Source organism: Nocardia terpenica (assembly GCF_013186535.1).
Lineage (GTDB): Bacteria > Actinomycetota > Actinomycetes > Mycobacteriales > Mycobacteriaceae > Nocardia > Nocardia terpenica.
The window spans coordinates 1,484,856-1,541,905 of record NZ_JABMCZ010000001.1; the positions used below are offsets into that span (position 1 = coordinate 1,484,856).

At 69.0% G+C, this 57,050-nt stretch carries 54 protein-coding genes and 1 tRNA gene (2 of these 55 cut by a window edge); 29 read left to right on the plus strand and 26 right to left on the minus strand.

From position 1 onward, the window contains the following. The 3 genes from HPY32_RS06995 to HPY32_RS07005 all read left to right on the plus strand — a co-directional run. Positions 1–1,365, plus strand: partial view of a molybdopterin cofactor-binding domain-containing protein gene (locus tag HPY32_RS06995; protein WP_171982734.1) — the 3' portion only. 966 nt of this gene lie to the left of the window's left edge; the window shows 1,365 of its 2,331 coding nt (coding positions 967–2,331); its start codon lies beyond the left edge, outside the window; it ends in the stop codon at positions 1,363–1,365. 109 nt (positions 1,366–1,474) lie between these two features. Then, a complete protein-coding gene (locus HPY32_RS07000; protein ID WP_067592326.1) occupies positions 1,475–2,908 on the plus strand; it encodes an NCS2 family permease in 1,434 nt (477 codons plus the stop codon). A gap of 6 nt (positions 2,909–2,914) precedes the next feature. After that, on the plus strand, positions 2,915–4,015 hold the full coding sequence (locus HPY32_RS07005) for an XdhC family protein (protein ID WP_067592324.1): 1,101 nt from the start codon (positions 2,915–2,917) through the stop codon (positions 4,013–4,015). Positions 4,016–4,151: 136 nt separating this feature from the next. Here HPY32_RS07005 and HPY32_RS07010 read toward each other — a convergent pair whose 3' ends face one another. Continuing rightward, the gene (locus HPY32_RS07010) at positions 4,152–5,111 is read right to left on the minus strand and encodes an LLM class flavin-dependent oxidoreductase (protein WP_216675882.1); all 960 of its coding nucleotides are present in this window, start codon (positions 5,109–5,111) and stop codon (positions 4,152–4,154) included. A 104-nt stretch (positions 5,112–5,215) separates the two neighbouring features. Here HPY32_RS07010 and HPY32_RS07015 point away from each other — a divergent pair, with 104 nt between their 5' ends. From HPY32_RS07015 to HPY32_RS07025, 3 genes are all read left to right on the plus strand, one after another. Further along, positions 5,216–5,995, plus strand: a complete 780-nt coding sequence (locus tag HPY32_RS07015; RefSeq protein ID WP_067592322.1) for an enoyl-CoA hydratase-related protein — start codon at positions 5,216–5,218, stop codon at positions 5,993–5,995. A gap of 291 nt (positions 5,996–6,286) precedes the next feature. Continuing rightward, positions 6,287–6,715 (plus strand): helix-turn-helix domain-containing protein, encoded by a 429-nt coding sequence (locus HPY32_RS07020; protein ID WP_067592320.1) that lies wholly within the window; start codon positions 6,287–6,289, stop codon positions 6,713–6,715. Continuing rightward, complete coding sequence (locus HPY32_RS07025) at positions 6,712–7,551, plus strand: alpha/beta fold hydrolase (protein ID WP_067592318.1); 840 nt, start codon at positions 6,712–6,714, stop codon at positions 7,549–7,551. Before HPY32_RS07020 ends, HPY32_RS07025 begins: the two co-directional genes overlap by 4 nt. Positions 7,552–7,562: 11 nt before the next feature. Here the strand turns inward: HPY32_RS07025 and HPY32_RS07030 are convergent, their stop codons facing one another. Beyond that, positions 7,563–8,303 carry an SDR family oxidoreductase gene (locus HPY32_RS07030; RefSeq protein WP_067592316.1) on the minus strand — a complete coding sequence of 247 codons (741 nt, stop codon included), beginning with the start codon at positions 8,301–8,303 and terminating at the stop codon, positions 7,563–7,565. A gap of 50 nt (positions 8,304–8,353) precedes the next feature. Here HPY32_RS07030 and HPY32_RS07035 point away from each other — a divergent pair, with 50 nt between their 5' ends. Both HPY32_RS07035 and HPY32_RS07040 read left to right on the plus strand, forming a co-directional pair. After that, positions 8,354–8,644 (plus strand): winged helix-turn-helix transcriptional regulator, encoded by a 291-nt coding sequence (locus tag HPY32_RS07035; protein ID WP_067592313.1) that lies wholly within the window; start codon positions 8,354–8,356, stop codon positions 8,642–8,644. 78 nt (positions 8,645–8,722) lie between these two features. After that, positions 8,723–9,127, plus strand: coding sequence for a subtilase-type protease inhibitor (locus HPY32_RS07040; protein ID WP_067592310.1), 405 nt, complete (start codon positions 8,723–8,725; stop codon positions 9,125–9,127). Between the two features lie 61 nt (positions 9,128–9,188). Here the strand turns inward: HPY32_RS07040 and HPY32_RS07045 are convergent, their stop codons facing one another. Next, entirely contained in the window at positions 9,189–9,638 is a 450-nt protein-coding gene (locus tag HPY32_RS07045) for a MarR family winged helix-turn-helix transcriptional regulator (protein WP_067592307.1), read from the minus strand. A 120-nt stretch (positions 9,639–9,758) separates the two neighbouring features. Between HPY32_RS07045 and HPY32_RS07050 the strand changes: the two genes are divergently transcribed. The 4 genes from HPY32_RS07050 to HPY32_RS07065 all read left to right on the plus strand — a co-directional run bounded on the left by HPY32_RS07050 (position 9,759) and on the right by HPY32_RS07065 (position 14,131). After that, positions 9,759–10,193 carry a hypothetical protein gene (locus HPY32_RS07050; protein ID WP_156674624.1) on the plus strand — a complete coding sequence of 145 codons (435 nt, stop codon included), beginning with the start codon at positions 9,759–9,761 and terminating at the stop codon, positions 10,191–10,193. A gap of 134 nt (positions 10,194–10,327) precedes the next feature. Further along, positions 10,328–11,233, plus strand: a complete 906-nt coding sequence (locus HPY32_RS07055) for a metal-dependent hydrolase (RefSeq protein ID WP_067592303.1) — start codon at positions 10,328–10,330, stop codon at positions 11,231–11,233. Further along, positions 11,230–12,339 (plus strand): PDR/VanB family oxidoreductase, encoded by a 1,110-nt coding sequence (locus HPY32_RS07060; RefSeq protein WP_067592301.1) that lies wholly within the window; start codon positions 11,230–11,232, stop codon positions 12,337–12,339. The genes HPY32_RS07055 and HPY32_RS07060 overlap by 4 nt, the downstream gene beginning before the upstream one ends. Before the next feature lie 34 nt (positions 12,340–12,373). Beyond that, complete coding sequence (locus HPY32_RS07065) at positions 12,374–14,131, plus strand: SDR family oxidoreductase (RefSeq protein WP_082871913.1); 1,758 nt, start codon at positions 12,374–12,376, stop codon at positions 14,129–14,131. Positions 14,132–14,252: 121 nt separating this feature from the next. Here the strand turns inward: HPY32_RS07065 and HPY32_RS07070 are convergent, their stop codons facing one another. Then, a complete protein-coding gene (locus tag HPY32_RS07070) occupies positions 14,253–15,269 on the minus strand; it encodes a TerC/Alx family metal homeostasis membrane protein (protein ID WP_067592297.1) in 1,017 nt (338 codons plus the stop codon). A gap of 240 nt (positions 15,270–15,509) precedes the next feature. Between HPY32_RS07070 and HPY32_RS07075 the strand changes: the two genes are divergently transcribed. After that, a complete protein-coding gene (locus tag HPY32_RS07075; RefSeq protein WP_067592294.1) occupies positions 15,510–16,508 on the plus strand; it encodes a zinc-binding dehydrogenase in 999 nt (332 codons plus the stop codon). 22 nt (positions 16,509–16,530) lie between these two features. Here HPY32_RS07075 and HPY32_RS07080 read toward each other — a convergent pair whose 3' ends face one another. Next, positions 16,531–16,962 carry a nitroreductase/quinone reductase family protein gene (locus HPY32_RS07080; RefSeq protein ID WP_067592292.1) on the minus strand — a complete coding sequence of 144 codons (432 nt, stop codon included), beginning with the start codon at positions 16,960–16,962 and terminating at the stop codon, positions 16,531–16,533. Between the two features lie 118 nt (positions 16,963–17,080). Here HPY32_RS07080 and HPY32_RS07085 point away from each other — a divergent pair. Continuing rightward, positions 17,081–17,154, plus strand: a tRNA-Ile gene (locus HPY32_RS07085). A gap of 191 nt (positions 17,155–17,345) precedes the next feature. Here HPY32_RS07085 and HPY32_RS07090 read toward each other — a convergent pair. Beyond that, positions 17,346–17,963: a TetR/AcrR family transcriptional regulator gene (locus tag HPY32_RS07090; RefSeq protein ID WP_067592289.1), complete on the minus strand. Its 618-nt coding sequence runs from the start codon at positions 17,961–17,963 to the stop codon at positions 17,346–17,348. Positions 17,964–18,027: 64 nt separating this feature from the next. Here HPY32_RS07090 and HPY32_RS07095 point away from each other — a divergent pair, with 64 nt between their 5' ends. Next, positions 18,028–18,918, plus strand: a complete 891-nt coding sequence (locus tag HPY32_RS07095) for an alpha/beta fold hydrolase (protein WP_067592286.1) — start codon at positions 18,028–18,030, stop codon at positions 18,916–18,918. A 473-nt stretch (positions 18,919–19,391) separates the two neighbouring features. On the opposite strand, the gene HPY32_RS07100 is transcribed toward HPY32_RS07095, so the two are convergent. Then, entirely contained in the window at positions 19,392–19,907 is a 516-nt protein-coding gene (locus HPY32_RS07100) for a GNAT family N-acetyltransferase (RefSeq protein ID WP_156674623.1), read from the minus strand. Positions 19,908–19,990: 83 nt separating this feature from the next. Next, positions 19,991–20,518, minus strand: coding sequence for a GNAT family N-acetyltransferase (locus HPY32_RS07105; RefSeq protein ID WP_197696580.1), 528 nt, complete (start codon positions 20,516–20,518; stop codon positions 19,991–19,993). A gap of 272 nt (positions 20,519–20,790) precedes the next feature. Between HPY32_RS07105 and HPY32_RS07110 the strand changes: the two genes are divergently transcribed. After that, positions 20,791–21,624 (plus strand): hypothetical protein, encoded by an 834-nt coding sequence (locus HPY32_RS07110; RefSeq protein WP_067592276.1) that lies wholly within the window; start codon positions 20,791–20,793, stop codon positions 21,622–21,624. 398 nt (positions 21,625–22,022) lie between these two features. On the opposite strand, the gene HPY32_RS07115 is transcribed toward HPY32_RS07110, so the two are convergent. The 3 genes from HPY32_RS07115 to HPY32_RS07125 all read right to left on the minus strand — a co-directional run bounded on the left by HPY32_RS07115 (position 22,023) and on the right by HPY32_RS07125 (position 24,620). Then, complete coding sequence (locus HPY32_RS07115; RefSeq protein ID WP_156674622.1) at positions 22,023–22,955, minus strand: hypothetical protein; 933 nt, start codon at positions 22,953–22,955, stop codon at positions 22,023–22,025. Further along, complete coding sequence (locus HPY32_RS07120; protein WP_156674621.1) at positions 22,952–23,341, minus strand: hypothetical protein; 390 nt, start codon at positions 23,339–23,341, stop codon at positions 22,952–22,954. Before HPY32_RS07120 ends, HPY32_RS07115 begins: the two co-directional genes overlap by 4 nt. A 298-nt stretch (positions 23,342–23,639) precedes the next feature. Continuing rightward, positions 23,640–24,620, minus strand: a complete 981-nt coding sequence (locus HPY32_RS07125) for a hypothetical protein (protein ID WP_156674620.1) — start codon at positions 24,618–24,620, stop codon at positions 23,640–23,642. A gap of 211 nt (positions 24,621–24,831) precedes the next feature. On the opposite strand from HPY32_RS07125, the gene HPY32_RS46080 reads away from it, so the two are divergent. After that, entirely contained in the window at positions 24,832–28,569 is a 3,738-nt protein-coding gene (locus tag HPY32_RS46080) for a DEAD/DEAH box helicase (RefSeq protein ID WP_067592254.1), read from the plus strand. Positions 28,570–28,613: 44 nt separating this feature from the next. Here the strand turns inward: HPY32_RS46080 and HPY32_RS07135 are convergent, their stop codons facing one another. Both HPY32_RS07135 and HPY32_RS07140 read right to left on the minus strand, forming a co-directional pair. Further along, a complete protein-coding gene (locus HPY32_RS07135) occupies positions 28,614–28,976 on the minus strand; it encodes a VOC family protein (protein WP_067592250.1) in 363 nt (120 codons plus the stop codon). A gap of 1 nt (position 28,977) precedes the next feature. After that, positions 28,978–29,370, minus strand: coding sequence for a hypothetical protein (locus tag HPY32_RS07140; protein WP_171982735.1), 393 nt, complete (start codon positions 29,368–29,370; stop codon positions 28,978–28,980). Positions 29,371–29,585: 215 nt separating this feature from the next. Here HPY32_RS07140 and HPY32_RS07145 point away from each other — a divergent pair, with 215 nt between their 5' ends. From HPY32_RS07145 to HPY32_RS07160, 4 genes are read left to right on the plus strand one after another with little or no spacing between them, the layout of a single operon-like run. Further along, on the plus strand, positions 29,586–31,136 hold the full coding sequence (locus HPY32_RS07145) for a GMC family oxidoreductase (RefSeq protein WP_067592241.1): 1,551 nt from the start codon (positions 29,586–29,588) through the stop codon (positions 31,134–31,136). Between the two features lie 41 nt (positions 31,137–31,177). Next, entirely contained in the window at positions 31,178–32,110 is a 933-nt protein-coding gene (locus tag HPY32_RS07150; protein ID WP_067592238.1) for a TIGR03619 family F420-dependent LLM class oxidoreductase, read from the plus strand. 41 nt (positions 32,111–32,151) lie between these two features. Continuing rightward, the gene (locus HPY32_RS45605) at positions 32,152–32,502 is read left to right on the plus strand and encodes an ACT domain-containing protein (RefSeq protein ID WP_171982736.1); all 351 of its coding nucleotides are present in this window, start codon (positions 32,152–32,154) and stop codon (positions 32,500–32,502) included. Between the two features lie 57 nt (positions 32,503–32,559). After that, complete coding sequence (locus tag HPY32_RS07160) at positions 32,560–33,141, plus strand: hypothetical protein (protein WP_156674616.1); 582 nt, start codon at positions 32,560–32,562, stop codon at positions 33,139–33,141. Here the strand turns inward: HPY32_RS07160 and HPY32_RS07165 are convergent. The 3 genes from HPY32_RS07165 to HPY32_RS07175 all read right to left on the minus strand — a co-directional run bounded on the left by HPY32_RS07165 (position 33,095) and on the right by HPY32_RS07175 (position 37,373). Further along, positions 33,095–35,110 (minus strand): LuxR C-terminal-related transcriptional regulator, encoded by a 2,016-nt coding sequence (locus HPY32_RS07165; RefSeq protein ID WP_171982737.1) that lies wholly within the window; start codon positions 35,108–35,110, stop codon positions 33,095–33,097. The two genes, HPY32_RS07160 and HPY32_RS07165, sit on opposite strands and share 47 nt — an antisense overlap. A gap of 315 nt (positions 35,111–35,425) precedes the next feature. Next, positions 35,426–36,367 (minus strand): beta-ketoacyl-[acyl-carrier-protein] synthase family protein, encoded by a 942-nt coding sequence (locus HPY32_RS07170; protein ID WP_067592227.1) that lies wholly within the window; start codon positions 36,365–36,367, stop codon positions 35,426–35,428. A 4-nt stretch (positions 36,368–36,371) separates the two neighbouring features. Beyond that, positions 36,372–37,373, minus strand: a complete 1,002-nt coding sequence (locus HPY32_RS07175; protein WP_309247504.1) for a 3-oxoacyl-ACP synthase III family protein — start codon at positions 37,371–37,373, stop codon at positions 36,372–36,374. Positions 37,374–37,931: 558 nt separating this feature from the next. Here HPY32_RS07175 and HPY32_RS07180 point away from each other — a divergent pair. The 4 genes from HPY32_RS07180 (at position 37,932) to HPY32_RS07195 (ending at position 41,894) form a co-directional block, all read left to right on the plus strand. Then, complete coding sequence (locus tag HPY32_RS07180; RefSeq protein ID WP_067592222.1) at positions 37,932–39,608, plus strand: fatty acid CoA ligase family protein; 1,677 nt, start codon at positions 37,932–37,934, stop codon at positions 39,606–39,608. Beyond that, positions 39,608–39,868 (plus strand): hypothetical protein, encoded by a 261-nt coding sequence (locus HPY32_RS07185; protein WP_067592219.1) that lies wholly within the window; start codon positions 39,608–39,610, stop codon positions 39,866–39,868. The genes HPY32_RS07180 and HPY32_RS07185 overlap by 1 nt, the downstream gene beginning before the upstream one ends. Before the next feature lie 19 nt (positions 39,869–39,887). Then, positions 39,888–40,922: an NAD-dependent epimerase/dehydratase family protein gene (locus HPY32_RS07190; RefSeq protein ID WP_067592216.1), complete on the plus strand. Its 1,035-nt coding sequence runs from the start codon at positions 39,888–39,890 to the stop codon at positions 40,920–40,922. Positions 40,923–41,063: 141 nt separating this feature from the next. Next, positions 41,064–41,894 carry an alpha/beta fold hydrolase gene (locus tag HPY32_RS07195; RefSeq protein WP_067592213.1) on the plus strand — a complete coding sequence of 277 codons (831 nt, stop codon included), beginning with the start codon at positions 41,064–41,066 and terminating at the stop codon, positions 41,892–41,894. Here HPY32_RS07195 and HPY32_RS07200 read toward each other — a convergent pair whose 3' ends face one another. Then, complete coding sequence (locus tag HPY32_RS07200) at positions 41,895–43,529, minus strand: TerD family protein (protein WP_231951809.1); 1,635 nt, start codon at positions 43,527–43,529, stop codon at positions 41,895–41,897. It lies immediately after the preceding gene. Next, positions 43,526–45,685: an aminodeoxychorismate synthase component I gene (gene pabB, locus HPY32_RS07205; protein WP_373686605.1), complete on the minus strand. Its 2,160-nt coding sequence runs from the start codon at positions 45,683–45,685 to the stop codon at positions 43,526–43,528. The genes HPY32_RS07200 and pabB overlap by 4 nt, the downstream gene beginning before the upstream one ends. 123 nt (positions 45,686–45,808) lie before the next feature. On the opposite strand from pabB, the gene HPY32_RS07210 reads away from it, so the two are divergent. Both HPY32_RS07210 and HPY32_RS07215 read left to right on the plus strand, forming a co-directional pair. Further along, positions 45,809–46,864 carry a phosphotransferase family protein gene (locus tag HPY32_RS07210; RefSeq protein WP_067596132.1) on the plus strand — a complete coding sequence of 352 codons (1,056 nt, stop codon included), beginning with the start codon at positions 45,809–45,811 and terminating at the stop codon, positions 46,862–46,864. A gap of 74 nt (positions 46,865–46,938) precedes the next feature. Next, positions 46,939–47,514, plus strand: a complete 576-nt coding sequence (locus HPY32_RS07215; RefSeq protein ID WP_067592210.1) for a DinB family protein — start codon at positions 46,939–46,941, stop codon at positions 47,512–47,514. A 333-nt stretch (positions 47,515–47,847) separates the two neighbouring features. On the opposite strand, the gene HPY32_RS07220 is transcribed toward HPY32_RS07215, so the two are convergent. After that, on the minus strand, positions 47,848–49,032 hold the full coding sequence (locus HPY32_RS07220; protein ID WP_067596131.1) for a serine hydrolase domain-containing protein: 1,185 nt from the start codon (positions 49,030–49,032) through the stop codon (positions 47,848–47,850). Positions 49,033–49,091: 59 nt separating this feature from the next. Here HPY32_RS07220 and HPY32_RS07225 point away from each other — a divergent pair, with 59 nt between their 5' ends. Beyond that, a complete protein-coding gene (locus tag HPY32_RS07225) occupies positions 49,092–49,922 on the plus strand; it encodes a serine hydrolase domain-containing protein (RefSeq protein ID WP_067592207.1) in 831 nt (276 codons plus the stop codon). Between the two features lie 94 nt (positions 49,923–50,016). Continuing rightward, a complete protein-coding gene (locus tag HPY32_RS07230) occupies positions 50,017–50,550 on the plus strand; it encodes a DUF3145 domain-containing protein (RefSeq protein ID WP_067592204.1) in 534 nt (177 codons plus the stop codon). Between the two features lie 173 nt (positions 50,551–50,723). Here HPY32_RS07230 and HPY32_RS07235 read toward each other — a convergent pair whose 3' ends face one another. The 7 genes from HPY32_RS07235 to aceE all read right to left on the minus strand — a co-directional run. Then, positions 50,724–51,185 (minus strand): hypothetical protein, encoded by a 462-nt coding sequence (locus HPY32_RS07235; protein WP_082871646.1) that lies wholly within the window; start codon positions 51,183–51,185, stop codon positions 50,724–50,726. 108 nt (positions 51,186–51,293) lie between these two features. After that, the gene (locus HPY32_RS07240) at positions 51,294–52,724 is read right to left on the minus strand and encodes an acyl-CoA carboxylase subunit beta (RefSeq protein ID WP_067592201.1); all 1,431 of its coding nucleotides are present in this window, start codon (positions 52,722–52,724) and stop codon (positions 51,294–51,296) included. Between the two features lie 127 nt (positions 52,725–52,851). Continuing rightward, positions 52,852–54,102 (minus strand): KasA/KasB family beta-ketoacyl-ACP synthase, encoded by a 1,251-nt coding sequence (locus tag HPY32_RS07245; protein WP_067592198.1) that lies wholly within the window; start codon positions 54,100–54,102, stop codon positions 52,852–52,854. A 12-nt stretch (positions 54,103–54,114) separates the two neighbouring features. After that, positions 54,115–54,417, minus strand: coding sequence for a meromycolate extension acyl carrier protein AcpM (gene acpM, locus HPY32_RS07250; RefSeq protein WP_067592195.1), 303 nt, complete (start codon positions 54,415–54,417; stop codon positions 54,115–54,117). A 113-nt stretch (positions 54,418–54,530) separates the two neighbouring features. After that, complete coding sequence (locus HPY32_RS07255) at positions 54,531–55,445, minus strand: ACP S-malonyltransferase (protein WP_067592192.1); 915 nt, start codon at positions 55,443–55,445, stop codon at positions 54,531–54,533. 127 nt (positions 55,446–55,572) lie between these two features. Continuing rightward, a complete protein-coding gene (locus tag HPY32_RS07260) occupies positions 55,573–56,871 on the minus strand; it encodes a PucR family transcriptional regulator (protein ID WP_171982814.1) in 1,299 nt (432 codons plus the stop codon). 132 nt (positions 56,872–57,003) lie between these two features. Next, positions 57,004–57,050, minus strand: the end of a protein-coding gene (gene aceE / locus HPY32_RS07265; protein ID WP_067592186.1) for a pyruvate dehydrogenase (acetyl-transferring), homodimeric type. It continues 2,845 nt past the right edge of the window; only the last 47 of its 2,892 coding nucleotides appear in the window; the start codon falls outside the window, past its right edge; its stop codon occupies positions 57,004–57,006.

Here is a 57,050-nt window from a genome sequence, read left to right on the forward strand (position 1 = left end):
GCGTACACCTCGGCGACGCTGAACGTCACCGGCAACGCGGCCTCACTCGCGGTGGGGCCCTACGAGATTCCGCACCTCGAGATCGACGCCTACGGCGTCTACACCAACAACCCGCCGTGCGGGGCGATGCGCGGATTCGGCGCGGTGCAAGCCTGTTTCGCGCACGAGTCGATGATGGACAAGCTCGCGGACGCACTCGAGATGGATCCGGTGCGGGTGCGGCAGATCAATGCCGTGTCCGAGGGATCCGCGCTGGCCACCGGGCAGGTGCTGCACGCGCCGACACCGCTGCGGGAGATGCTCGGGCAGCTGCGGGACATGCCGCTGCCGGATGCCTTGGACGCCACCGATATTCGTAACCTGCCCGGCGGGGCGTCGCAGACCACGCACGGTGAGGGCGTGGTGCGCGGCATCGGGTACGGCGTCGGCATCAAGAACATCTGCTTCTCCGAGGGATTCGACGACTACTCCACCGCCAGAGTGCGATTGGAGGTCATCGGCGGCGAGCCGGTGGCGCTGGTGCACACCGCGGCCGCCGAGGTGGGGCAGGGCCTGGTCACCGTGGAGGCGCAGATCGCGCGCACCGAACTCGGCGTCGAGCAGGTCACCATCCATCCCGCCGACAACGGCGTCGGCGACGCCGGATCCTCCTCGGCATCGCGGCAGACCTACATGACCGGGGGCGCGGTCAAGACCGCCTGCGAGGCCGTGCGCGACCGGGTGCTCGCGCTGGCCGCCGCCCAGGGATACGCGCGGGCCGCGGGGCTGGTGGGCGGCAAGGTGGTCTCGCACACCGGCGAGGTGCTGGCGGCGCTGGTCGACGTCCTCGATGAGGGGGTCGTCGAAGAAACCCGCGAATACCACCACCAGCCCACCACCGGCATGGATCCGGTGACGGGACAGGGCAATTCACACACCCAGCTCGCCGTCTGCGTGCACCGCGCGGTGGTCGACGTCGACACCGAACTGGGCCTGGTGAAGGTGGTCGCCCTGGACGCCGTCCAGGACGTCGGCCGGATCATGAACCGGCTGTCGCTGGAGGGCCAGATCCACGGCGGGTCCGTGCAGGGCCTCGGCCTGGCGGTCATGGAGGAAATCCAGGTAACCAACGGAAAGGTGCGCAACCCCTCGTTCACGGACTATCTCATCCCCACCATTCTCGACACCCCCACGCAGAAGCTGGAAATCCTCGAGAACGCCGATCCGCGGGCGCCCTACGGCCTGCGCGGCGCCGGAGAGCCCCCGACGCTCTCCTCCACCCCGGCCATCGTTTCGGCGATTCGCCACGCCTGCCGGGCCGCCGGCGGCACCGGTCACCTGACACGGGTGCCGGTGCGGCCGGAGGACATCATTCAAAGCTGTTGATCAACAGGAGGTTCCGGCTCTGCCGGGACCCCACAACCGCATTACCGTACCCCAGGTCCGCTGACGGCACGGACCGCAAGGTCGGCTATGCCCCGAGGAGGGCACGCCAATGACCCAAGTAGAAACCCGCACCACCCCCGTGATCGGCAGATCCGTAGGCGAGCGGATCTTCCGGCTCCGGGAACGCCGCACCACCGTGTCCCGCGAAATACGCGGTGGTATCACCACTTTCGTCGCGATGGCCTACGTCATCCTGCTGGTGCCGCTGATTCTGGGCGGCGCCACCGATATCGACGGCAATCATCTGAGCATCGCCCAACTCACCACGGCCACGGCGTTGTCCGCGGGCCTGTCCACCGTTCTCATGGGTCTGGTGGGCAATGTGCCGCTGGCGCTGGCCGCCGGGCTCGGGGTGGTGCCGGTGGTGGCCTTCCAGGCCGCCCCGCACATGACCTGGCCGCAGACCATGGGCCTGGTGGTGCTGATGGGCGTGATCATCGTGATCCTGGCCGCGACCGGGCTGCGGACGATGATCATCAACGCGATTCCGTTGGCGCTCAAGAACGCGATCGGCGTCGGGATCGGCATGTTCATCGCGCTGATCGGCCTGGTGTCCTCCGGGGTGGTCGGGCACGGTTCGCCGACCGGGCCGCCGGTGGGGCTGGGGCCCGACGGGCACCTGGAGGGCTGGCCGGTCGTGATCTTCGCCGTCGGTCTGCTGCTCATGCTCGCGCTGTACATCCGCAAGGTGCCGGGCACGATCCTGATCAGCATCGCGATCTCCACCGTGCTGGCGATCATCGTCAACGCGGTGGCCACCATCGACCCCAAGGCGTGGGGCACCGTGGTGCCGAAGCTGCCCAAAGGTCTGTTCGCCGCACCGGATTTCGGGCTGATGCTGCACATCGATCCGTTCGGCGGTTTCGTCCGGGCGGGTGCGCTGACCGCCGGGGTGGTGTTGTTCACGCTGGTGCTGACCGGCTTCTTCGACGCCATGGGAACGGTTTTCGGGGTGTGCGACGAGGCGGGGCTGCTCGACGAGCGGGGCAGCATGCCCGGCCTCGGCAAGGTGCTGACCATGGACGGCATCGCGCAGATCATCGGCGGTGCCAGCGGCGGCGCGGGCGCCACCGTGTATGTCGAGTCGGCGACCGGTGTCGGTGAGGGCGCGCGCACCGGCCTGACCAGCGTGATGACCGGCGGATTGTTCTGTCTCGCCGTGTTTTTCACCCCGATCGCCGGGGTGGTGCCGATCCAGGCCGCGGCCCCGGCGCTGGTGCTGGTGGGGGCGCTGATGATGACGCAGGCGCGCAAGATCGACTGGAGCGACCTGGAACTCGCCGTTCCGGCGTTCCTGACGATCGTCGCGATGCCGTTCACCTACTCCATCACCAACGGGGTGGGCGCGGGCCTGATCTCCTACACCGTGATCAAGGCCGCACGCGGGAAGTTCCGCGAGATCCACGGGTTGGTGTGGGTGGTGAGTGCGGTATTCGCCTGCTACTTCGGCATCTCCGCCATCGAACTGCTGTTGAAAGGGTGACGGGATATGCGCGAGCTGACCGCACGGTTGCTGCAATGGCATGCGGCGCACCAGGACTACGCCGTCGCCAGCATTATCGGTGTGACCGGCAGTGCTCCCCGGCCGCTGGGTGCGGCCATGGCGGTGGATGATTCGGGTACCGCCATCGGGAGCATCTCCGGCGGCTGCGTCGAGGGCGCGGTGTACGAGCTGTGCCGGGAGGTGCTGCGCACCGGGGAGCCGCGGCGGGAAACCTTCGGCTACAGCGATTCCGACGCCTTCGCGGTCGGATTGACCTGTGGCGGAGCGCTGGAGGTGCTGGTGCAGCGGGTCGGCTCACTCGAGCGTGCCACGCTCGAGCGGGCGCTGCGCTGCGAGGATGCGGTGGCGCTGGTCCGGGATGTGCACACCGGCGCGATGCTGGCGCTGGGGCCGGACTGGGCGGAGGGTGCGTGGTTCGACGAGCGGGTGCTGGCCGAGGCGCGGGCGATGCTCGACCTCGGCGCCACCGGGTTGCGCGTGATCGGTTGCGACGACCGGGAAGTCACGGTGTTCGTGGAATCGTCGGTGCCGCCGCCGCGGATGATCGTGTTCGGTGCCATCGATTTCGCCGGGGCCGTCGCCCGCATCGGCAAGTTCCTCGGCTATCACGTCACGGTGTGCGACGCCCGGCCGGTATTCGCCACGCGGGCACGGTTTCCCGAGGCCGACGAGGTGGTGGTGGACTGGCCGCACCGCTATCTGGCGGGGACCCGGGTGGATTCGCGCACGGTGATCTGCGTCCTCACCCACGACGCGAAATTCGATGTCCCCGTGCTCGAGGTGGCCTTACGCCTGCCGGTGGCCTACGTCGGCGCCATGGGTTCGCGCCGCACCCACACCGACCGCACCGCCCGCCTGCTGGCCGCCGGGCTCACCGAATCCGAACTGTCCCGGCTCCATTCGCCCATCGGCCTCGACCTCGGCGGCCACACGCCGGAGGAAACGGCCGTGGCCGTCGCCGCGGAAATCGTCGCGGTCCGCCGCGGCGGCTCCGGCCTGGCCCTAACCGAAACCGACGGCCCTATCCACCGCTTCTCCGTCCATGAAACGGTCGGCCCACCGCCTATGGAGTACTCGGGGGCATAGGACATCCCGGCGCCCCCGTCATGATCCCGGCGTGCCCCCGTCAGGATCCCGGCGTGCCCCCGTCATGATCCCGGCGTGCTTTTGGCCGGGATCTCACCGTAGATTCCGGCCAAAAGCACGCCGGAATCTATATGTATCAAGGCATTACGCGAGGTAGGCGATCGAGCAGCGCCGTGACCCGATCGAGCTGAGCAGCGAACGTTATCGGATCGATGGCGGCAATGCGGAGCAGAATGTGCTCGGCCCCGGCCTCGACATATCGGTTGAGCCGGGACGCAACATCTTCGGCGGAGCCTGCGATCATGACCTGGATCTGTTCGATCCTTTCCAGGGGCATGCGGTAGGTGGTCTCCGCGTAGTCACGCATTACGGCGCGGGCGCGATCGGGATCGTCGTCGACGACGATCGTGGCGAACAGGGCCGGGGTGAGCGGGGTGTCGGCTCGATCGGAAGTCGGACGGGCGGTGCGGATTGCGGCCAGGCCGGAGGCGTAGTCGGCGACATCGGGTGGGTAGGGCAGCCAGCCGTCGTAGTGGCGGGCGGTGCGCGCCAATGCCTGCGGGGTGATGCCGCCGAGCCAGATCGGCGGGCCGCCCGGCCGGTGCGGGCGCGGCACCTCGGGCAGCCAGTCGTAGCGAAGAACCTTGCCGCGGAAGGGCTCCGAGTTTCCCGACCACAGCCGCCGCCACAGGTGCACCGTATCGTCCAGATGCGAGAAACGGGTCCGGAACCGCACGCCGGACAGCTCGAACTCCGGCTCGCTGATCCCCGGAAAGCCCCCTCCCACACCGAGAATCAACCGCCCCTCGGCCAGCAGATCCAGCGAGGCTATGGTCAGCGCCGCCTGCACCGGATTGCGATACGCGGGAATGAGCACGGCCGTCCCGAGCGTAATGCGCTCGGTCACCGAACTCACCGCCGCCAGCAACGCCAACGGCTCGATCCGCGCCCGCAGCAGCGAATCCCCCACCCACACCGAATCGAACCCCCGCCGCTCCGCCCCCACCACCAACTCGACCACCCCGCGCACCGACCCCCCGGCCACCACCTGCGCATGCCCCGCCGGAGCAACCAGCCCATACCGAATCTCATTCACACCCCCAGCCTCACCCCGGCACCGACAAGCCTCAATTCCCCGCAGGGTATGAGGGCACGCCGAAATGACGAAAAGACCGGAGGGTGGCGCACTACCGTGAACGCATGACCGCTGTGGAGTATCGGCATCTGCTCGTTGCGCGGGACGGGGCGACCGTGCGTATCACCATGAATCGGCCGGATCGGCGGAATGCGCTGTCGGGGGAGCATCTGGGGGAGTTGCTGGCGGCGTTTCGGGCCGCGGGGGAGACGGATGCGACGGGGATCGTGCTGGGGGCGGCGGGGCCGGTGTTCTCGGCGGGGCACGACTTCGGCGATGTGGCGGCGCGGGATCTGCTGGGCGTGCGCGAATTGCTCACGCTGTGCACCGACGTGATGTCGGCGATCGAATCGGTGCCGCAGGTGGTCATCGCGCGGGTGCACGGGCTGGCCACGGCCGCGGGCTGTCAGCTGGTGGCGTCCTGCGATCTGGCGGTGGCCGCCGAATCGGCCGGATTCGCCCTGCCCGGCGGCAAGGGCGGCTGGTTCTGCCACACGCCCGCGGTGCCGGTGGCGCGAGCCGTGGGCCGCAAGCGCCTGATGGAACTGGCCCTGACCGGCGACCCGATCGATGCGCGCACCGCCGAGCAGTGGGGGCTGATCAATCGCGTCGTGCCCGACGCCGACCTGGACGCGGCCGTCGCGGATCTCCTGGCCCGCGCCACCCGCGGCAGCCGCGCCAGCAAGGCACTGGGCAAGCGCACCCTCTACGCCCAACTCGACCGCCCCGAGGCCGACGCCTATGCCATCGCGTTGGAGGTCATGGCCGCCGCCTCCCAGCTCCCCGGCGCCCGCGAGGGAATGGCCGCCTTCCTGGCCAAGCGCAGCCCGGTCTGGCCGGACTGACACTTGTCGAGATCGCCTGCGGCCCTGGGAACCCGCTTCGAATGAGGTCGGCCGTGCGGGGGAGTCCGCTCCCGTGGGCGGGGGAGTCCGCTCCCGTGGGCGGGGGAGTCCGCTCCCGTGGGCGGGGAAGTCCACTCTCGTGAGCGGGGAAGTCCACTCTCGTGATCCCGGCGTGCTTTTGGCCGGGATCTTCCGGAAGATCCCGGCCAAAAGCACGCCGGGATCACTCGTTCCCTATTGGTCCTTATAAGTCCCTTTACTTCGACTGGTAGGGAACGATAGAGTACACAAGTGAACAACCCCTTGTACTCCGTGGAGGACGTCGCCGAACGCCTGGGACTGCATGTGCGCACCGTGCGCAGGTATGTCCGGGAGGGGCGGCTGCCCGCCGTGCGCATCGGCAAGCAGTACCGGATCGCACACGCGGACCTGGAGGCGTTCACCGGGGGAGCGGTGCCGCAGGCCCCGCGTGAGTCGGCGCGGCAGCGGCGCATCGAGGCGTCGAGCATCGTGGAGATCGACGCCGTCGGCCGCGAGACCGCCGACCGCGTCACCTCCCTGCTGATGGGCGCGGCCGCCAGTCGGCGCGCCGGTGACGCATCCCTGACCGTGCACACCCTCTACGACGAGGAGCGTGCCCGCATGAAGGTCATCGTGGTGGGCGGATTGGCCGACACCGCACGACTGTTCGACTATCTGGACGGAGTTCTCGCGTCATGACCACCATCTACAAATCCGAGGCCGGTGCCCGCGCGGTCGAGCGGCAGTACCGAGAGGCATTGCGCGCCTGGCCCGTTCCCGGCGAGGAGCTGCGCATTCCCACCCGCGAGGGCGAGACCTTCGTCCTCGCCTCCGGCCCCCGGGACGCGCCGCCGCTGGTGCTGCTGCACGGCTCGGGAGCGAACACATCCATGTGGCGCGGCGACATCGCCCGGTGGGCAACGCATTTCCGCACCTACGCCGTCGATATCGTCGGCGAGCCCGGCCTGAGCGCCCCCGCCCGCCCGGCCCTGACCTCCGACGCCCTTGAGCTCTGGCTCGACGATGTCCTGACGGGCCTGGGACTTTCGCGCACCCCGATCGTCGCCACCTCGCTCGGCGCCTGGGTGGCACTGCGATTCGTGACCCGCCACCCCGAACGGGTCACCCGGCTGGCGCTGCTGTGCCCGGGCGGCATCGGCAGGCAGCAATACGGCTGGATGCCCGCCGCGATCGTCCTCCGCCTGTTCGGCCGTGCCGGAGTGCGCCGTTCGGCGCGCATCGTGACCGGTCTGGACTCGACCGAGGTCGCGGCGGCGCTCGACCAGGTGGCACTGACCTTCTCGTACTTCAAGCCCCGCACCGAACGCCTGCCGATCTTCTCCGACGCGGAGCTGGGCCGCCTCACCATGCCGGTGCTGGCGATCGTCGGCGCCCGCGACGTCCTGTTCGACTCGGCGGAAACCGCACGCCGCCTGCGGGACTGCGTGCCCGACGCGACCGTGCACCTGCTGCCCGGCGTCGGCCACGCGATCCTCGGCCAGACCGACACCGTCCTGGAGTTCTTGCGCCGCTGACGGTTCCGGGATCAGCGCCGGGACAGGTAGTCCGCCCCACCGATGTAGACGGTGTGCCCCGGCTCGGTGCCGGCGACCGTGGCGTCGGCGACGGCGGTCGCGAATTCCGCGACGGTCGGCAGCGGGCCGTGCTGGGTGCGGGCGGCGACGGCGCCGGGATCGCGGCGCTCGAGCAGGCGCACGATGATGGTGCCGTCGATCATATCGCCGGAGACGACGGTGAATCCGACGCCGTGCGAGGTGAATTCGGGGATCAGCCCGCGCAGGGCGTCCTCCCCGGCGCGCTTGCTGGTGGCGATGGGAATGTAGGCGTCGGGCACCGGCTTGCGGCCGTGGAAATGTGCCTGATGGCTGGTGACGAAGACGATCCGCCCGCCCGCGGGCAGCCACGGCAGCGCGAGCCGGACCAGCCGGACCTGTGCATCCCGGTTGACGGCCATGGCGTAGTTCGGCGGAGCGCCCTGCTCTAGCCCGCCGGAGGCGTTGAGCACCAGCACATCCAGGCGGCCGAAGCGCTCGGCGATCCCGTCGATCAGCGACCGCGCGGCGGCCTCGTCGGACAGATCGGCCCCGGCGACCGACGCACTGCCGCCCGCGGCCGCGATCGCGTCCGCAAGTTCGCGTGCCCGCCTGCGCTTCTCGCGATAGTTGACCACCACGTGGTCGCCGCGGGCGGCCAGCAGCCGGGCCGTCTCCGCGCCGATGCCGCGGGATGCCCCGGTTACCAACACGATTCGCCGCGAGTCCACGATCCGCTCCCCGTTCGATTGCTTCTATTTCAGAACTACTATGGTGGTTCGAAATGAGAAGCGCAAGGCAGCCGAGTCACGCGGCCATGGAACTGCTGGGCCAGCGCTGGATGCTGCGCGTGATCTGGGAGCTGGCGCCCGGGCCTCTGGGGTTTCTGGAACTTCGCCGCCGCATGGACAACTGCTCCTCGAGCATGCTGTCCGTGCGTTTGCAGACCCTGCAGGACGCCGGAATCGTCGTCAAACGCCCCGACAAGTCCTACGAACTGACCGCGCGCGGCGGAGAATTGAGCCGAGCGTTGGAACCACTGTGGGCTTGGTCGGAGCGGTGGTCGCGCTCGTAGGCCCGGAGGCGATGAAACGCCCGGGGGCGCCGGACCGATCGTGCAGATGACCGGCAAGTACGGAAGAGGTGATCAACCATGTCTCTCGGAGTGCGAACGGTGAGCGCGGTGGCCGCGGGAATGGCGGTGGCGGCATTGGCGGCCGCTCCCGCGCAGGCGGATCCGCCCCCCGGCCCCGATCTGTCCGCCCTGATCCTGACGGTGACGCACGGGAATACGCCCGTCCGCACCGCCGTGCTGATGTGCTCCCCGATGGCACTCGGCACGCACCCGCAGGCCGTGTCGGCGTGCGACGAACTGAATGCGGTGGGCGGCAATTTCGATGCCCTCCGCGGTCAGCCCATCCGCTTCTGTTCCATGCTGTACGACCCGGTCACACTGACCGCGGACGGCTTCTGGCACGGCACCCCGGTCTCCTGGCGCCAGAGCTTCCCCAACCAGTGCATGGCCATCAACCACAGCAACTACGTCTTCACCTTCTGACCGGCCCGCGTGCGCGGATGGTGCGGGCCGGTGGGCTTGCGCCGCAGGTGAACTCGTCGGATCAAGTGGACAGAGAGCGATACAGTCTGGCCAAATGTTCTCCCAGGAGGGCTCTTTCGGTTGCGGAGAAGCAGCCGAAGGTGACGCCCTCCAGGATGTCGAGGGCACGATCGGCGGTCTCGAGGGTGGTGCGTCCCTCCGGCGTCAGCGACACGATCTGACGGCGGCGGTCCTTCGGGTCGCGGGTCCGCTCGATCGCGCCCGCGGTATGCAGGCCGTCGAGATAGGTGACGAGATCGCCGGTGTCCAAACCGATCCGGGTTGCGAGCTCCTTCTGATGACAGGGCCCGAGCTCGTGCAGCGTGGCGAGAATGACGTGCTGATTCGGCAGCAGGCCCAGTGTGGATAACTGACTCAAATAGCGCTGGCGCACCCGCATTGCGGAGCGCACCAGTAGATAACCGAGGCGCCCGTCGACTTGCGTTGCGCCGTCCGGTGTTCCGGAATTCATTGCACGATCGTATTTGGATCGGCGGCTTCATCCGTGTGCCATCGCACAATTCGTCCGATCGTGCGTTACCCTGCCCGAAAATCGGTGTCGGCGGACGGCGACCGGGACGAAGGTATGCGCATGACAAATGATCGAATGGTGCGCGGATTGCGATCGATCTGCGCGATGGTGGGGGTTCTCGTCGCGAGCGCGGGGGCGGGGGCCTGTGGCTCCTCCGGCTCGCCGACGCCGGTGGCCGCCGACTCCCGTCCCGAAGTTATCGACTGTTCCTTCGATCAGCCCGCCGTGCGCCCGCCCACGCTGATCCTCGCGTGCGCGGATCTGGGCATGCGGGTCGAGCAGATCCGCTGGCGGTCCTGGGGTACGGACAAGGCCGAGGGTGACGGCGTCGAGCACGACAACACCTGCGACCCGAACTGCGCCGCCGGGCACTTCGTCACCAAGCAGGTCCATGTCGTGCTGTCCGAGCCGGTGCAGCCGGGGAACGTCTTCACCAAGGCCACGACCATCGATGCCGACGGAAAGGCGACGACCAGGCCGCTGACCAAGCGCTGAGCACGGGGAATCCGGACGTTCGTCCACAATAGGTGCTTCTAGGTGTAACTCCAGGTAGCAGTTACGGGTAGAATATTGCTACGCTCACGAAGAAACCGCCCGTCCGGGCAGGGACGACGAGACCAGGAGTACCGATGAAGTTACTTCCCTTTCGGACGCGCCGCGCGACGATCGATCCGGGCGAGGTAGCTCTGCACGCCCGCAACGTGCGCTTCGACTGGCGGGACACGCCGCTGCACTGGATGCCCGCCGAGCCGATCGCCTCGCATCTGATCAATGCCCTGAACCTGCTGCTGCCCGAGGGCGAGCGGATGTTCTGTCAGGCGTTCTCCGAGGCCATGCCCCTGGTCAAGGACGACAGGCTGCGCGAGCAGATGCTCGGATTCATCGGCCAGGAGTCGATGCACGCCGAAACCCACAACGGGGTGCTCGACGAGGTGTTGTCCGCGCACGGTATCGAGGTCCGGCCGTATGTGGAGCAGATGGAATACCTGTTCCGCAAAACCCTCGGCCCGCGCGAAGGCCAGGACGCCCGCGCGGAATTCCAGACCCTGGTCGAACGGCTCGGCTTCATCGCGACCCTGGAGCATTTCTTCGCCTTCCTCGGCGACTGGGTGCTCAATGCCGATCTGGAGCAATTCGGCGCCGACCCGAACATGGCGGACCTGTTCCGCTGGCACGGCGCGGAGGAGGTGGAGCACCGCCACGTCGCCCACGATGTCGCCGCCTACTTCGGCATCGGCTACGTGCGCCGCTGCGCGCTCATGCTGCTGGTGTTCCCGATCTTCCTGTCGCTGGTGGTGCGCGGCACCAAATATCTTGTGCGTCAGGATCCTTCGCTGCCCGACCTGGGCTATCCGCGGCTGCTGCTGCGGGTGTTCGGCGCCATGTGGCGGGGCGCGCTGCCGGGTGTGCCGTCGCTGCTGTGGAGCGCGGTCTCGGTCGCGCAGCCCGGCTACACGCCCGAGTCCGTCGGCTCGACGGCGCAGGCGGTGGCCTATCTGGCCAAGTCGCCCGCGGCGCGAGCGCTGGCCTCGTGACCGTCCGTCGACCCGCGCCGGCCGAGGTGCCAGCGGATCTGTACGGAAAGCGGCGGCGCGACAGGGCCATTCGGGTCTTCGACGCGGTCGCCGAGACCCGGTTGCGCTGGAGCACGCTGATCAATCGGCGCGAGCCCGCGGGCCGGGTGGACGATCACCGGCTGGCGCTGACGGTCGCCGAGCGACGGGTCGAGGCGCACGACACCGATGTGATCAGCCTGCTGCTCGTCGCGCCGGACGGGCGGGAACTCCCGGTCTGGTGGCCCGGCGCGCACCTGGATCTGGAGCTGCCGTCCGGGCTGCTGCGGCAGTATTCGCTGTGCGGCGATCCCGCCGACCGCCGCGGCTATCGCATTGCGGTGCGGCGCATTCCGGACGGACTCGGCGGCTCCGTGGAGGTCCACGACACCCTGCTTCCCGGCAGCCGGGTGGTGGTGCGCGGCCCGCGCAACGCGTTCCCCTTCGTGCTGCCGGGCTACGGATCCGAGGCGGCCCGGGTGCATTTCGTGGCCGGTGGCATCGGCATCACGCCGATTCTGCCGATGATCCGGATGGCGCACCGCCTCGGCGTCGACTGGTCCATGGTGTACACCGGCCGCAGCCGCGACACCATCCCGTTCCTGGACGAGGTGGAGGGTTTCGGCCATCGCGTCACGGTGCGCACCGACGACCGGCACGGCCTGCCCGCCGCCGCGGATCTGCTGCCGGGCGTCGGCCCCGACACCGCCCTGTACTGCTGCGGCCCGGTCCCGATGACCGCCGTCATCGCGGCGGCCGTGCGCGACATGCCGGGCGTGGAGCTGCATTCCGAACGGTTCTCGGCCCCGCCGGTGGTGGACGGCAAGCCGTTCGAGATCGAGCTGGCCCGCACCGGCGAGGTGATCGCGGTGCCCGCGGATCGCTCGGCGCTCCAGGAGGTGCTGAAAGTCCGCCCGGACGCCGCGTATTCGTGCCGCCAGGGCTTCTGCCGCACCTGCCGGGTGCGGGTGCTCGACGGCCCGGTCGACCACCGCGACACCGTGCTGACCCCGGACGAGCGGGCCGACGGTGACATGTTGATCTGTGTATCCCGCTGTGACGGTGAACGTTTGGTGATCGACCTGTGAGTCGCGCACCGCTACGGACGAATTGGAGACCCTCGTGACCGAACCGACTCCCGACGCCGAACGCACCGTCCGCAGTGACGGATTCGACCTCGCCGTCTACGAATACGGCGATGCGGCCGCCCCCACCGTGGTCCTGGTGCACGGCTGGCCCGACGATCATCACCTGTGGGACCGGGTGATTCCGCTGCTGGCCGGGCGCTTTCACGTCGTCGCCTACGACACCCGCGGGCACGGCCGCTCCACGCGCACCACCCGCACCGCGGACTACCGGCTGGACCGGTTCGCGGCCGACTTCTTCGCCGTGGCCGCGGCGGTCAGCCCGGACCGGCCGGTGCACGTGCTCGCGCACGACTGGGGATCGGTGGAAATGTGGGAGGCGGTGTGTGAGCCGGGCGCGCAGGACCGTATCGCGTCGTTCACCTCGGTGTCGGGACCGAACCTCGATCATCTCGGAACGTGGATGCGCGCCAAGCTGTCTCGCGGCGCGGCGTGGGGTCCGTTCACGCAGCTGCTGTCGTCGACCTACACGTTCCTGTTCATGACGCCCGGGCTGCCGCGGGTGCTGCTGCGGCCGCTGTCGGCGGAGCGGGTGTGGCGGCGGTTCGTCGGGCTGATGAACGAGACCGACGCCGCGAACGTGACACTGGGCCCGGCTTTTCGCGAGGACTTCTTCGACGGGATGCGGATCTATCGCGCGAATATCCTGCCGCGCCTGCTGGGTCCGCGCGAACGCCGCACCGAGGTGCCGGTGCAGCTGATCATCGCCCGCCGCGACGTGGCGGTGCGGCCCGCCGGATACGCCGACACCCAGCGGTGGGCGCCGCGGCTATGGCGGCGGGAGGTCGCGGGCGGGCACTGGCTGCCGTTCTCGCATCCGGAGCTGTTGGCCACGGCCACAGCCGAACTCGTCGACGCCCTGGACGGCGGCCCGGCGCCGCGCGGGCTGCGGCGGGCCGAGGCCGGTCGTGCGCGCGGTCGTTTCGACGATCAGCTGGTGGTGATCACCGGCGGCGGCAGCGGCATCGGGCGCGAGACCGCGCTGGCCTTCGCGCGGCACGGGGCCGAGATCGTGCTGTCGGACATCAATCTGGACGCGGCGAAGGAGACCGCCGAACTCGTCTCGGCCGCAGGCGGTGTCGCGCACGCCTACAGCGTCGATGTCGGTGACGAGGCGGCGATGGCCGAGCACGCGGCCGCGGTCGTCGCCGCGCACGGGGTGCCCGACATCCTGGTCAACAATGCCGGAATCGGCCAGGCGGGCGACTTTTTCGAGACGTCCGCGCGCGATTTCGATCGGGTGCTGCGGGTGAATCTGGGCGGTGTGATCAACGGCTGCCGCACCTTCGGCGCGGCCATGGCCGAGCGCGGCCTCGGCGGGCACATCGTGAATCTGTCGAGTATGGCCGCCTATACGCCGCAGCGCGGGTTCAGCGCCTACTCCACCAGCAAGTCTGCGGTCTTCATGTTCTCCGACTGCCTGCGGGCCGAGCTGGCGGGCAAGGGAATCGGCGTGCACACCGTCTGCCCGGGCATCGTGCACACCAATATCGTTGCCACCACCCGATTCTCCGGCGTCTCCGCGGAGGAGGAGGCGCGCAAGCAGGCCCGCTACGACGACCTCTACCGCAAGCGCCACTACGGGCCGGACAAGGTCGCCGCGCAGATCGTCCGCGCCGTGCAGAACGACCGCGCCGTCGTCCCCGTCACCCCGGAAGCCCACCTGCAGTACCACTTCCACCGCTTCGCCCCGGCCCTCGCCCGCTTCGTCGCGGCCCGCGTGAAGCTGATCTGATCCCGGCCACAAGCACGCCGGGATGACGGGATCTGGGTGTTCGCGGGGATGACGGGATCTGGGTGTTCGCGGGGATGACGGGATCTGGGTGTTCGCCGGATGACGGGATCTGAGTGTTCGACTACGGCGTGGAAGTCTCGGTGGCCGAGCCGATCTCGGGGTCGTTGCGGGTGGCGCGGAGGCTGGTCACGGTGACTACGGTCAGCACCACCACGATGACGCCGAGGGAGGCGACGGTGGGGATCTCGGGGAGGCCGCCCCAGATGCCGTGTGCCCAGTGCAGCACGAGCTTCACGCCGATGAAGGCGAGGATGACGGCCAGACCGTAGGCCAGGTGCACCAGCCGCGCCAGCGCCGCCTGCAGCACGAAGTACAGGGCCCGCAGGCCGAGCAGGGCGAACGCGTTGGTGGCGAACACCAGGTACGGGTCGCCGGTCACGCCGTACACCGCGGGCACCGAGTCGACGGCGAACACCACGTCGGTGGCCATCACCGCGGTCACCACCAGCGCCAGCGGGGTCAGCGCCCGGCGGCCCGCCTCCCGGACCGTCATGCGGGGGCCGCGGTAGTCGTCGGTCACCGGCATCAGCTTGCGCAGCAGCCGCACCGACCGCATCGAGGAGATGTCGACCTCCTGATCGTGCCCGCCGGCGGCGTCGACCAGCAGTTTCGCCGCGGTGCCCAGCAGGATCGCGCCGAACAGCAGAAACGCCCAGTCCAGCGCGGCCAGCGCGGCCGCCCCGAGCGCGATGAACCCGCCGCGCAGTACCAGCGCGCCCACGATGCCGTACAGCAGCACCCGCTGCGCCAGCGCCGCGGGCACCGCGAAGGCCGCCAGCAGCAGCATGAACACGAACAGGTTGTCCACCGACAGCGACTTCTCGACCACGTAGCCGGTGAAGAATTCGGTCGCGGGCGTGCCGCCGTAGACCGCCCACAGCGCCAGGCCGAAGACGACCGGAAGCGCGAGGTAGAACACCGTCCAGCCGATCGCCTCGCGCATCGACACCTCGTGCGGGCGCCGGGTGACGGCGAAGTCGAGCGCGAGCAGCGCGAGGATGCCGGCGATGGTCGCCGCCCACAGCCAGGGCGAACCGATCGTCTGCAGGGCGGGGGATGCGAGAACGTGGGGGGTCACTGGTCTCCTCGGGTATAGCAAAGCACCCGAGGTCTCCTTCACCCGATTGCGGGTGGCCATCCGGGGATTCCGTCGGTGGAAGCCGTACTGACCGGAGTGGCTCTTGGGAAGTACTCCCCTCGTTGCTGAGGGTAGCGAACTTTCTGCTCGGGGACCACTTCGCACCGACTTGACCTGAACTTTACTTCAGGTAGGAGGCTGGGGTTCCAGCGATCGGAACCCAGGAATGAGTGGTCGGAAATGCATGTGGTGGAAGTGAAGTCGTTCGGTGGGCCCGAGGTGCTGCGGCCGGGCGTGGCGCCCGATCCCGTGGCGGGTCCGGGCGAGGTCGTGGTGGATGTCGCCGCGGCCGATGTGATGTTCCTCGACGCCAGGCTGCGCGCCGGGTGGGGGCAGGACTTCTTCGCGATCCGGGTGCCCTACGTGCCGGGCGGGGCGGTCGCCGGTGTGGTGTCGGCGGTCGGGCCGGATGTCGATCCGGCGTGGGTCGGCAGGCGGGTCGCCACGCAGACCGCGGCCAGCGGGATCGGCGGCGGGCAACCGGTCGGCGGTTATGCCGAGCGGGCGGCGGCGAAGGCGGACGCGCTGGCCGAGGTGCCGGAGGGGCTGGACCTGGTGCGGGCTGCGGCGCTGGTCCACGACGGCGGCACCGCGCTGGCGGTGCTGGGGCAGGCGGCGGTGCGGCCGGGGGAGTGGGTGCTGGTCACCGCCGCCGGGGGTGGCCTGGGCACGCTGTTCGTGCAGCTGGCGCGGGCGGCCGGGGCGCGGGTGATCGCGGCGGCGCGGGGCGGGACGAAACTCGCGCTGGCCGAGCGGCTCGGCGCGACCGCGGTGGTGGACTACGACGAATCGGGTTGGGCCGACCAGGTGCTGGAGCTGACCGGCGGCGCGGGCGTGCACGTGGTGTTCGACGGCGCGGGCGGGAAGATCGGCCGGGACGCGCTGGGGACGGTCGTCGAGGGCGGGCGCTTCTTCGGATACGGCAATGCGGCAGGCGGATTCTTCAACGACGACGCGGAGAGCGTTGCCGCGCCGGGCGTTACGGTGCACACGCTGATGGATATCACGCGGGCCGACGGCATCGACTGGCACGCGCTCGGCGCCCAAGCGCTGGCGGCGGCCGCGGCCGGGGACTTCGAAGTGGTGGTGGGACAGACCTTTCCGCTGGATCGGGCGGCGGAAGCGCACGCCGCCATCGAATCCCGCGCGGCGGTGGGGCGGACCATCCTCACCGTGTGATTCGGCGCTGACGCCGCCCGGCTCAGCCGCGCGGCGTCAGCACGACGACGGCGATCGGCCGATCGGTCATCTTCTGATATTGCGTGTACCGGCCCTGATTGACCTTGTCCACCATCGCGAATCGCCGCGCGTAGTCCGCATCGTCCGGGTAGGTGGCCCGCGCCGTCACCGGAATCCGCCGCCGCCCCACCTGAATCTCACACTCCGGCCGCGCCTTCACATTCGCCAGCCACCCCGGCGGCCGCGGCGACCCACCGTTCGACGCCGTCACCAGAAAACTCTCCCCGTCCCGCCCGTAGGTCAGCGCACTGGTCCGCACCTGCCCCGTCTTCCGCCCCACCGTCCGCAACAGCAACGTCGGATTCCCGAGCAGCAGCCGATGCCCCACCAGCCCATCCGACTTCTCGTACACCCACTGATGCCCCCGCAGAACATTCGACAACAGACTCGCCATCACAACCTCCCGTCCGTCCCCTCCAGCGACACAGTATCCGCTACCGGAGGTCCGAGTAGGCGTATCCCCACCCAACCCGGTAGCATCGCCCCACACCCGCAGCCATCCACTGCGGTCGGGGGCGGTAGCTCAGTCGGTTAGAGCCGCGGACTCATAATCCGCTGGTCGTGGGTTCGAGCCCCACCCGCCCCACAAAGTGCGTCGCGCGATCGACGGCTACCTGCGGCACATCGAGTACTCCTTCCGGGACCGATAGGACCACGTCCGAGCTCTCGGTGAAAGCGGCGGAACCTCAGCGTGTCGCGAGTGCTGGTGTGGGACAACGAGTCCGCGATCGGACAATGGCGTAGCGGTAGACCACGACCGACCGATGCGATGAACGTCTACTGCTCGCGATGTTGCGGCGTGCGGTCGAAGAGTCTGTCGAGGTAGTAATCGATGGCGGTCAGCGCGGCATCGGGATCGATGACGTCGAAGTCGAGAAGCGGGGTGAAGCCGGTCAGCGCGAGCAGGAGGTTCGTCTCGATGGCCGGGTCACGGTCTGCGGGGATGTGGCCCTCGGTGATCGCTTGCCTGATCAGGCGTTCGGTCAGTGCTCTGCCGTCGTGGAGTCCGAGGCGGGCCTGTTCGTGCAGCTCTGGGTCGTGTAACGCCTCGAGGGTGTAGGCGGCGCTCATCCGGCTGGTGGCGCGGGCGTCCGGGTGTAGGGGCAGCATCTCCATGAGCGTCACTCGCAGTACGTCTCGGGGGTGTGGAGGTGAGCCGAGACGGTCGAGGCTTCGGGTGACGCGCCGTGCGGTCTGTTCGGCAGCGAATTCCATCGCGAATACGAGCATCGCTGTCCGGGAGCCGAAATAGTGCTGGACCTGCCCCAGGGAGGCATCCGCCTCGCGGGCGATCTCGCGCATCGTCGCTCGGGTCCACCCTTGTTGTTCCACCACTCGCCACAGGGCGCGCGCGATGGTTTCGCGACGTTCTCGGTGATCGACCTGTTTCGGCACGCGAACCCTTCCATCCGACACCATACGCCTGACATAATACAGCTGACTTGAAAAAGGAGATGCGATGAGCGCGTTCGCCGCCCCTGAGCTGGAGGCCGCATATTTCGGGGCCTACGACGCGGTGCTGGCACAGTGGCCCGTACCGGTCGAGACGGCAGATCTTGCGGGCCGATACGGAACGACACGGGTCACGTCCGCCGGACCGTCCGCAGGACAGCCGCTGGTCCTGCTCCACGGATACAGTGGCACCTCCGGGATGTGGTATCCGGTCGTCGGTTCACTGGCCGAGGAGCATCGCGTGCGGGCCGTGGACATCATGGGCGAGCCGGGCCGTAGTCGACACACCGGCGCGGCCTTGACCAGCATGGACGATCTCGTGGACTGGCTGGCCGAAACATTCGACCTGCTCGGGCTACCCACGGCCGACCTGTGCGGCCAATCTCTGGGCGGTCACCTCGCGCTCCGGTTCACCCTCGCCCATCCCGAACGGGTGCGACGGCTGGTCCTGCTCGACCCGCCCCTGGTCTTCGCCGGGCTCAGCCCCGAATTCGAGGAGCTGGGCCGAAACCGCGACCCGCACCCCACATTCGAGGCCGCCCGCGCGATGCTGGCGCCGGGCACCACCCCCGGCAGCGGGCAGGCGCACGTGGAGGCCTACCTCGACCTGCTCGCTCACGGAGCCGCGCACTTCCCGGCCTCGCCGATCGTCTATCCCCACCTGCCGGACGGGCTGACGCGCCTGCCGGTCCCGACCCTCGTCGCACTGGCCGGAGCGAGCCAGGTGCACGATTCGCAGGCGGCTGCGGAGGCCGCGCGGCGTGCCGGGGCCCATACGGTGATCGTCCCTGGCGCCGGACACAGCCTCCTGGCCGACATCGAACCCGCCCGCAGCCTCGTCCTCGAACACCTCCGGCGAACGGACCCGCCGGTCGCGGCGCAGTCCTCGGACGACTGAGTGCGGCACTGATCACGCAAACCGTGCCGGATCCAGTATTGGCGTGCCGTTGACAACGGCCCGGCCCCAAACAGCAGCCCACATGGTGTCGTCTGGTGGCTGTGCGGAGTCTGCCAGCAGCCGTTCGCCATCCGAACAAGCAATGATTCCCAGGAATCAACGATGCCGGTTTTGATCCCTAGGCATCAAAATCTTTGAGGCATAGGAATCAAGCGCGGTCGTTCTTGTCGATGGTTCCTCTTATCGTTGAGCGAGTAGGTTTTTCGCGAGTGCCGGGTGCTGTGTCGCCGGTAGCCATACCGGGCCGGGCTGTGTTTCGAAGCTGTAGAGGCTGTTTGAGATGGGGTGTCGGAGCTTGTGGTAGGAGTACGCCGGGTTGCTGGACGGAGTTGTTGGTTCCTACATGGAGTTTCGCGTGAGTATGTCGGTGGTGCCGCACCGTGTGGGGCCGTGCGGCCCCACACGGTGATCGGTTATATGCCGAATGGTGCGGCGTATCGGATTGTGCCGCAGGGCAGCGGGTGTCGGGCGTCGAGGGTGAGGGCCATCAGGGCCTCGTCCGGGACGTCGATGGTGATCCCGATTCCGTGCGTGCTGGCACGGGTGAAACCGAACCGCGGATAGTAGCTCGGGTGTCCGAGTACGGTGACGAAGCGTTCGCCGGTGCCGGTGGCGGCCCGCAGCGCCGCACGCACGGCGGCGTCTCCGACGCCGGTGTTCTGGTGTTCGGGCCACACGGCCACCGGGCCCAGGCACAGGGCCGGGACATCACCGATGTGGCAGCGGGTCAGCAGCGCATGCCCGACAGGCGTGCCGTCGTCGTCGGTGGCGACGAGGGACAGGCCGTCGATCCACGCCGGGTCGGTGCGCAATGCCTCGACCAGATCGGCCTCTTGTGCGGTATCGAACGCCGCCAGATCGATCTCACGGATGACGGGGATGTCGGCGCTGATTTCCGCGCGCGTGATCCAGGTATGACGAATTGTCATCGTAGGAAGAATTCCTTCGTGTTCGTGTGAATTCATGTGAATGCCGCCGCGGCAACCTCGCGCGACAGCGAAGGGAAGACGAATCAGGCCGTCGGCCGGGGTCGCCCGCTCACCAGAGCGTCGTTGCCCTCGGTGCGAGTCATACGCAGTTCGATGACATTCTCGTCGGCGGACGTGGCCTGTCGCTGGAACCCGGACTTCTCCAGTACCCGCACCGACGCGGGATTCGACAGTTCCACCTTCGCGAACACCGTACGCACCTCTGGTGCGGTGAACGCGAACTCGGACAACGCCCGCACGGCCTCCGGCGCATAGCCGCGACCACGCCGAGACGACACGATGCCGTAACCGATTTCGAGTGCGCGATTACTCGGCGGCCAGAACAAGCCGATCGATCCGACGATCAGCCCGCTGCCGCGTTCGACAACCAGCCGATGACCATACCCGGTCAGCCAGCCGGGATGATCCGACATCAGACCGGCAACGACCCGATCCCCCTCGGCCGGGAAGTCGGCGGCCCAGTGCGGCAGACGCTGGCCCGCGAGCACAGCGTCGATCTCGGCGCGAGTCCAGCGACGCAGAACAAGACGTTCGGTGACGACCTCGGTCACCGGGGAAACAGAAGACAAGGAAACTCCAGATCGTGGGAAACGATCCGGTCATGCGTCAGCGCACGAACCGGACGAGGACATGCCGAACACGGCCCGTGACGGCCATATTCATCAGCTCCTTCGTTCCGGTCACAACGCGCGTCCTGCGCGAGACCAACCGTAACAGGACCAACGTCAGCGACAAAGTCCAGCGAACCAACAGCCGCCGATCCCAGCTTGCCGAACCCGACGAGCGATCTCGAATCCTGCTTCGCTCAGGGAGAATCGACGCCATGGCCGATCTGACGCTGACGCCCGAACGTCGTGATCAACTGGCCACCCTGCTCGGCGACCCGAACCGCCTCCGCAGCGAGTATCCGAAGGTTGCCGACTACCTGGACGCGGCGATGCTGCCCGGCAGCGGCGACGACCAGGCCGACGCCGCATTCGACCTCCGGTTCGTGAACTACATGACCGGAGGCGACGCACAGAGCCGAAACCCCTACTGGGACATCGTTGCTCCATCGGTCTCGCTACGTGACAGCCGTCGAGTGGTCGACGGTGGCCGCCTCCAGGGCAGTGCGCGGCTGGGTTTCGCGCAGACGATTCTGCAGGCGGTCTACGCCTACGCCATCCCGTCGCCCGAGACGATCAGCTGGATGACGGATTTCTGCGCTGGCCGCAGCGTGGTCGAAATCGGTGCCGGGCGCGGGTATTGGGCGGCGCAGTTGACTGCCGCCGGTCTGACCGTCGACGCCTACGACTCCGAACCACCAGATGCCGCCGAGAACGTCTCGTTCCCCGGCGCATCCGGACAACGCGATACTTGGCATCCTGTCGGCGATCTCATGTCGTTCGCCGAGCGAATCCGCGGTCGATCCGACCACGTACTGCTCCTATGCTGGCCACCCGGCTGGGGCAACGACATGGCATCGACAGCGCTCGCCGAATTCGAACGCACCGGGGGTGATCGCCTGGTGTTCATCGGCGAGCCCAAGGGCGGCAAGACCGGCGATGATGCGTTCTTCGATGCCCTAGCGTCAGGGTGGAAGTTGGAATCGGAAGATCCGCAGTACGTTTCGTGGTGGAACCTCAGTGATGTGGCTCGAGCCTGGGTGCGCCACTAAGCGATGCCTGCGAATCGAGCCCGCGTCGCTCTCGGCACCGGCGCCAATCGGGGAATCGGACGAGAAGTCGCGCGACAACTGCTGCTGCGCACATCACCACTGACGCGGATCGTCAACGTCAAAATCAATTCTGCTGCGCCCGGCTACACCGCGACCGATATGAACCGTGGTGCGGGCGTCCGTAACTGTCGAGCAAGGTGCCGCTGCCGTCGTGCAACTCGCGCTGTTGCCGGGATGACGGACCGTCCGGCGGGTTCTTCAACGACGAAGGCGCCGTAATGTGGTAAATCAAGCTTCCCACTGACGCGATGAAGCCACCACGATGTGTCGGGTGCAGGTGAGATGCTTTGGCTTCCTGTTCAATTCGCGGAGGCTCGAGTAGTGAGCCTGACGGTCGTTCAGCTCGGTGCCGGGTGAGCCACCGCCGAGCGGTCGCGTCCGGTGCCCCTGGCGATCTCGAAAACGTCGTCATCGATCGTGATCGAGCTGTGCGTGATCCACTCGATCCACTCCGGTGGCCACTGCGTCGCGGTCGACCAACGCAATCCGGTGAGGTCGATCCCCTCCAGGTTTTCCCCGCGCAAATCTGCGCCCCTGACATCGTTCAAGACGCCGTAAAACACCTGCAGGCTGTGGGAGAGGCGGCGGCTCCACTGGTGGAGGTCGCGAGCGCGCTGCACCACCGCCTCTCGGCTGCCGCGAACGCCAGCGGAAGCGAAGACGTTGATGCGATCCAAAGCTTGGAAGCGATCGAGGCCAAGTTCCTGATACGCGGCGAGCACATCGGGCGGTGCATAGCTGAAAAGGTCGCTGCCGAAGAAGAGCTCGACGATGCGAATGATGTCGGTGACGTATCCGGTGACCGTCTGTGCGTGTGCCCTTCTGCTGCGCCGCTGCTCGAAGCGGCCGAGGATTCCGTACGGTTCCTGATTCGGCTGAGACGAGTTGACCAAGTAGAGCCGCAGGTGATCGGTGATGCTGAGCAGTTCCCCCGCCAGCATGTAGGCATCGTCAAGGCCGCCCGCCAGGTTGGAACGGAGACGAAATCGTTGCTGTGGTGGGATTCGTGCTCGGAATACCGAGGCCGGATCAGCAGAGCCATGCTCGTTCGGTGGCAGCTGCGGGTTGCTCTCGACGGATCGACGTTCGGGTGCGGCAATGGTCCGAGTGGATCGGTCGGCATAGGTTGGTCGAGGACCAGCCGACAGGGGCAGCGGTCGGTGAGAAGCGGCGGCGGCGATCCTGTCGAAGAAGGTGACTGGGCGGTTCACCGGATGCCCGACGGCGACGGGTGCGGTGAGGCGGCGATGAAACCGGGCGTATACGCTCATTCGAGGCTCCCCGATTCCTCACGGGCTTCAACAGTGCTGTCGAGTGGCGTTTGGAGCCCAGGTAGCTGAGTGCCAAGGTCTTTGTAGGCGAAAGCGCGGGTGAAGATGAGGGATGCGCATACCCCGGCCCACGCCGCGTCGTGATACGAGGACACGACCTTCACCAGGGTCAGCACCGCTACCCCACCCCCGGCTACCAGCAGGCGCAGCAACACGGTACCCCAGTAGAACCCGGCAGTCTGGAGCTCCGGATACCGCCCCCGACGGATCTCGTACCGGCTGCGCCACGGGTTCCGGTGATACTTACGACGGAACAGTTCCAGCTCAGCCACGCCCGCGACAAACGCTGCACCACTTGCCAATACAGCAAATTGCACTGCGTTCACAATGGTAGGGTATCGCTGTCCGGTCCGAGACCGCGCCCGATCCCACAGAAGACAGCCCCGCGCAGAGTCAAGACACTCGACGCGACCGTCACCGAGCAGGACGACACCGTCAAGTTCCTTCTGATCGCCGCCGCGGTGCTGGTGGTCCTGCGCGTCGTACTCGGCATTGTCGCCTGGCTCACCTGACTGTTAATGCGTACGCCTCAACCTGTTGTCGCGTATGCATCAACATGGTCGGTCAGAAGGCCAGATTCGTTGCCGCCCTGGCTGTTGCATAACCGTGCGTGTTCGTGGGGCCTTACTTCCGGCGGCGGGTTGGGTTGTTCCGCAAGTATCTGCGGCTGGTGCCAGGCCGCCTGGGCGTGGGCGGTTTCGGTGACTGAGAGGCCGGATATCTGATTTGGGCAGTGAGGAACGCATAGTCGGCGTGATGGCCAACCCGGAATGTTGCGGGTTCGACCGGATCCTGTTTGCCGAGGAAGAACAGCCAGCTCTTGGCTGTTGTGCCCACCTGTTCGCGGGCCTCCTGCTGAGCGACGCGGATCTCGAGTCGAAGTGCTGCACGGAGTTTTGGGTCCCATTGGGACCAGTCGATGACGACTCGATATGAGCGAACGACCCGTGCTCGCGCTTCGCAGTCCCGCTCTCCGGCATACAGCGACACCTCGGCGGTTGTTTCGGTGAATACCGGGTCGGTACTCCATGCCACCTGTGCGTAGAAGATCCGGAGGTGTGGGTATTGCACGATCTTGTCGGATTCCAGCCGCTTGAATGCGTATTGGTAGTGCTCCGCATCCACATCAGGAATGTTGATACGCAGGATCGTTCGACTATTCGGATAGCGAACGAAGGTCCGGCAGAACGGTCGGATCGTGGAGGCTGTGGCCTCCCGCAAGCCCCGGCTGGTGTCGGAATCATCGGAATCGGCATTGCTACGGCTGGAATGCTGAGCGGGTTCCACGCTCGAATTGGGATCGACTTGTTCGCGAGCGGTCGGTCGAACCAGCTGGTACGGCACACTGACTCCGCCGAGGCGTTCGGACCGCGCGGGTTCCAGTGGGCCTGCGTTCTTGATCAGGACAGGATCACCCGCGGCGTGGCATGTGGGTCGATGTCCAGGGTGTGCCCGGAAATGCGGCAGAACATGCTTCGATGTCAGTGCTACCGGAATCATCGAACATCCACACCCGATGCATTCATACGGTCCGCCGCCAGCGCTGTACGCCAGTTCGACTGCATCCACGATCAGCTTCCGACCGCTGTCCCATGCCTGATCCATACCGGTTCTCCCACCCGGCCCGGCCGTGCTGCCGGTCCCCTACCATGGTGCCGCAGGCGGGCGTACACGCGCCTCACGCCGGTTGACGCGTCCACAGCGGGTGGCACGTATTCCGCGCTGCCGTCCGGTATTTCGGGGCCTCGATGGTGACGAGCGCCTCACTGATCGGTAGGGTTCTCGGCGCTGCGTGTCTGGAGGGAGGACGGGCTCGGTGGGGCGGAAACAGGGTGAGCGTGATCGGCAGGCGCGGATTCTGCGGTTTTGGCGGGCCGTCGAGTACTTCAGCCCGCCGAAGGTGGAGGCGGTCGACCATCGCAACCTGATGTTCGAGGTTCGGCGCGGCCGACCACTGCCCTGGGAGCCCGGGGGGCTGAACGCGCGGAAACCGAAGAGGGACAGGGTTTGGCGGCACACCGTGTATGCGGGGGTGTTCGCCATTGCCGACGTGCGGCCGGTGTTGGAGAGGGCGTTCGAGTTCACCGAGTCCGAGCGGGAGTTGGGCTCGGGCACGGGGGATAGTGCGCTGTTGAGCTTCGCGGTGGATGACAAGGGGCGGCTGTTGTCGGGCACGGCCACGCTATCGGGTTGTGGTTGGGCGGTGGGCCGGACGTTGTCGCCGGGGCCGGACGATACGAAGTGGCTGGACGGTTTCGATGCGGCCCAAGACATCGTCCGCAAGGTGGCGCTCGGGATCGGGACCGGCAAAGTCCCGGTGACTTCTTCCGATCGGGCCGAGCGCAGGGGTCGTGCCCTGGGGCTCATCGCCGGGGCCGGCGCCCGGGTCGCGATCGATCTCGCGACCGGTGGATTGACGGCGATACCGGCAGTGTTGGGCGTGGTCGCGAGTCCGGCTCTCGGCCAGGCCGGTGCGAAGGCCGTCGAAAAGGTCGGCGATGCGTTCGCGAAAGATGCTGCGGAGGCGACGAAGTCGGCTATCGAACGACGCCGCGACGGTAAGGCGGGGGACGCGTCCGGCTCCGGTGACACCGGCACGCCCGCCGCCGCTCCGGGCAAGATACTCGATGTCGACGACTTGGTCGCGATTACTCGGTGGCTCGCCGAGGAGTTGGGCGTCGCCGAGGCGCTGCAACCGAACTCCATCCGGGTCAAGTGCGTCGAGGTCAAACCGGACGAGCCGCCGAGCACCAACGAGATCCTGAACAGTTTCTATGTCGATGATCTGAAACTCGTCGCCGACGCGGCCGAGAGCGGCGATGTCGGCGTGGCGTTGGGCGACTTTCTGCGGGCCGAGGACGAGATCGGTGTCGCGCGGCGGGTGGATGTTCGCGAACGACCGGACATGGTTCTGGCAGCATTGACCCCGGGCGCCATGCCGGCCGGCCGTTGGCCCGCGGCGCCGGATCGCCCGCTCGCGGCGAGTCAGCAGTTCGCGGTCAACGACGCGGTCGGTCGCTTGATGTCGCCGCAAGCGCGCGGGGTGTACGCGGTGAACGGGCCGCCGGGCACCGGCAAGACGACCATGCTGCGTGACCTGATCGCGGCGATCGTGGTGGAGCGCGCCGGACGGCTGGCGACGCTGGGGTCCGCCCGCGACGCCTTCGCGGGTGCCCCGCTGACATGGCCGACCGAGAGCGGATGGAACCGGCGGCTGTATCCCCTGCGACCGGACCTTGCCGGATTCGAGATCGTCGTGGCCTCGGCCAACAACGGCGCGGTGGAGAACGTCACCCGCGAGGTGCCGGCCGAGAAGTCCATCGATCGGGCCACTTTCCCAGGGGCCGAATATCTTTCGGGACCCGCCACGCTAGCCACCGGGGTTCCGTGTTGGGGCGCGGTGGCGGCGGTGCTCGGGAATCGGGGCAACCGCAGGCATTTCAGCGATACCTTCTGGTGGACCGATCCCGCCCGTCCCCGCAACGGAAGCAAGCCCGGCGAGGAAGCCGAACCCGACGAGGCTCCCTGCGGCCTGCATGTCTTGCTGCGGGAGTTGGAGGATGGTGCCGGTGAGCCGGTGATCTGGTCGGAGGCGGTGGCCCGATTCCGAGAAGCGCGCACGGAGGTCGATCGACTCGCAAGGACGCGCACCGAACTGCTCGCCGTGCACACGCGACACGGCGGATCGGATGAGACGCTCGAGGGCCTGAAGAAGCAGGTCCAGCGGTGCGACGACCTCGTGCGGAAGCTGCGGGTCGAGCGCGCCGGCCTGATGATGAGCGTGGCGAATGCCGCCGAATGCGCGCGGCAGGCCAGCGTGGCGGCGGATGCCGCTGCCGACGATTGCCGCCGCGCGAGCGACGCCGTGGACGATGCGAAGTCCGCACGCGACGCCGCCACGGCCACCCTGCAAGGCCATCAGTCGTCCAAACCGGGTTGGTGGAGGCGCCTCCGATCGTGGCGGGCCTACAGTGCGTGGCAGGCCCAGAATGCGGAGCTGGTCGGCGAGGCGCGAGCCGCCGCGCAGTGGGTCAAGGATGCCCAGGCACACGCCTCCGAGCTGGCAGGGACGTCACGTGACCGCGCGGGAGAGGCAGACGCAGCGAAGGCGGACCTGTCGGCCCGCGAGCAGCGAGTGAGTCGCTGCGACAACGACATCGCGCAGGCCGACCGTGACATGCGATCGGCCACCGATGCTGTCGCGCGACGGGAAGACGAGTTGCGCGCCGAGGCCGAGTTGCTCGCCCGGGCGCGTGCGCGCTGGCCGATCGCGATACCCGGATCGGAGTGGACGGCAGCGCCGGATGATGTCGCCGCCATGCGGCGGCGCGAGCTGTCCGCACCGTGGATGGACGAGGAGTTCGCCGCGGCCCGTTCACGACTGTTCCTGGCCGCCCTGGACTTGCACTGGGCGGTGTCCGCCAATGAGCCCGCCTTGATGCGCCGAAACCTCAACGCCGTCATGGATGTGGTCCGCGGCGAGGTTCCGGCGGGTTTCCCGGCGGAGAAGGCGCTCGCGGCCTGGCAGATGCTGTTCTTCGTGGTGCCGGTGGTGTCCACGACGTTCGCGTCGTTGTCACGGATGTTCGCCGGCCTGGGTCGTGAGGCATTGGGCTGGCTGTTCGTCGACGAGGCAGGCCAAGCGGTGCCACAGGCGTCGGTCGGCGCGCTGTGGCGGACACAGCGGGCGGTTGTGGTCGGCGATCCGCGCCAGCTGGAACCGATTGTCTCGCTTCCGATGGCGGGCCAGTACAAACTGGCCGATCATTTCCGCGTCGACAGAGGGTGGGCGCCGGGAAGCACGTCGGTCCAGCAGATCGCCGACCGGCTCAACGTCCACGGCACGTGGCTGCCCGAACCGGGGAGCGGTGGGCGGACGTGGGTGGGTTCGCCGCTTCGCGTGCATCGCCGCTGCGACAGGCTCATGTTCGAGGTGAGTAACGCCATCGCCTACGACCACATGATGGTCTACGGGGCCTCCGATCCGGCCGAACCGGATTTGGTCGATGCCAGCGTCTGGATCGACGTGCCGGCCGGACCCACTGGGGGAAAGTGGAATCCGGAGGAGGGCCGGTGTGTCCGCGACCTGCTGCTGGATATTCGCGACCGGGTCGAGCAGCGAATGCGCCGCGAAGTACGACAATCCAACGATCCACCGCCCTGGTCGCTGGATGAGGAGCTGTGGCGCGAAGAACTCCGGGGCCGCTTCACCGAATCGGTCTTCGTGGTCAGTCCGTTCCGTGACGTCGTACGGGGACTGCGGCAAACGCTGTCCAACCTGCTGCCGACCCGGCTGGAACGGGTCGGCACGGTTCATGTGACCCAGGGCAAGGAAGCCGAGGTCGTGATCCTCGTGCTGGGAACGTCGGACGAGCAATCCGGTTCCCGCGGATGGGCGGCCGGGCGTCCGAACCTGCTCAATGTCGCTGCCACCCGCGCCAAACGCCGACTGGTCATAGTCGGCGACCACGGAAACTGGTCCGGGCTGCGGCATTTCAACGTACTTGCCCAGCACCCGAATCTCGTGGTCGAACGCCCCCGTGTCCGGCCCTGACGGAGAGCCCTTGGTGGCACCCTCCGTCAAGCTCGTCCCCCAGCTCACTCGTTCAGCTGAAGGATGTTCACGAAGTTCCCGTCCGCGTCCTTGATGGTGGCGATCTGTCCTACCGGGATGTCTTCCACCGGGCGGACCCATTCCAGGTCTTTCAGGGTGTTCAGGTGGGTGACCAGGGTGGACATTTCTCGGACTTGGATGTTGATGATTATTCGGCCCGGTTCGGTGGCTTGGGGTGCGACGTCGTCGCGTTCCTCGAAGACGAGGAAGCCCTGGGTCAGTTTCAGGACCGAGTCTTCGATTTCCACGTCGGGGGCGAAGGCGCTCTGGTACCAGGCGCCCAGTCGTTTCGGGTCGGTACTGCCCAGCACGAGGCTGCTCAGGCCGGCTTCGCTTATCACTGCCATGTCAACTCAACTCCCATGTCCGGCGCAGCATGTCGCCGTTGTCGTCGATGGAGAACTCGAAAATGGCGAGAACGCCTGTGAGGCTCGCCAATTCGCCGGTGGCATGCTCGGTGATGATCGAACCGCGGTAGGTGCGGACATCGCCCTCGCCCAACCGGCCGGCGCCGAAGCCGCGCCACGTCGCGAGGCCCGCGCCGTGGTCGGTCTTCATGCCGCCCATCCATTCGCTGTAGAGCGCACCGCCAGGATGGGCGACCGACCAGTACGTGCCGATGTTCTCGTAGGCGGCACCCTTGTGGACGCCGCGCGCACGGAACGTGACCTCGACCTTGACCGCGCCGCCCTCGATGGCCACCACGCGGCGACCCACCGTCCGCCCCCGCTCCTCGGTCAACAGTTCGCCGATTTCGACCAACTCGCCACCCGCTCTCGTCGTGTCACTGCACCGACCGTACTGCTTGCATCAAGCAAGCGAAAGCGTACACGCGCGACCTTCGCACAACAGGGCAATCGAGAAGATAGTTCGTCGCCGCGGCGCACGTAACGTTGACGCCGCTGCTTCCGGAACCGGCCGCGTCGCCAAAGCTCTTCTCAGGGTAGGGATTTGTGATGTCCAGAGTTTTCGATTTCGACGACCTCGTGATCGGAGCCGGGGCAGCGGGTGTGCCGCTGGCCGTCCGGCTGAGTGAGGACCCCGGAAGACGCGTCGGGCTTGTCGACGCGGGCCCGTACTATCCGACGGTGCCGGACATGCCGGACGACCTGTTGACCGCGAACATCATGTCGATGTCCCAGCACGACTGGCAGTTCTCGGCCCACGCCGCCGCCGGGCGCGCCATCCGGTTCCCGCGCGGGCGCGTGGTCGGCGGGTCGTCGGCGGTGGGCGGCACGGTGGCGTTGCGCGGCATCCCGGCCGACTTCGACGAGTGGGCCGAGGGCGGCAACCCGGAGTGGTCGTGGGAGAAGGTCCTGCCGTACTACCGGATGCTGGAGGACGACCTCGACTTCGGGGGCGAGTTCCACGGCAAGGGCGGCCCGATCCCGATCCGGCGCTTCCCGATCGGGGAGATGTCACCGGTGCAGCGGCACTTCCTGCAGGCGTGCCAGGACTACGGCTTCCCGTGGGTGGACGACCAGAACCATCCCGATGCCACGGGCGTGGGCGCGATGCCGTCCAATCGGCGCGACCCGACGACCCGCGTGTCCACGTCGATGGGCTACCTGCCCGCGGCGCGCGACCGGGAGAACCTGACCATCATCGCGACCGCCCTCGTCGGGCGGGTGTGCATCCGCGACGGGCGCGCGTACGGCGTGGAACTGGTCGACGGCCCGAGCACCCGGGAGTTGACGGCGCGGCGAATCATCCTGGCCACCGGGACAATCGGCACACCGACGGTATTGCTGCGCTCGGGTATCGGCCCGGCCGACGACCTACGCGAGTTGGGCGTGCCGGTGGAATCGGACCTGCCCGGTGTCGGCGCGGGCCTGAACGATCACCCGCGCACCGGCGTGTTCATGACGCCGAAGCCGGGCGCGGAGAACTTCGGCGAGCCGGTGGGGCAGACCGTGTGCCGCGCCACCGCGAAGGACTCCGACGAGCCGAACGACATGCACTACTACATGGTCAACGGCTTCGACCTCACCCAGCAGTTCCCCGACCTGCGCAGCATCGCGGGCGGCGACCGGATCTTCGGTGTGATGGTGGTCGACCAGCGGCCCCGGGCACGGGGCAGGGTGACGCTGGCGTCCACCGATCCGCGGCGCAGCCCGCGCATCGACCTGAACTACCTGTCCGACGAGCACGATTACCGCACGTTCGCCGACGGCCTGCGCACGGCGTGGGAGCTGGCGAACGCGCCCGCGATCCGCGCGCTGGGCGAGAAGTTCGTGCTGATCGATGAATCCACGCTGGAGTCCGAGGAGGCGTTGCGCGAGTACTCGCGGCAGACCGTGGACAGCACGTACCACCCGGTCGGCACCGCGAAGATGGGGCCGAGCACCGACCCGGCCGCCGTGGTCGACCAGTACGGCGCGGTGCACGGCGTCGAGGGCCTGCACGTGGCCGACGCGTCGATCATGCCGTCGCACGTGCGGGCGAACACGAACCTGACCTCGATCATGATCGGCGAACGGGCGGCGGAGCTCTTCCGCCGGATCTGACGCCGAACATCCCTCCCACACCGCCGAATTCGGAGCCTTCGATGAAACTCGGATTGCAACTGCCCCAGGGAGCCGACACCGCCCGAGCCCGGGACCTGGCCGCGATCGCCCGCCGCGCCGAGGACATCGGCTACAGCAGCCTGTGGGCCTACGAGCGGGTGCTGTTCCCGGCGCAGCCCGCCGACGGCATGTACGGCGTGCCGGGCCTGCTGCCGTGGGACCCGTACTACGAACACTGCGCCGACCCGTTGACCGTGCTGACCCTGGCCGCCGCGCACACCGACCGCGTCCGGCTGGGCACCTGCGTGCTGGTCGCGCCGCTGCACGGCGGCCTGCACCTGGCCCGCGCCCTGGCGACGCTCGACGTCGCCACCGGCGGCGGTCGCGTGGTGGCGGGCCTGGGCGCCGGGTGGTCCACCGACGAATACCGCGCCGCCGGCGTCGATTTCGCGACGCGGCGGCGCGCGACGGACGAGATGGCCGACGCGCTGCGCGCCCTGTGGGGCCCGAACCCGGTGACGTATCGGGACAGCACGATCGACATCACCGACGCGGCCGTGAATCCGAAACCGGCGGGCCCGATCCCGATCGTCTTCGGCGGCGCGACGGAACCCGCCTTCCGGCGCGTGGCGAAGCGGGGCGACGGCTGGATGGCGGTCGGCATCACCGGCGACACCCTGGCCGCCGGTCACCGCCGCATCACCGACCTGGCCGAGGCCGAGGGCCGCGACCCGGCCACCCTATCCCTGCTCCTCGTCGCGATCGTCTACCTGTCATCCACCCCGGCCGGGCCGACCCGAATGCCGTTCCAGGGCAACCTCGATCAGGTCTTGGACGACCTGTCGGCCGCCGCGAAGGCCGGTGCGGACGAGGTGATCCTGTCCATCGACCGGGGGCCCGAACGTGCCACCGGGTTTAGTGACCGGGCGGGGGAGCTGTTTGAAGCGGCCCGGTCCGCAGGACTGCTCGCCTGACGGATGACTACTGCTGCACTGCCCGCTCCTACTATGACCCGGTGACTCCTACCCAGCGTCTCCACGTCGTCCCGTCCCAGTTCGCGGTCGAGTACTTTCCCGAGGCAACGTTTCCCGAGGATGACGAGTGGATTGTGTTGGTGCGGGCGCCGGAGGGATTGACCGTGGTACGGGAGGTGCCCGCGTGGGTCGAGGGGGAGCGGTGGGTGGGGTTCTACGGGGATGCGGGGCGCGGGCGGGATGTACAGGGGGTGGTGGAACCGTTGGGGGAGGCGGGGATTGCGGTGTTCGTGGCGTCCACCTATCACGCGGATCTGGTGCTGGTGCCGGAGGAGCGGCGGGAGGAGGCGGCCGCGGTGTTGCGGGAGGCGGGGCATCAGATCGTGGGGTGAGTGCGGCCGACGAACCGCCTCATCGTTTTCTCACGGTCGTTCCCGCACAGTGGTCGCATGGAGATGTCGGCTGCACGTCGTGGCGCGGTGCTGGGGTGGTGCTGGGCGGCGACGCTTGTCTACCTCCCGGTCGCGGCGATGTTCGGGCAGTGGCGCGGGCCGGGATTGCCGCTGCTGGCCGCGCTCACGGCCGCGGGCGCGCTGGCCTGGTCGGCCGGGGCCGCGCCGCTGCATCGCGCGGGATGTGTGCTGATCGTGTGCGCGGCGGGTGCGGCGGCCGTGGCGGTGCTGCTGCCCGCCGAACTGGACCCCGAATTGCGCATCGCCGCCCCGGTGATGCGCTGGGCGGCCCAACTGCTGGGCATGACGTTCATCGCGGTCGCGTTCCCGCAGCGCGTGATTCGGCTCTGGACAGCCGTGTGCGCGGCGGTCACGGCCGTCGGCGGCTGGCTGCTGTACGGCCCGGCGGCCGAGACGAACGCGATCGGCGAACCGATCGCGCTCGACACCTCGACCGTGTGGACGGGTGTGATCGGGCTGCTCGTGCTCGGTCACACCCGCTACGGCACCGCCGCGTGGCGGTGGTCCGAGATCACCCCACCGCGGATTCGGCGGGCGTCGCCCGTGCGGTCAGCATGAACCGCAGTTCGGTGCGACGGGCGACCGACAGCTTGCGGTAGACCCGGGTCAGATGCTGCTCCACCGTGCTGGTGGTGATGGCGAGGGTGTCGGCGATCTCCCGATTGCGACGCCCCAGCGCGGCCAGTTCGGCGACCCGGCGCTCGGCCGGGCTGAGCGCGTCGATGCTGTCGGGAGCCGGTCGCACCCGCGGCGCCGGGGCGGCCGGCGCCGCGGACCGATCGCCGCGCAGCCGCCGGATCAGCGCACCCGACCCACACGACTCGGCCAGCCTGGTCGCCTCCCGCAGCAGCGGGCGCGCCTTGTCGGTGTCACCGATGGTCCGGTGCGCCCGGCCCAATTCGCTGAGCGCCGTGGCCAATTCGAGGTCGTCACCGGCGGCACGGGCCACCGCCACCGCACGGCGCAGCAGCAGCACCCGCCGATGGGGATCGCCGGTGGCCGCCAGCAGGCGCAGCGACACCCCGCCCGATCGGTGCCGATTCGCCCCGCCGATCAACTCCAGATGCATGGTCGCCAGCGCCTGCGCTCGCCGCTCCTCACCAGCGTCGAGATAGGCGGCGGCCATATCATTGCGCCACGGCACCAGCCAGGCGAAATCCATGTTCCACTGCCGCATGAGATTTCCGCACTGCCGGAAGTGCCGCAGCGCCTCCTGTGGTCGCCCGACGGCCAGGCAGTGCTGCCCGGACGCCTGCAGATACGCCAGCGCGAACCGGGATTCGAACATGGCGCGCGGCACCGGCCGGCGCAGCTGGGCGGCGGCCTCGCTGTGCTTGCCCTGGGCGGTCAGCGCGCGCACCAGCACCGCGATCGGCCGACCCACCCAGACACCGAGGTGATCGGCCGGGACCAGGTTCAATGCCAGCATGGCGCTGTCGATGGCACCGGCCAGATTGCCGCGGCGCAGTTGGGTTTCCGCGCGTAACCCGGCGAAGATGGACCGCCAGGTGGGCGCGTGCCGGGCCTCGGATTCGGCCAGCAGCGACACGCACCAGGCATCGGCGGTGTCGAGCCGGTCGGTGTGCACCAGGCAGTCGACCGCGGCCACCAGCGGTTCCACCGTGGTCGGGCCGAGCCGGTGCGAGGTGAGGATGCGCTGCGCCGCCGCGGCCACGTCCACCGAGGGGTGCTGGACGGAGACCGCGGCGAGCAGGTCGGCGGACTGGCGGTGCGCCGAATCGCGGTCGACCGCCGGATAACCCTCCGCGCGCGGGCGGGGCGTGAACAACCGCCGGTGCCGCTCCACGTGGGTCGGGTGGGTGTATCGCAGCCAGGCGCACAGGAAATCCAGCCGCGGATCGAGTGTGAGCGCGCCGACCGGGCCGCGGTCCAGCCGCGCCAGCGCGTGATCGGCCTGCTGCACGAAGCCGTGCCACAGCATGTGCAGCACCGCCGCGGGCAGCTGGGTGTGCGGCACCCGGCCGGTGTAGAGCGCGGCCTTGAGCCTGCCGAAGTTGCGCGTGCGCGGCGAGGGGTTGAGCCGCCACTCCATCGACACCAGCCGGGTGGCGATGGCGGCCCGCCCGCTGGCCCGTCGGCTCGCCCGGTAGGCCAGTTCCAGACGCTGTGCCGCACTGTCGATTTCGTCGTTGGCCAGCGCCAGCTCGGCGGCCTCCACCAGCACGTGCGATGCCCAGGAGCTGCGTGCGTCTCCGGCGGCGACGAGCTGCCAGGCGACCGCCGACGCCGGAAAGCCGTTGTGGTGCAATAGATCTGCTGCGCGGGTGTGCAGCTCCCGGCGCTCGTCGTCGGGCATCTCCCGCAGGATGCCCGAGATGAGCACGGGATTGGTGAATTGTTCATGAACAACCGGGCCGTAAGCGCCGAGCTCCTCGTGCGCGTGACGCACCACCTCCGGATCGGTATCCGCCAGCGCGGCGGTGAGGCCCACGGTCGCGGCGGAGTCGAGCACCGCCATCGCCCGTGCGATGCGTAGTCGCATCGGATCCGTTTCGGGGAACACCATGGTGAGAAGATCGCCGTCCTCGTCGGATCGCCCGGTCCGCGCGAGGAGGAGCTCACGCGGGCCTACGGCGATCGACGTCCGGTCTCGGTCTCTCGCGACCGACCGCTGCATTCTCCAGTCCCTTCATCGATCGGATGTGCCCGACTGAGAGGGCCGGGTGCCCCCTGGCGGGCAGCCCGATGGAGCTCGAGAAGCGGCATCGTTGCAGCTGTTGGCGTCTGGTGACACCCGGAATTCAGCCGGTGCACAACGGTTCTCGGCGGCCGCCGGGGCGTTCGCACTACCTGCCGGCGGCGGCCTGCCGCGTGAATTATGCTACACGTCAACCTGTTTGGCCCGCATGCCGTTCGCAGACCCGATCAAAACGAGTGGTCGAATTCGGTGTGCGAGACACGCTGCGGAATCCGCGTCGGCGGCGACGAACAGCACCGTCCGCGCGGTATCGAGCAGGCCGTCCTCGACGGCGGTGAGGAAGGCGTGCACGGGCGCGGCGCTGTACGGATCGCCCAGGGCCGGATCGACTCCCGCCACCGCGGTCAGCGGCAGATTCAAGCGCGCGGCCAGCTGCTCGCGGAAGTCCGGGGCCGGCGCGGGGGCGAGCAGGACGGCGGCGCCGCTGGCGAAATCGTCGCGCCCGAGCCGCTCCTCGCGCACCGCCGCCCGCACCACCTCGACGACCGCGCCGAGCGGATCGCCCGCGCCGGTGCGCACGGTCAGCGCGGAGCGGCCGTTGGTGCCCGCCGCGCCGAGATCCGCCCAGGCCGTCGGTTCGATATCGGTCTGCGGCTGGGTGGCGTGCAGGCGGCCGAAACCGCCGGATTCCGGCGTCGACCGCAGCAGCATCGCCCCGGCGCCCGCGTGATACGGAAAGCCCTGGGCCGCACGATCGGTGGACGGATGGGTATCGCCCGCGACGACCAGCGCGTATTCCACCTCGCCGGGCGCCAGGAAACAATGCGCGGTTTGCAGCGCGTGCACGAATCCGGTGCCGCCGTTCATGACATCGAAGGAAAAAGCGGGCAACCGGCCGGTCTTGTATTCCAGCCCCACGCCGAGCCGTTTCTGAATGAGCGCCGCGATGGCGGGTTCGGAGATATTGCTGTCCCGGAACACCCCGGCATTGACGAGCAGCCCGACCTGTTCGGGCGTGACCTCGGCCCGCTCCAGGCAGGAGCGGCCCGCGCGGGCGGCGAGTTCGAAATAGCTGCCGGTGTCGGTGTCGTCGCACACGGCCGCGGAAACGATTGCGGTGCTCATGATCTCATGCCTCCAGACGGGAAATGGTCGCTGCGAGATGGCCGGAGACGACGCCGGACGCCTCCGGGATCAGCAGCACCTTCGACCCGCGCGGAATCCGCTGCTGCGCAAGGTGTTCGTGCAGCACCAGGAAGTGCGAGGTGGAGGCGGTGTTGCCGTACTCGGACAGCACGGTGAGCGACTGCGGCATCGGGGTGTTGAAATGGCGCTGGGTGAGCTGGCTGATGTATTCGATGGCCGGGCCGGAGAACTGGTGATGAATCCAGTAGTCGTACTTCTCGCCGTCCCAGGTGCGGCCGGACTCCTCCAGGAAGTCGGCCATGCGGCTGATCCCCTGCTGGTAGCGGGATTCGCTGGCCAGCGCCCGGTTGTCGGTGTACATCGCGATGCCGTTGGTCTTGTCGCTCGGCATGCCCAGGCAGTGCTCGGCCCCGGCCGAGGTGGTCATCAGTTCGATGTAGTGGATCTCGTCGTCGTCGTCACCGCGGTCGTCGACCACCACCGCCACCGCCGCGTCGCCCACGGTCAGCGCCGCGAACTGCGGATCGTAGGGCTGGCTGATCTCGCGCGCGGCGGTCTCGGCGATCGGCGTGATCTGCTCGCCGCTGACCACGAGGCCGTTGCGCACCACCCCGGCCCGGATCATCCGGTCCAGCACCAGGACCCCGGTCAGCATGCCCGCGCAGGCATTGGACACGTCGAAGTGCAGTGCCGAGGTGGCGCCGATGGCATTGCGCAGCATGAGCGCGAATGCCGGTGCATAGCAGTGGAATCCCGGGCCGTGGAAGCGCGTGATCGATACCGAGATCACCACATCGAGTTCTTCGGCGGTGTAGTCGGAGTGGCGCAGGCAGTCGTCGATCGCGGAAAGCGCCAGTTCGAACGAGGATTCGTAATCCTCGGGATCCGAATTGTGAACACGGCGGTTCTTGATGCCCGTGATGCGTTCCAGATCCAGGGATCTGGGCACGGACAGTCCGGCGATCAACTCTTCCGTGGAACGCACGGTGCTGGGTGTGTATGCGCCTATGGATTCGAAACGGGTACGCATGGCCCTCTGCTCTCTGGATTGATATTACGGAGGGTGATCGAATTCTGGTGCGGCGAGGCGTATTCGGGGGATTAACCGAGCCCGTGCCGTCGCTGACCAGTGGTAGCCGCGATGCCGATTCGAACGTTACCAGGCGGTAGGCGAATGTTCGCGGCGTGGTGGTTGTCCCGGACACGCACGCATCCACCGGATTTCGCCGCGACGCGATCGAAAAGCGAGGTCGTCGCCGTGTAGGGGGTGCTCGACCGAATGCGGCAGTAGGGGTCGGTAGGGGCTGCGACGCAACCTGTTTCGGTACCGCGCGACACACTTAATTTAACTGTCTCTCAACACTTTTCCGGTCCGCTCCGGTGGCGGCACGCGCTACGGTGCGGTAACCTCGCCGTACCGAATCTCGAATTCCGCTCCAATTTCAGGGGGCAGTGTGTCGTATTCCGTATTCACCTCTTTCGAGGATCTCGAGGGTATTCCGGCCGGAATGCGCCTGCGCGGCACGGGGATCGGGGTGATGCCGTGACCGAGACGACCTACTGGCGCGCGCTCGACCGTTTCCGCGCCGTCGTGGCCGCGCATCCCGATCGGGAGGCGGTGATCCACGCCGCCGGTCGCACCACCGCGGATCTGCCGGAGTACCGGCGGATCGGCTACGCCGAGCTCGACGCCTGGTCCGACGCCATCGCCGAGCACCTCACCGCCGGTGGGGTCGCGCGCGGCACCCGCACCATCGTGCTGGTCACGCCGGGCCCGGAGCTGTATGCCGTGCTGTACGGGCTGTTCAAGGTGGGTGCGGTGCCGGTGGTCATCGACCCGGGCATGGGGCTGCGGAAGATGCTGCGCTGCCTGCGGGCCGCCGATGCGGAGGCGTTCATCGGGGTGCCGGAGGCGCACGCGGTGCGCATTCTGTTCCGCGGCTGCTTCCGGCGGGTGCGGCTGGCGGTGACCGTCGGCGGCCGCTGGTTCTGGGGCGGGCCCACTTTGGCGGGCTGGGGCCGCACGCCCACCCGGCCGGTTCCCGAGCGCACGCCCGCGCCCGACGACGATCCGCTGCTCATCGCCTACACCACCGGCAGCACCGGACCGGCCAAGGCGGTGGTGCTCACGCACGGCAATATCAGCGCGATGGTCGACCAGGTGGACGCGGCGCGCGAGCGGGTCGCGCCGGGCACCTCGCTCATCACCGCCCCGGTAGCCGGGATCCTGGAGCTGTTGCTCGGATCCCGTTGCGTGCTACCGCCGTTGGTCTCCGGCAAGGTCGGCTCCACCGATCCCGCGCACGTGGCCGACGCCGTCACCCGGTTCGGGGTGCGGACCATGTTCGCCTCGCCCGCGGTGCTCGTTCCGCTGCTGCGCCACCTGGAGATCACCGGCGCCAGCCTGCCGACGCTGCAGAGCATCTACTCCGGCGGCGCGCCCGTCCCGGACTGGTGTATCGCCGGATTGCGCCGGGTGCTGTCGGATGATGTGCGCGTCTATGCCGGGTACGGGTCGACCGAGGCGCTGCCCATGTCGACCATCGAATCGCGGGAGCTGCTCGGCATTCTCGTCGAGCGGGCGCACGAGGGCGCGGGCGTGTGTGTGGGCCACCCGGCCAAGGACGTGCGGGCGCGGATCGTCGCCATTACCGACGATCCGCTGCCCACCTGGGCGGATGCGCAGGCGCGCGAGGCCGAACTCGCCGCCTCGCGCGGCATCGGTGAGCTCGTGGTGTCGGGCCCGAACGTGAGTACCCGCTACTACTGGCCCGAGGGCGCCAATGCCACAGGGAAGATCGTCGATGGGGACACCGTGTGGCATCGCACGGGTGATCTGGCGTGGATCGACGAGCAGGGCCGGATCTGGTTCTGCGGGCGTAAGAGTCAGCGGGTGCAGACGGCGGACGGTCCGCTGTTCACGGTGCAGATCGAGCAGGTGTTCAATACCGTGCCCGGGGTGGCGCGCACCGCGCTGGTCGGCGTCGGACCCGAGGGCGCGAAACGCCCCGTCCTGTGCGTCGAGACCGAGCCCGGGGCCGACATCGCCACGGTGACAGCGGAACTGCGGGTGCGGCGCACGGAATCGCCGGTGGCCGAGGCGGTGTCGGAGTTCCTGTTCCATCCGAAGTTCCCGGTCGACATCCGGCACAATGCCAAGATCGGCCGCGAGCGGTTGGCGGTGTGGGCGGCCCGGCAGGAGAAGGCGCGGGTGTTGTGATGAAAATCGTTGTGCTGCGCGCCATCCCGGTACTCGGCTGGTTGTACCTGCTGGCCGGTCTCCTCGGCGTGCTGCTGGGGCGGGCCCCGCGCGGCCGGTGGCTGCGCGCGCTGTGGTGGGCCGACGCGCTGCTCAGCACCGTCGGGCACGCCGCCCAGATCCCGGCGGCCCTGTCCGCCGACGAGCCGGTCGGCCGGTCGCGGGTCGAAACCGTGGTCATGACACAGCTTTTCGGCCTCACCTGGTGGCGAACCCGATGATCGAGCGACGGGAGGTGCGATGAAGATACTGGTGACGGGGGCTTCCGGATTTCTGGGGGGCACGCTGGTGCGGCGGCTGGTGCGCGAGGAGCGGCACGAGGTCGCGATCCTGGTGCGGCGCAGCAGTAATCTGCGCGGCCTGGACGAGGTGATCGGCAAGGTGGAGGTGTACCTCGGCGACCTCGCCGAGGCGGACTCGCTGGAGCGGGCCGTCCGCGGCGTCGACGTGGTCTTCCACAGCGCCGCCCGGGTGGACGAGCGCGGCACCCGCCGTCAGTTCTGGGCGGAGAACGTGACGGCGACGGAGCGGCTGCTCACCGCCGCCCGGCGCGCGGGCGCGCACCGGTTCGTCTACATCTCCAGCCCGAGCGCGCTGATGGACCGCGACGGCGGCGACCAGATCGATATCGACGAGACCGTTCCGTATCCGCGGCGCTATCTCAACCACTACTGCGAAACCAAGGCCGCCGCCGAGCGTTTCGTGCTGGCCGCGAACGCACCCGACTTCACCACCTGTGCCCTGCGGCCGCGCGCGATCTGGGGCGCCGGTGACCGGTCCGGACCGATTGTGCGGCTGCTGGCCCGGGCGGCGGCGGGCACGCTGCCCGACCTGTCCTTCGGTCGTGACGTGTACGCCTCGCTGTGCCACGTCGACAATATCGTGGAGGCGTGCGTGCGGGCCGCCACGGCCGAAAACATCGGCGGCAAGGCGTATTTCGTCGCCGATGCCGAGAAGACGAACGTGTGGGCCGTGCTCACCGACGTCGCCGCCGGACTGGGTTATCCGCCGCCGGTGCGCAAGCTGCCGCCGCGGCTGGTGCGGGTCATCGTCGAGATCATCGAAATGCTCAGGCGCATACCGTATCTCGCGACGCACTGGACCCCGCCGCTGTCGCGCTACAACGTCGCGGTGATGACCCGCAGCGGCACCTACGACACCTCGGCCGCGGCCCGCGATCTCGGATACCGACCGGTCGTGGGGCGAGACGAGGGCATGGCGCGGTTGCAGGCATGGATACGCAGTCAGGGGGTGGCCACCGAGATCACCCGCTGAAGCCCGTCGGGCGTACTCCTTGTGTAACGCACGGTCACGGTTAGTATCGATTAGGTCCGCCGTGCGAGGGTATGTCGCTGCTGACACCCATCAGGGTGGACAGGCAAGTGCCACACCGCTACTCAACGAGGAGAGCGCCCGATGCCGGTGTTCGACTTCGACGGCATACCCGTTGCCTACGACCACGCCGGCGTGGGGGACCCGATCGTCTTCCTGCACAATATCGGCGGCGATCGCAGTATCTGGCTGCCCCAGTTCCGGGCCCTGCAGAGCACGAACACCGTGTACGCGGTGGATCTGATCGGCTACGGCGAGTCCGGCATTCCCGACTCCGGGTACACCGTCGACACTTATCTGCGCCTGGTCTCCGCGTTCGTCGACGCCCACGGGCTGCGCGACCTGACGCTGGTCGGCCACTGCTTCGGCAGCGCGCTGTCGCTGCTGTATGCCCGCCGCAATCCGCAGCGGGTGCGCGCGCTGGTGCTGAGCAGCCCGCTGACCGCCGCCACGCTGCGCCCCACCCCGACCGGGTGGAGCGCCCGCGCGGTCCGGCACCTGCGGCTGGACCCGCTGACCGCCGCCGTCCGGCTGCCCGGCACGGTCGCCGGATGGCTGGTCCGCGAACAGCTCGGCGCGCGCGGCCGCGACATGGCCCCGCACCCCTTCGCCGGGCTGCGCAGCCGCTGGGCCGAGCCGCGCCGCCTGCTGCCCGCCGCCGCCATCGCGCGCGACCTGCACCGCCTGGGCGAACTCGACACCTTCCGCCCCGGCCCCGCCTTCCCACCCATCACGACCATCTGGGGCACCGACAACCGCATCCTCTCGCCCGCCGCAGGCGCCCGCCTGAACACCACCCTCAACCCCACCCAAGCCATCACCGTCGAGGGCGCGGGACACCTTGTCATGCTGGAGGACCCCGAAACCGTCACCGCCGCCATCCGCTCCGCGACCAGCTCGGCCCTGGCCAGCTGATCAAATCCGGGTGCCCTTGGTCCGATTACACGACCGGCACAGGATCTGTAGGTTCGCGGCGCTGGTGGCGCCGCCGCGGCTGAGCGGGATGATGTGGTCGAACTCCAGGTAGTGGGTGGCCCCGCACTCCACGCACCGGCCGCCGTCGCGCTGCCACACCTGCGCCTTGATCTCCGGCGGGATCGAGCGGCGGTCGCGGCGGCCCGGGGCCAGCGCCAGCCGCTTGGCCACCCGCAGCGCGCCCTCCAGCGTTGCGGCCACCGCATCGGGGTCGGCGACCTCGAATACGGCCCCGCCCCGGGCCGCGGTCGCCGCGATCTCGACCACACCGCCGGCGGCGGTCACGGAAACGATGCGCGCCCACGGCGTTTCGATGCCCGCCTCGGCGCCGACGAAGCGCAGCTTCTTGTTCGAGCAGACGAGCCGGCCCTCGGTGGCCCGGGGGCCGCGCGCCAGCTGCCGGATCCGGACGGCCGGAACATCCAGGTGCACGGTCTCTTCCGGATCCAGGTGCAGCCCGGGGGCGCGCACGACCGGCAATTCGCCCGCCCGCAGCCGGGACAGGGTGTGGCCGCGGCGCATTCGGCGGCGCAGGTCCTCCACCAGCGGGCCGGACAGCGCCAGCGCCGCGACGGTGCCCTCGAATTCGTCGAGCTCGGCGGTGGTGATCTCGCCGTCCGCGCCCGCGAAGGCGGCCAGCCGCTCCACGTACGCCTGCCCCGGGCCGTGCAGCGCGGCCCGCCCGGCGTCGGCGTCGATGCGGCGATAGCGCAGCGCCGTCCACACCTCGTCCCAGGCGGCGCCGTGCGCCCCGGCGGTGGTGAGCACCCGCCAGGCGCGGGCCCGCCAGCCGGTCAGGTACTCCTCGATCTCGGCGGTGCAGGACCGGCAGGGGCCCGGGGAGCCCAGCACCCGCCAGCCCCGGCGGCGGCCGCAGCGATTACAGATCCGGGAATCCGATTGCACCCGTGGTGTTTTCGCCTCGGTCCACGCGGTGCCGTCCCACCAGCGCAGCATCGACGCGTCCGCCGGATCGGGATGCCAGTCCGGGCGCTCCGGATTCGCCGGGGCCGTGGGCTTCTCCGGTGCGGGGTCGGGAACGGCCGTGCGGTGCAGCGAGATTCGCGATCGCGCCGATCCGACCGCAACCCCGTAGTCGGCGAACAGCTCGGCCAGTTCGGCCCGCCCGCGATCATTCCCGCGCACCCACCACCAGCGCCCGTCTCGTCGGCGGAACTCGCCGAACACCATCGCGCGCACCGCCTCCGGCGCGTCGACATCGCCGCGGGCCACCAGCCCCTCGGCGTCCAGCACGCTCACCGTCGGATCGGCGACCGCGTCCAGGAAGCCCTTCTCGACCGACCCGGTCACCAGGATGCGCTGCACCTCCGCCTCGGTGCGCGGCAGCGACACCGACAGCCGCGCCGTGCGCGGTGCGGGCTCCTGATCCAGCGTCACCGCCTGCGACGGATGCCGGGGCGCGTTGAAGAACACCGCGTCGCGCCCCGACCGCACCCGCCCGGACCCGTCCAGCAGCAGGGCGTGCGCATCCACCGCGTGCCCGGACCGCCACGAAACCAGCACGGTCAGAAGTGAAGTCGGCAGCGGCGTCGCGTCGTCGTCGGTGTTCGTCACAGTGATCGAACTATGCCAGGCGCCCCCGACACCGACGGGCGCGCGACCGCGACGACGGCGCGCAGGGCGGCGGCGGCCTTCAGGACCATTTCGTGGTACTCGGACTCGGCGTCGGAATCGAGGACCACGGCGCCGCCCGCGCCGATGCGCCACCGGCCGTCGTGGCGCACGGCGGTGCGGATGACGATATTGAGCTCCGCGGTGCCGCCGAGGCCGAGGAAGCCGATGGCGCCGGAGTAGATTCCGCGCGCCTCGGTCTCCAGGGTGTCGATGATCTCCATGGTGCGCAGCTTGGGCGCACCCGTCATGGAGCCGCCGGGGAAACAGGCGCGCACACAGTCGAGGACGCCGACGTCGGGCCGCAGTCGGCCGCGCACGGTCGTCACCAGCTGGTGCATGGTCGTATACGTCTCGGCCGCCATGAGTTTCGGCACGTGCACGCTGCCGACCTCGCACACCCGGCCGAGATCGTTGCGCAGCAGGTCGACGATCATCAGGTTCTCGGCGCGCGTCTTGGGGTCGAGTTCCAGTGCGCGGCGCAGGTTCTCGTCGGCGGCGGGGGTCGCGCCGCGCGGCGCGGTGCCCTTGATCGGCTTGCTCTCCACCGTGCGGGTGCGATCCACCTTCAGGAACCGCTCGGGCGAGGAGCACGCGACCTCCAGGTCGCCGAAGCGCAGGAACGCGGCCTGCGGGGCCGGATTGCTCCGGCGCAGAACGCGATACACCGCCAGGCCGGGGCAGTCCGCCGCGACCGTCGTCGCGTCGGTGAGGTTCACCTCGTAGGTCTGCCCGGCCCGCAGTTGGGCGTCGATCTCGGCGATATCGGCGAGGTAGCGGTCGCGGCCCCGGGTGAGTCCGGCGGCCACGGCCGCCTCGTCCGCGGGCAGCGCCAGCTGCTCCGGCCGCGACCGATCCGGCAGGTCGGCGAGCGTCGATCGCGTGGCGTCGAGCCAAGTACGCGCCGCGGCAAGGGATTCCGGCTCCGCGAGGGCGAGCAGATGGGTGCGGTCCGCAACGTGGTCGACCACGATCAGCCGATCCGCGAACACCCACTGCGCATCCGGCGTCGCCGCGCGATGCCCGGGCGCGGCCCCGCAGTCGGCCTTCACCTCGTAGCCCAGGTAACCCACATAGCCGCCGACGAAATCGAAAGGCACGGAGGGGAACTCGATCCGCCGCCGCTCCAGCTCCCCGGCCAGGTAGTCGAGCACGGTGCCCGCGACCCGGCGCCCGCCCGCCGCCGAATCGACGGTCACGAACCCGTCGCCCACCCGGTAGCGCACCACCTCGGCGAGCGGCCCGGCGGCATCGCCCAGGTACGAGAACCGATCCAGCCCCGGCTCGGCGTGCGCGCTGTCGAGCCAGAACGCCGTCGCCGAGTCCCGGAACATCCGCACGAACACCGCTTCGGTATCCACCGCCCGCTCGACCACCTCGTGCAGGACGGTCAGGGTCCTCGGCTCCGCGGCGGAAGACGTTGCGGGCTGGGTGATCTCCCGTGGCGCCTCCGGAAGATGGTTGTCCCGCAGCATCTCCCGCCGGACCGCGTGCTCCCGCGTCAGCCGGGCGAAGTTGCGCAGCAGCGCGGCGCCGTACTCGCTCGAGATCGACTCGGGGTGGAACTGGACGCCCCACTGCGGCCGATGCCGGTGGCGGACGCCCATGATCACGCCGTCGGGGGCGGTGGCGGTGAGGGCGAGATCGTCGGGAAGCGGGTGGGCGGCGCACAGGGAGTGGTAGCGCACCGCGAGGAAGTCCCGCGGTATCCCGGCGAACAGATCGCAGTCGTCGTGGGTGATCCGATCCGGATAACCGTGTCGCGGGTGCGGCGCCGCGACCACCGCGCCGCCCGCCGCGAGCACGATGCCCTGATGCCCCAGGCACACCCCCAGCAGCGGCAGCTCGGCCCGCTCGATCAGCTCCCGCGAGATACCGAAATCGCGGGCGCTGTCCGGCCTGCCGGGACCGGGGGAGATCACGATGTTGTCGAACCGGTCCAGCCCCAGCTGCGCGGGATCGGTGACCGCGTCGTTGCGCACCACCACCGGCTCGACCCCGTTCACCTCGGCGATCAGCTGGAAGAGGTTGTAGGTGAAGGAGTCGTAGTTGTCGACCAGCAGGGTGCGCAGGGGCCGCCGGGTGGGATCAGAGGTCACAGGCGTGCGGGGACCGGATCGTGCGCATGCCCACTACCGTAACCGGTCCCGGACAAGCGCCCACTCGGCACATTGATGGCATATGCCAGCAGTTGCCGGGATGTTCTGGTGCACAATGTGGGAATGTCTGTGGTGCAACCGGCCGAGGTGGAGCGCGACGTCGTCGATTTCGCGATCGTCGGGCCGTGGATGGATGAGCAGGGTTTACCGGGCGGCGAGTTCGAGAAGGTGACTCCGCTCGGCGGCGGCACCCAGAACATCATGCTGCGATTCACCCGCGGCGGCCGCGACTACGTGCTGCGCCGCGGCCCGAAACACCTGCGCGCCAAGAGCAACGAGGTCATCCGGCGCGAGGCGCGGCTGCTCGGCGCGCTGGCCGGGACCGGAGTGCGCGCCCCCGGCGTGATCGCCGCCTGCCCCGACGAGTCGGTGCTCGGCGCGGTGTTCTATCTGATGGAGCCGATCGACGGCTTCAATCCGCAGAACGAACTGCCCGCCCTGCACGCCGGTGATCCGGAGATCCGGCGGCACATGGGCCTGTCCGCGGTGGAGGCCATCGCCCGGCTCGGGTCGCTGGACTACCGGCGGCTCGGGCTGTCCGACTACGGCAAGCCGGACGGCTTCCTGGAACGGCAGGTGCCGCGCTGGCTCGCCGAACTGGACTCCTACACGGCCAACGAGGGCTATCCGGGCCCGGAGATCCCCGGCGTGCAGCGCGTCGGCGACTGGCTGGACCGGCACCGCCCCGCGCGGTGGACGCCCGGCATCCTGCACGGCGACTGCCACCTGGCCAACATGATGTTCCGCTACGACGGCCCGCAGGTGGCCGCCATGGTGGACTGGGAGATGTCGACCATCGGCGACCCGCTGCTGGACCTGGGCTGGCAGATCGCGACCCGCCCCGAACCCGGCACCACCGGCGCCGCGCTGGTCGGCAAGCTCGGCGAGGTGGGCGGGCTGCCCACGCCGGAGGAGATGGTCGCTCACTACGGCGAATTCTCCGCCCTCGATCTGAGCCACGTCACCTGGTACACGGTCCTGGCCTGCTTCAAGCTCGGCATCGTGCTGGAGGGCACGCACGCCCGCGCCTTCGCGGGCAAGGCCCCCAAGCAGGTCGGCGACTTCCTGCACGCCATCACCCTGGAGCTGTTCGAACGGGCGCACCGGCTGATGGAGTGACGACCGGCCGGATCTCATCGTTGACTGGCAGGATATATATAGAGAATTATTTCCCGCCACTCTACGGTGGGCTCATGCCGATCGTCCGTGATGTCAAGGACTGGACGTGGGTCCTCGAAAAGCGCTGTCCCGACTGTGGATTCGATGGGATCGCCGTCGAGTACGAGGCGGTGCCGGGGCTGGTGCGCGATGCCGCGGCCCGCTTCACCGGTGTGCTGGTGCGCTCGGATGTGGCGGTGCGGCCGGATGATTCGACGTGGTCGGCGCTGGAGTACGCCGCGCACGTCCGCGACGTGTGCCGGATCATGACCCACCGCCTCGCCGTCATTCGCGCGGGCGGCGCGGTCCCCGGGCCCGAGATCCCCCGCTACGACACCACGGTGCGTGTCGACGGGGAGCTGCCGGTCTTCGCCGACTGGGACCAGGACGCCACCGCCGTCGCCGCCGACTACCGCGCGCAGCAACCCGCCGCCGTCGCCGCCGAGCTGGCCGCCGCCGCCGAAACCGTCTCCCGCGCTTTCGAATCCGTCCCGCCCCCCGACCGCCCCCGCACCGCCCGCCGCAGCAACGGCTCGGTGTTCACCATCGACTCCCTGTCCCGCTACTTCCTCCACGACCTCCACCACCACCTCCACGACGTGCACGCCTAGTGCCCCATTCCTGATTCCGGCGTGCTTTTGGCCGGAATCCAGCGAGGCCCCGGCCAAAAGCACGCCGGGACCATGAGGGAGCACGCCGGGACCATGAGGAGAACATGCCGGGACCGTGAGGGGAGCACGTCGGGACCGTGAGGGGAGCACGTCGGGACCGTGAGGGGAGCACGTCGGGACCGTGAGGGGAGCACGTCGGGGCCATGAGGGGAGTACGCCGGGACCGCGAGGGGAGCACGCCGGGACCGCGAGGGGAGTACGCCGGGGCCATGAGGGGAGTACGCCGGGACCGCGAGGGGAGCACGCCGGGACCACGAAGGGAGGGGATAGTAGCTAGAGGCAGCGGAGGAGGGACTCGCGGAGGGTGCGGGTGCGGGCGTCGTCGAGGACGGCGACGCCGAGGCGGTTCATGACGTAGCCGAAGCCGAGACCGGCGGTGGGATCGGCGAAACCCATCGACCCGCCCAGGCCGGTGGTGCCGTAGGCGCGCTTGTCGGAGCCGAAACGGAAAGCGCCGCAGGACTTCCGGAAGCCGAGGTGATATCGGCTGCGGGTGAACAGGATCAGATCGTCGGCGGGGACCTCGTGGGGGGTGTCCGCGGCGGCGATCCGGTCCAGCAGCGCGGCGTCGATGGGCAGCGCCCCGGCGACCGCGGCCCCGTAGACACGGGCCAGCGCGCGGGCGGTCCCGACGCCGCCCGAGGCGGGCAGCTCCAGCCGCAGGAGCTCGCGCCGGGCCGCCCGCGCCGCCGCGCCCAGCCGCGGATTGCTCAGCGCGCGATAGGTCAGCCCCCGCCGGGTGTACAGCTGGGCGGCGATGCGCACCGGCACATTCCGCTCGTACCGGACGATATCGAGCCCGCGGGTGTCCGACAGGGTGGCGACCCGCTCCATCGGCACATCCTCGGGCAGGCCGATGTGGAAATCCACTCCCAGCGGCCCGGCGAACTCCTCGGCGAAGATCCGGCCCAGCGTCCGCCCGCCCGGATCGACGCGGCGGATCAGCTCGCCCTGATACAGCCCCGCGGTGATCGGATGGTAGCCGTGCCGGGTTCCCGGCCGCCACAACGGTTTCTGCGCCGCCAGGATCGCCGCCACCCGCTCCCGGTCGTCGAGCTCGCGCAGCCGCACCACCCGATCCAGTATCGGCAGCCCGGCCTGATGGTCGAGCAACTGCCGCACGGTGACGGATTCCTTGCCGTGCGAGCCGAATTCGGGCCAGTACCGGGCCACCGGCCGCTCGTAGTCCAGCAGCCCGCGCGACACCGCGGCCGCGATCACGAACGCCGCCATGCCCTTCGTGGACGAGAACACCGGCGCCATGGTGTCGCGCTCCCACGGCAGCGTCCGCTCCCGATCGCGATGCCCGGCCCACAGATCCACCAGCGGCCGGTCCCCGGCGTACACCGCTACGGCCGCGCCGATCTCGCCGTGCCGGGAGAAGTTGCGGCGGAACGCATCGGCGACGGGCCCGAAACCCGGCGCGACCTCACCGTGGATCGTGGGAACATCGCTCATGATCCGTCGATGGTAACCGGGATCGCGCGCCACCGGCCCGACACCGTAGGCTCGACGCCGTGCGAGCACTGGAGCAGATTCGACAGTGGCCCGTTCGGCATGCGGCGGCGGGGGTTGTCGGGCCGCAGGGACCGGCCACCGAGGGCGACGCGGAGCGGGTCTTCGCGCTCGCCTCGGTCACCAAACCGCTTGTGGCCTACGCGGTTCTGATCGCCGTCGAGGAGGGCGCGATCGAACTGGACCAACCCGCGGGCCCACCCGGTTCCACGGTCCGGCACCTGCTCGCGCACACCTCCGGCCTCGCCTTCGATACCACCGTGATCATGAGCGAGCCGGGCGCCCGGCGCATCTACTCCAGCGCGGGTTTCGAGGTGCTCGCGCAATTCGTCGCCGACCAGACCGGTATCGCATTCCCGGATTACCTGCACGAGGCCGTCTTCGAGCCGCTCGGGATGAAATCGTCGGTGCTGCACGGCTCGGCCGGGCACGGCGCGCGCTCCTCGCTGACCGACATGCTGCAATTCGCCGCCGAGTTGCTGAATCCCACGCTCGTCACCGTGGAAACCCTCGCCGAGGCGACGGCCGTGCAATTCCCGGGCACCAACGGCGTCCTGCCCGGCTACGGCTCGCAGCGCCCCAACGACTGGGGTCTGGGCTTCGAGATCCGGGACCGGAAAACTCCGCATTGGACCGGGGCCGCCAATTCCCCCCGAACCTATGGCCATTTCGGCCAGTCGGGCACATTTCTGTGGGCCGACCCGCAGCTCGGGCTGGCGTGTGTGGCGCTCAGCGACGAGAATTTCGGCGACTGGGCACGCGCGGTCTGGCCTGGTTTCAGCGACGCGGTGATCGGGGAAATCCTCGGATCGAGCGACACGGCCCCGAAGTAACACACGTAACTTCGGGCACTCCAGTAAACTCAGGCAACGCCAGCTCGTCCGGGTCGTTGGGGAAGACGTCCCACGTCGACGCTGGAGGTTACTGGTGCGCGCATCGAATCAGTTCGCGGATGCGACGTCGGGAGTGGTGTATATCCACTCCTCGCCCGCCGCGCTGTGCCCGCACATCGAATGGACCCTGTCCTCGACGCTGAAATCACCGGCCCAACTGCGCTGGACCGCACAGCCCGCCGCGCCCGGACAGTTACGGGCCACCACCGACTGGGTCGGCCCGGTCGGCACCGGATCCAAGCTCGCCACCGCATTACGCGCCTGGCCGGTGCTGCGTTTCGAGGTCACCGAGGACCCCAGCGAGGGCGTCGACGGCGAGCGCTACAGCTTCGTGCCCGGCCTCGGCCTGTGGCGCGGCACCACCGGCGCCAACGGCGACGTGATGATCGGCGAGATGCGCCTGCGCGCCCTCGTCGCCGCGGCCCGCGAACGCGGCCGCCACACCACCGCCGAGATCACCGCCGAACTCGACCGCGCCCTGGGCACCGCCTGGGACGACGACCTCGAGCCCTACCGCTGGGGCGGCGAAGGCGCCGAAGTCACCTGGCTCCGCCGCGACGTCGGCTGACCCGCCCCGACCGTCTCGGCCCGCCGCCCTCGTCATCCCGGCGCACCATCTCCCGTGGTCCCGGCGCACCATCTCCCGTGGTCCCGGCACGCCATCTCCCGTGGTCCCGGCACGCCACCTCTCATGGTCCCGGCACGCCATTTCTAATGATCCCGGCACGCTTTTGGCCGGGATCACAGTGCCTGCCCCGCATGAGACAGTGTGCGGCGCAACCATTCCGGCGTGTGCTCCCGGGCGCGGGGGAAATATTCGAAATCCAGGGCGAGGCCGGAGGCGTCCAGCGGGGGGTCGAATACCGGCTCGCTGTCGTAGTCGTAGTCGATGGAGAACTGGCCGGGGGCGACAATCACGATGCGGGCGCTGTACCAGGTGCCGATGCGGTCTCGGTACATGCCGTTGCGCAGGTCGTCCAGGCGCGTCTCGGCCGCGGGCGGGATCCCGTCCGGCACCGTGCGGCTGCCGCCGGGCAGCACGAATTCCAGCCTGGACGTGGACAATCCGACGGTGGTGGTGAACCACGCGTGGATCTCCTGCCAGGCGGCGGGCGCGGCGGCGATGAGAACCCGGCACACCTGCCGGACCAGATCGTCGCGCCGATGCGGCGGCAGCGGAACGCGCGAGCGGTAGTCGGTCATCCGCACATCGTCACCCGGGGAGTCCTGCGGAGCAGGACACAGCTTTCTGGGGCAGCAGAATCGGGTGGCCTCCGCGGAGACCACCCGATGTCGTTGCCGCCGAACCGATTACAGCGGGATGTTCTTGTTGTGGCTGGGTTTGGCCGGTGCGGCGGCGAGGGCGGCGGCGATGGTGGAGCGGGTCTTGGCGGGGTCGATGACCTCGTCGACGACGCCGATGGACAGTGCGCGGCCCACGCCGCCGGCGATGGCTTCGTGTTCGGCGGTCAGGCGTTCGATCAGGGCCTCGCGCTCGGGTTCGGGGGTGGCGGCGATGGCCTTCTTGTGCAGGATGCCGACCGCGGCCTTGGCGCCCATGACGGCGACCTCGGAGCCCGGCCATGCGTACACCGCGGTCGCGCCGAGCGAGCGGGCGTTCATGGCGATGTAGGCGCCGCCGTAGATCTTGCGGGTCACCAGGGTCACCCGGGGCACGCGGGCCTCGGCGAAGGCGTGCAGCAGTTTCGCGCCGCGGCGTACCACGCCCTCCCATTCCATGCCGACGCCGGGCAGGTAGCCGGGCACGTCGGTGACGACCACCATCGGGATGCCGAAGGAGTTGCACAGGCGCACGAAACGTGCTGCTTTCTCGGCGCTTTCGCTGGTGAGGCAGCCGCCCAGGCGGAGCGGGTTGTTGGCGAGCACGCCGACGGTGCGGCCGCCGAGCCGGCCCAGGCCGGTGACGATGCTGCGCGCGTAGCCGCCCTGTAGTTCCTCGAACGAGGATTCGCCGTCCACGTTGTCGAGCAGTTCGTGCACGAGCGGCTTCACGTCGTAGGCGCGTTTGGCCGATTCCGGTAGCAGGGCCTTGAGGTCGACATCGCCGTGTTCGGCGGCGACCAGGTCGAATTCGCCCTGCTCGGCGAACATCGAGACCAGCTTGCGGGCGCGGTTCATGGCGTCGCCCTCGTCGTCGGCGACCACGTGGCACACGCCGGATTTCTTGCCGTGGGTGACCGGTCCGCCCAGGGTGGCCATGTCGACGTTCTCGCCGGTGACCGAGCGGACCACGTCCGGTCCGGTCACGAAGACGCGGCCCTCGGGGGCCATGATGACGATATCGGTCAGCGCCGGTCCGTAGGCGGCGCCGCCCGCGGCGAACCCGACGACCACCGAGATCTGCGGGACCAGCCCGGACGCGCGGACCATGGCCTCGAAGACCAGGCCGACCGCGTGCAGGGCCTCCACGCCCTCGGCCAGGCGCGCGCCGCCGGAGTGCCAGATGCCGACCACGGGAATCGCGGAGTCGATCGCGGTATCGATCGCGTCGACGATGTGCTTGCAGCCCTCCACGCCCATGGCGCCGCCCATCACGGTGGCGTCGGAGCAGTAGGCGACGGTGCGCACGCCGTCGACCTCGCCGATGGCGGCCAGCACGCCGGACTTGTCGCGAGGATGAAGCGGCAGAACGGTTCCGGGATCGAAGAAGCGCTGCAACCGTCCCAGCGGATCACGGGGATCGGTCGCGGCATCCGCCTGGGCGGGGGCCATGATGGTCATCGCGTAATCTCCTCGAGGGGATGTGGAGTCGCTGACGCGGCTGCGAAAGTCGAAATCCCGGTGGGGTTTTCGGGGGCGAGAACGCTCTGCGGAAAACCCCACCGGGATTGCGGTGTGTGACCGGGTATCAGTACCGGCCGAAGGTGAGCGCCACGTTGTGCCCACCGAAACCGAACGAGTTGTTGATCGCGTACTCGATGTCCTGGCGGCGGGCCTCGCCGTGCACGACGTCGAGATCGATCTCCGGGTCCTGGTTCTCCAGGTTCAGCGTCGGCGGCACGATGCCGTCGCGGATGCTGAGCACGGTGAGCACCGACTCGAGGGCGCCGACGGCGCCGATCGAGTGGCCCAGGGCGGACTTCGGCGCGTACACCGAGGCGTGGTTGCCGACGGCCAGGTTGATCGCGTTCGCCTCGGCGGTGTCGCCGATCGGCGTCGCGGTCGCGTGCGCGTTGACGTGCGTGATGTCCTGCTTGCTCAGGCCCGCGGTCTGCATGGCCCGGGTCATCGCCCGGGCGGCGCCCTTGCCGTCGGGGGCGGGAGCGACCAGGTGGAACCCGTCGGAGGTGATGCCCGCGCCCATCAGGCGAGCGTGGATGGTGGCCCCGCGCGCCTTGGCGTGCTCCTCGGTCTCGACGACCATGAGCGCACCCGCCTCACCGAAGACGAATCCGTCGCGGCTGGAGTCGAACGGACGCGAGGCGCCCTTCGGGTCGTCGTTGCGGGTGCTCATCGCCCGCATCATGGAGAACGCCGCGATCGGCACCGCGTCGATGTAGCCCTCGACACCGCCGGTGACGACGATGTCGGCGTCGCCCATGACGATCATCCGCCACGCGTTGGCGATGGCCTCCGAGCCCGACGAACAGGCGGAAACCGGCGTGACCACTCCCGCGCGGGCCTGCAACTCCAGACCGACGACGGCGGACGGGCCGTTCGGCATGACCATCTGAACCGCCAGCGGCGAAATCTTGCGATAGCCACCGTTCTTCAGCTTGTCGACCGAGTCGATCAGCGCGTCGCCGCCGCCGAGGCCGGTGCCGATCGCCACGCCGAGCCGCTCAGGGTCGACCTCGGGACTGCCGGCGTTTTTCCACACCTCGCGACCGAGCACGGTCGCCAGCTGCTCGACGTACGCCATGCGACGGCATTCGACCCGGGTGAGCAGGGTCTCAGGACGAACCTTCAGGTGACCGCCGATGCGGACCGGAAGGTCGTATTCCTCGACGAAGGAGTCCTCGAGCGTCTCGATACCGCTCTCGCCGTTGAGGAGCCCCTTCCACGTCGCATCGACATCACCCGCGATCGACGTGGTCGCCGCCAGGCTAGTTACGACGACGTTGGGGAAGTTCCCGTTCAAGGTGGAAGGAGTGGTCACGGTATCGGCCCTTTACTCGGCGTGCCCGAACTTGGCCTTCAGCTCCTCGGCCGCTTCGGCGTTCTCGGCCTCGAGCTTCTGGATGTAGCCGACGGCGTCACCGACGGTCTTCAGGCTGGCCAGATCCTCGTCGGGGATCTTGACGCCGTACTTGTCCTCGGTCTGGACGGCGATCTCGACCATCGACAGCGAGTCGATGTCCAGGTCGTCGACGAAGGACTTCTCGAGGGTCACCTCGGAAGGCTCGATACCGGTCACCTCTTCGATGATCTTGCCAAGCTCTTCGACGATCTGTTCCTGGGTCAACGCGGCCACTTGGTGGCTCCCTTCTTGATAATCTCGGGGGTCCGATTCATTTTGTCGGTTCGACACGGGCAAACGTTTCGCCCATTCGTTCGCGGTCGCGACGCTGCGAACCGCGAGGAAAGCTAGCCGGTTGCCGAAAGATCGGCCAATCCGGGGATGCCCTCGGGGGTCTTCAACGCCAGATTCGGGGTGCCCTTGAGCTCCCGCTTGGCGATGCCGACCAGGGTGCCGGCGGGTGGCAGCTCGGCCACTCCGGAAACCCCTGCCGCGCGGACGGTCTCGGTGCACAGATCCCACCGGACGGGCCGGGTCACCTGTGCTGCGAGCTTGTCGATGGCATCCTTGCCCGACGCGACCGGCCGACCGTCGTAGTTCGACAGTAGGGTCCGAGTCGGTTCGCCGGGAGTGATCCGCGTGATGGCATCCGTCACAGCATCCTGCGCGGGGGCCATATACGCGGTGTGGAACGCACCGGCGACGGGCAGGGCCCGAATCCGCGCCTTCTCAGGCGGATTCGCGGCCAGTTCCGCCAACGCATCGAGCCGGCCCGCCGCCACGATCTGCCCCGCCGCGTTGCGGTTGGCGGGCACGAGATCGAGCTCGTCGAGCCGAGCGAGCACGGTGGCCTCCTCGCCACCGAGCACGGCGGACATGCCGGTCGGCTCCAGCGCGCACGCCTTGGCCATCTCCGCACCGCGGAGGGCGGCCAGCCGCACCGCGTCGTCGGGGGAGATAACCCCGGCCACGGCGGCGGCGGCGAGCTCGCCGACCGAATGTCCGGCGACGATCGTATCCGCGGGAAGCACATCCCGCGGGATCTCCGCGTAGGCGAGCAGCGCCGCGGCGACCACGAGCGGCTGGGTGACCGCCGTATCGGTGATCTCCTCCGCGGTCGCGGTGGTGCCGAGTCGCAGCAGGTCCAGGCCGGCGGCCTTGGACCAGATTTCGAGGCGGTCGCGCGCGCCGGGAAGATCGAGCCAAGGCGCGAGCATGCCGGGTGTCTGAGAGCCCTGTCCAGGGGCGAACAACGCGATCACGCCTCTAAGAGAACACCGTGATGCCCTCCGGCGGAGATGTCGACGCGAATGAAGCTTGCGGACAGCTTTTGTGTGGACCCAACAAAACGGCAAGTGGGTTGTCGCGATCGACCGTTCGCCGGACTCGTTACAACCGATCCTCGTAAAAAGTGGCAGGAGCGTCTTCTGGGGCAGAAGTTGGCGATTCGTTACGAGTTCGTGTCAGGCGACCTACTGTTGCCGCGATCCGGAGCACGTACGCATCCCGGGGATTCATGGGATCGCGGCCGGTGATGTCGGCTATCCGCTTCAACCGATAGCGGACCGTATTTGGATGAACGAACAGCTGGCGGGCGCAGGTCTCGACGGCTCCGCCGCAATCCAGATAGGCGTCGAGGGTGTCCGACAGGGCCGATCCGGCGGCGGCCAACGGTAGGACAAGATACTCGTTCAGAGCCTCGACCGCAGCGCGATCACCGAGCAGGGCGCGTTCGGGCAGCAATTCCGACGCGTGCACCGGGCGTGGCGCGCCGCGCCAGCCCACCACCGCCTCCATCCCCGCCATCGCCTCCACCGCGCTGACGTGCGCGGCCGACAGCGTGCGGGTGGTCGGCCCGATCACCACGGGCCCGTCGGAGAACGCCTCGGCCAGCAGATCGGTGAGAAAGGCGGACGGATAGGAGGTCTCGCCCAGATGGCCGCTGACCACCATCACCAGTCGCGCGCCCTGCACCACGGCCAGGGCGGCGCGGCCGTGCCGGGCGGCCAGGGTGTGCACCGACCCCCCTACCGCCACCTGGTCCTTGGGCGGCGTGCCCACCAGCACGGTCGCGGGCGCGGTCGCGTCCCAGTTCAAAGTCGCTGCGCGGGAGAGCATTTCGGGTCCGGTGTCGCCGCGCACCACGGCGTCGACGACCAGCGCCTCGAGCCGGGTGTCCCAGGCCCCGCGCGATTCGGCGGCGCTGGCGTACACCGAGGCGGCCGCGAAGCCGAGCTCGCGCCCGTATCGCAGCACCGCCTCGGTGAGCGCCACCAGCTGCCGGTCGTTGCGGGCCAGCGCGGGCAGCCACTGCTCGAAGAACTCCATGGCCACCCGGACCATGTCGACGGTCTGGCGCAGGGTCAGCCGCCGCGCCAGATCCTGCGGAATGACCTGGAAGGCGTCCAGGCTGAATCGGATGTCGCTCTCCGGATCCTGCAGCCACTCCAGGAAGTTCACCACCGCGGTCTGCACCAGCATCTGCACCCCGGCGCGCTGGGCCGCGTCCAGATCGCCGAAGAACGGCAGCCGATCCTCCATCGAGGCGATCGCCTCGGTCGACAACCGGCCGGAGAACTGTTTCACCCGTTTGAGCAGCGTGTCCGGTAGCGGGTCGCGGGTCTGCTGATAGGGCGAGAGGGCACCGGTCGGCAGATATACCTCATGCTCGGAGGAGCTGTCGGAGATCCGGCGCGGCCGCGGCGGTTTACGATCCACTACTCAATATTCCCTTGCGGTCGCGGTGCCGACCCAGACCCTCCACATATGGGCGTGCCGCCGCCCCCGTGCCCTGCGGCGCGGGGGCGGCGTCGGCTGGTGTCATGCCAGTTGTTCGTCGGTGCTCACCGACTTCGGCGCGGCGTCCA

Excerpts from the sequence above, each read along its gene's own strand:
- HPY32_RS07240 (WP_067592201.1), bottom strand. The coding sequence starts at position 52,724 with ATGACCATCATGGCCCCCGCCCAGGCGGATGCCGCGACCGATCCCCGT.
- HPY32_RS07190 (WP_067592216.1), top strand. The coding sequence starts at position 39,888 with ATGAAGATACTGGTGACGGGGGCTTCCGGATTTCTGGGGGGCACGCTG.
- HPY32_RS07040 (WP_067592310.1), top strand. The coding sequence starts at position 8,723 with ATGTCTCTCGGAGTGCGAACGGTGAGCGCGGTGGCCGCGGGAATGGCG.
- HPY32_RS07160 (WP_156674616.1), top strand. The coding sequence starts at position 32,560 with ATGGAGATGTCGGCTGCACGTCGTGGCGCGGTGCTGGGGTGGTGCTGG.
- HPY32_RS07150 (WP_067592238.1), top strand. The coding sequence starts at position 31,178 with ATGAAACTCGGATTGCAACTGCCCCAGGGAGCCGACACCGCCCGAGCC.
- HPY32_RS07125 (WP_156674620.1), bottom strand. The coding sequence starts at position 24,620 with ATGGATCAGGCATGGGACAGCGGTCGGAAGCTGATCGTGGATGCAGTC.
- HPY32_RS07185 (WP_067592219.1), top strand. The coding sequence starts at position 39,608 with ATGAAAATCGTTGTGCTGCGCGCCATCCCGGTACTCGGCTGGTTGTAC.
- HPY32_RS07080 (WP_067592292.1), bottom strand. The coding sequence starts at position 16,962 with ATGGCGAGTCTGTTGTCGAATGTTCTGCGGGGGCATCAGTGGGTGTAC.
- HPY32_RS07115 (WP_156674622.1), bottom strand. The coding sequence starts at position 22,955 with ATGAGCGTATACGCCCGGTTTCATCGCCGCCTCACCGCACCCGTCGCC.
- HPY32_RS07050 (WP_156674624.1), top strand. The coding sequence starts at position 9,759 with ATGACAAATGATCGAATGGTGCGCGGATTGCGATCGATCTGCGCGATG.
- HPY32_RS07055 (WP_067592303.1), top strand. The coding sequence starts at position 10,328 with ATGAAGTTACTTCCCTTTCGGACGCGCCGCGCGACGATCGATCCGGGC.
- HPY32_RS07195 (WP_067592213.1), top strand. The coding sequence starts at position 41,064 with ATGCCGGTGTTCGACTTCGACGGCATACCCGTTGCCTACGACCACGCC.
- HPY32_RS07235 (WP_082871646.1), bottom strand. The coding sequence starts at position 51,185 with ATGACCGACTACCGCTCGCGCGTTCCGCTGCCGCCGCATCGGCGCGAC.
- HPY32_RS07100 (WP_156674623.1), bottom strand. The coding sequence starts at position 19,907 with ATGACAATTCGTCATACCTGGATCACGCGCGCGGAAATCAGCGCCGAC.
- HPY32_RS07075 (WP_067592294.1), top strand. The coding sequence starts at position 15,510 with ATGCATGTGGTGGAAGTGAAGTCGTTCGGTGGGCCCGAGGTGCTGCGG.
- HPY32_RS07170 (WP_067592227.1), bottom strand. The coding sequence starts at position 36,367 with ATGAGCACCGCAATCGTTTCCGCGGCCGTGTGCGACGACACCGACACC.
- HPY32_RS07045 (WP_067592307.1), bottom strand. The coding sequence starts at position 9,638 with ATGAATTCCGGAACACCGGACGGCGCAACGCAAGTCGACGGGCGCCTC.
- HPY32_RS07110 (WP_067592276.1), top strand. The coding sequence starts at position 20,791 with ATGGCCGATCTGACGCTGACGCCCGAACGTCGTGATCAACTGGCCACC.
- HPY32_RS07035 (WP_067592313.1), top strand. The coding sequence starts at position 8,354 with ATGAGAAGCGCAAGGCAGCCGAGTCACGCGGCCATGGAACTGCTGGGC.
- HPY32_RS07095 (WP_067592286.1), top strand. The coding sequence starts at position 18,028 with ATGAGCGCGTTCGCCGCCCCTGAGCTGGAGGCCGCATATTTCGGGGCC.
- HPY32_RS07025 (WP_067592318.1), top strand. The coding sequence starts at position 6,712 with ATGACCACCATCTACAAATCCGAGGCCGGTGCCCGCGCGGTCGAGCGG.
- HPY32_RS07015 (WP_067592322.1), top strand. The coding sequence starts at position 5,216 with ATGACCGCTGTGGAGTATCGGCATCTGCTCGTTGCGCGGGACGGGGCG.
- HPY32_RS07220 (WP_067596131.1), bottom strand. The coding sequence starts at position 49,032 with ATGAGCGATGTTCCCACGATCCACGGTGAGGTCGCGCCGGGTTTCGGG.
- HPY32_RS07165 (WP_171982737.1), bottom strand. The coding sequence starts at position 35,110 with ATGGTGTTCCCCGAAACGGATCCGATGCGACTACGCATCGCACGGGCG.
- HPY32_RS07135 (WP_067592250.1), bottom strand. The coding sequence starts at position 28,976 with ATGGCAGTGATAAGCGAAGCCGGCCTGAGCAGCCTCGTGCTGGGCAGT.
- HPY32_RS07215 (WP_067592210.1), top strand. The coding sequence starts at position 46,939 with ATGCCGATCGTCCGTGATGTCAAGGACTGGACGTGGGTCCTCGAAAAG.
- HPY32_RS07000 (WP_067592326.1), top strand. The coding sequence starts at position 1,475 with ATGACCCAAGTAGAAACCCGCACCACCCCCGTGATCGGCAGATCCGTA.
- HPY32_RS07210 (WP_067596132.1), top strand. The coding sequence starts at position 45,809 with ATGTCTGTGGTGCAACCGGCCGAGGTGGAGCGCGACGTCGTCGATTTC.
- HPY32_RS07005 (WP_067592324.1), top strand. The coding sequence starts at position 2,915 with ATGCGCGAGCTGACCGCACGGTTGCTGCAATGGCATGCGGCGCACCAG.
- HPY32_RS07145 (WP_067592241.1), top strand. The coding sequence starts at position 29,586 with ATGTCCAGAGTTTTCGATTTCGACGACCTCGTGATCGGAGCCGGGGCA.